The organism is Allosphingosinicella sp. (assembly GCF_036570505.1).
Lineage (GTDB): Bacteria > Pseudomonadota > Alphaproteobacteria > Sphingomonadales > Sphingomonadaceae > Allosphingosinicella.
The window spans coordinates 1-54,068 of record NZ_DATCYB010000049.1 but is presented as its reverse complement, the minus strand read 5'-3'; the positions used below and the strand labels follow the sequence as shown (position 1 = coordinate 54,068).

58 protein-coding genes, 1 tRNA gene, 2 pseudogenes and 1 other annotated feature (1 of these 62 running past the window's edge) are annotated in these 54,068 nt (G+C 64.4%); of the genes and pseudogenes, 22 read left to right on the top strand and 39 right to left on the bottom strand.

The features are described 5' to 3' along the window. The 7 genes from pstC to VIR62_RS04815 all read left to right on the top strand — a co-directional run. Positions 1-740, top strand: the 3' portion of a protein-coding gene (gene pstC, locus VIR62_RS04845) for a phosphate ABC transporter permease subunit PstC (RefSeq protein WP_431869156.1). 646 nt of this gene lie to the left of the window's left edge; 740 of the gene's 1,386 nt are visible here — the last part of the coding sequence; the start codon falls outside the window, past its left edge; its stop codon occupies positions 738-740. Beyond that, complete coding sequence (gene pstA, locus VIR62_RS04840; protein ID WP_431869155.1) at positions 733-1,989, top strand: phosphate ABC transporter permease PstA; 1,257 nt, start codon at positions 733-735, stop codon at positions 1,987-1,989. Before pstC ends, pstA begins: the two co-directional genes overlap by 8 nt. A 5-nt stretch (positions 1,990-1,994) precedes the next feature. Next, a complete protein-coding gene (pstB, locus tag VIR62_RS04835) occupies positions 1,995-2,801 on the top strand; it encodes a phosphate ABC transporter ATP-binding protein PstB (protein WP_431869198.1) in 807 nt (268 codons plus the stop codon). Between the two features lie 13 nt (positions 2,802-2,814). Continuing rightward, complete coding sequence (gene phoU / locus VIR62_RS04830) at positions 2,815-3,522, top strand: phosphate signaling complex protein PhoU (RefSeq protein WP_431869154.1); 708 nt, start codon at positions 2,815-2,817, stop codon at positions 3,520-3,522. After that, a complete protein-coding gene (gene phoB / locus VIR62_RS04825) occupies positions 3,515-4,213 on the top strand; it encodes a phosphate regulon transcriptional regulator PhoB (RefSeq protein ID WP_431869152.1) in 699 nt (232 codons plus the stop codon). The genes phoU and phoB overlap by 8 nt, the downstream gene beginning before the upstream one ends. Positions 4,214-4,317: 104 nt before the next feature. Continuing rightward, complete coding sequence (locus VIR62_RS04820) at positions 4,318-4,803, top strand: hypothetical protein (protein ID WP_431869150.1); 486 nt, start codon at positions 4,318-4,320, stop codon at positions 4,801-4,803. Between the two features lie 110 nt (positions 4,804-4,913). Then, positions 4,914-5,993: a hypothetical protein gene (locus VIR62_RS04815; RefSeq protein ID WP_431869149.1), complete on the top strand. Its 1,080-nt coding sequence runs from the start codon at positions 4,914-4,916 to the stop codon at positions 5,991-5,993. A 4-nt stretch (positions 5,994-5,997) separates the two neighbouring features. On the opposite strand, the gene VIR62_RS04810 is transcribed toward VIR62_RS04815, so the two are convergent. The 4 genes from VIR62_RS04810 to VIR62_RS04795 all read right to left on the bottom strand — a co-directional run bounded on the left by VIR62_RS04810 (position 5,998) and on the right by VIR62_RS04795 (position 8,323). Then, the gene (locus VIR62_RS04810) at positions 5,998-6,342 is read right to left on the bottom strand and encodes a DUF2794 domain-containing protein (RefSeq protein ID WP_431869147.1); all 345 of its coding nucleotides are present in this window, start codon (positions 6,340-6,342) and stop codon (positions 5,998-6,000) included. Further along, positions 6,342-7,070, bottom strand: a complete 729-nt coding sequence (epsC, locus tag VIR62_RS04805) for a serine O-acetyltransferase EpsC (protein WP_431869146.1) — start codon at positions 7,068-7,070, stop codon at positions 6,342-6,344. Before epsC ends, VIR62_RS04810 begins: the two co-directional genes overlap by 1 nt. Before the next feature lie 68 nt (positions 7,071-7,138). Further along, entirely contained in the window at positions 7,139-7,657 is a 519-nt protein-coding gene (locus VIR62_RS04800; protein ID WP_431869145.1) for a carboxymuconolactone decarboxylase family protein, read from the bottom strand. 123 nt (positions 7,658-7,780) lie between these two features. Continuing rightward, positions 7,781-8,323 carry a peroxiredoxin gene (locus VIR62_RS04795; RefSeq protein WP_431869143.1) on the bottom strand — a complete coding sequence of 181 codons (543 nt, stop codon included), beginning with the start codon at positions 8,321-8,323 and terminating at the stop codon, positions 7,781-7,783. 110 nt (positions 8,324-8,433) lie between these two features. On the opposite strand from VIR62_RS04795, the gene VIR62_RS04790 reads away from it, so the two are divergent. Next, positions 8,434-9,333: a LysR substrate-binding domain-containing protein gene (locus tag VIR62_RS04790; RefSeq protein WP_431869141.1), complete on the top strand. Its 900-nt coding sequence runs from the start codon at positions 8,434-8,436 to the stop codon at positions 9,331-9,333. 242 nt (positions 9,334-9,575) lie between these two features. Then, positions 9,576-10,163 carry a fasciclin domain-containing protein gene (locus tag VIR62_RS04785; protein ID WP_431869139.1) on the top strand — a complete coding sequence of 196 codons (588 nt, stop codon included), beginning with the start codon at positions 9,576-9,578 and terminating at the stop codon, positions 10,161-10,163. On the opposite strand, the gene VIR62_RS04780 is transcribed toward VIR62_RS04785, so the two are convergent. The 3 genes from VIR62_RS04780 to pgsA are packed head-to-tail and all read right to left on the bottom strand — an operon-like array spanning position 10,160 to position 11,405. Further along, positions 10,160-10,591: a molybdenum cofactor biosynthesis protein MoaE gene (locus VIR62_RS04780; RefSeq protein ID WP_431869137.1), complete on the bottom strand. Its 432-nt coding sequence runs from the start codon at positions 10,589-10,591 to the stop codon at positions 10,160-10,162. The genes VIR62_RS04785 and VIR62_RS04780 overlap by 4 nt on opposite strands. Continuing rightward, entirely contained in the window at positions 10,588-10,848 is a 261-nt protein-coding gene (locus VIR62_RS04775) for a MoaD/ThiS family protein (protein ID WP_431869135.1), read from the bottom strand. The genes VIR62_RS04780 and VIR62_RS04775 overlap by 4 nt, the downstream gene beginning before the upstream one ends. Before the next feature lie 5 nt (positions 10,849-10,853). Next, entirely contained in the window at positions 10,854-11,405 is a 552-nt protein-coding gene (pgsA, locus tag VIR62_RS04770; protein ID WP_431869133.1) for a CDP-diacylglycerol--glycerol-3-phosphate 3-phosphatidyltransferase, read from the bottom strand. A gap of 146 nt (positions 11,406-11,551) precedes the next feature. Here pgsA and VIR62_RS04765 point away from each other — a divergent pair, with 146 nt between their 5' ends. Next, the gene (locus VIR62_RS04765; protein WP_431869131.1) at positions 11,552-12,823 is read left to right on the top strand and encodes an MFS transporter; all 1,272 of its coding nucleotides are present in this window, start codon (positions 11,552-11,554) and stop codon (positions 12,821-12,823) included. A gap of 4 nt (positions 12,824-12,827) precedes the next feature. Here VIR62_RS04765 and VIR62_RS04760 read toward each other — a convergent pair whose 3' ends face one another. The 15 genes from VIR62_RS04760 to VIR62_RS04690 form a co-directional block, all read right to left on the bottom strand. Continuing rightward, entirely contained in the window at positions 12,828-13,001 is a 174-nt protein-coding gene (locus VIR62_RS04760) for a hypothetical protein (protein WP_431869129.1), read from the bottom strand. A 188-nt stretch (positions 13,002-13,189) separates the two neighbouring features. After that, positions 13,190-14,263 (bottom strand): ACR3 family arsenite efflux transporter, encoded by a 1,074-nt coding sequence (gene arsB / locus VIR62_RS04755; RefSeq protein WP_431869127.1) that lies wholly within the window; start codon positions 14,261-14,263, stop codon positions 13,190-13,192. Continuing rightward, positions 14,256-14,663 carry an arsenate reductase (glutaredoxin) gene (gene arsC / locus VIR62_RS04750; protein WP_431869125.1) on the bottom strand — a complete coding sequence of 136 codons (408 nt, stop codon included), beginning with the start codon at positions 14,661-14,663 and terminating at the stop codon, positions 14,256-14,258. The genes arsB and arsC overlap by 8 nt, the downstream gene beginning before the upstream one ends. Next, positions 14,660-15,130 carry an ArsI/CadI family heavy metal resistance metalloenzyme gene (locus tag VIR62_RS04745; RefSeq protein WP_431869123.1) on the bottom strand — a complete coding sequence of 157 codons (471 nt, stop codon included), beginning with the start codon at positions 15,128-15,130 and terminating at the stop codon, positions 14,660-14,662. The genes arsC and VIR62_RS04745 overlap by 4 nt, the downstream gene beginning before the upstream one ends. Further along, positions 15,127-15,480, bottom strand: coding sequence for an ArsR/SmtB family transcription factor (locus tag VIR62_RS04740; RefSeq protein ID WP_431869122.1), 354 nt, complete (start codon positions 15,478-15,480; stop codon positions 15,127-15,129). Before VIR62_RS04740 ends, VIR62_RS04745 begins: the two co-directional genes overlap by 4 nt. A gap of 153 nt (positions 15,481-15,633) precedes the next feature. Beyond that, the gene (gene speD / locus VIR62_RS04735) at positions 15,634-16,017 is read right to left on the bottom strand and encodes an adenosylmethionine decarboxylase (protein WP_431869120.1); all 384 of its coding nucleotides are present in this window, start codon (positions 16,015-16,017) and stop codon (positions 15,634-15,636) included. Beyond that, on the bottom strand, positions 16,014-17,642 hold the full coding sequence (locus VIR62_RS04730; protein ID WP_431869119.1) for an FAD-dependent oxidoreductase: 1,629 nt from the start codon (positions 17,640-17,642) through the stop codon (positions 16,014-16,016). Before VIR62_RS04730 ends, speD begins: the two co-directional genes overlap by 4 nt. Then, positions 17,632-19,170, bottom strand: coding sequence for a polyamine aminopropyltransferase (locus tag VIR62_RS04725; protein ID WP_431869118.1), 1,539 nt, complete (start codon positions 19,168-19,170; stop codon positions 17,632-17,634). The genes VIR62_RS04730 and VIR62_RS04725 overlap by 11 nt, the downstream gene beginning before the upstream one ends. Then, complete coding sequence (locus VIR62_RS04720) at positions 19,163-19,375, bottom strand: DUF350 domain-containing protein (protein WP_431869117.1); 213 nt, start codon at positions 19,373-19,375, stop codon at positions 19,163-19,165. The genes VIR62_RS04725 and VIR62_RS04720 overlap by 8 nt, the downstream gene beginning before the upstream one ends. Before the next feature lie 12 nt (positions 19,376-19,387). Beyond that, positions 19,388-19,534 (bottom strand): hypothetical protein, encoded by a 147-nt coding sequence (locus VIR62_RS04715; protein ID WP_431869115.1) that lies wholly within the window; start codon positions 19,532-19,534, stop codon positions 19,388-19,390. Continuing rightward, complete coding sequence (locus tag VIR62_RS04710) at positions 19,531-20,868, bottom strand: DUF4178 domain-containing protein (RefSeq protein ID WP_431869113.1); 1,338 nt, start codon at positions 20,866-20,868, stop codon at positions 19,531-19,533. Before VIR62_RS04710 ends, VIR62_RS04715 begins: the two co-directional genes overlap by 4 nt. Then, positions 20,861-21,529 carry a DUF4178 domain-containing protein gene (locus VIR62_RS04705; protein ID WP_431869111.1) on the bottom strand — a complete coding sequence of 223 codons (669 nt, stop codon included), beginning with the start codon at positions 21,527-21,529 and terminating at the stop codon, positions 20,861-20,863. Before VIR62_RS04705 ends, VIR62_RS04710 begins: the two co-directional genes overlap by 8 nt. Before the next feature lie 7 nt (positions 21,530-21,536). Further along, complete coding sequence (locus VIR62_RS04700; protein WP_431869110.1) at positions 21,537-22,538, bottom strand: SPFH domain-containing protein; 1,002 nt, start codon at positions 22,536-22,538, stop codon at positions 21,537-21,539. A gap of 76 nt (positions 22,539-22,614) precedes the next feature. Beyond that, positions 22,615-23,649, bottom strand: a complete 1,035-nt coding sequence (locus VIR62_RS04695; RefSeq protein ID WP_431869108.1) for a potassium channel family protein — start codon at positions 23,647-23,649, stop codon at positions 22,615-22,617. Positions 23,650-23,786: 137 nt separating this feature from the next. Beyond that, positions 23,787-24,131, bottom strand: a complete 345-nt coding sequence (locus VIR62_RS04690) for a helix-turn-helix domain-containing protein (protein WP_431869196.1) — start codon at positions 24,129-24,131, stop codon at positions 23,787-23,789. A gap of 68 nt (positions 24,132-24,199) precedes the next feature. On the opposite strand from VIR62_RS04690, the gene VIR62_RS04685 reads away from it, so the two are divergent. Continuing rightward, positions 24,200-25,021 (top strand): alkaline phosphatase family protein, encoded by an 822-nt coding sequence (locus tag VIR62_RS04685; RefSeq protein ID WP_431869106.1) that lies wholly within the window; start codon positions 24,200-24,202, stop codon positions 25,019-25,021. Positions 25,022-25,149: 128 nt separating this feature from the next. Here the strand turns inward: VIR62_RS04685 and VIR62_RS04680 are convergent, their stop codons facing one another. The 4 genes and pseudogenes from VIR62_RS04680 to VIR62_RS04665 form a co-directional block, all read right to left on the bottom strand. Further along, on the bottom strand, positions 25,150-25,542 hold the full coding sequence (locus VIR62_RS04680) for a GFA family protein (RefSeq protein WP_431869105.1): 393 nt from the start codon (positions 25,540-25,542) through the stop codon (positions 25,150-25,152). Between the two features lie 29 nt (positions 25,543-25,571). Next, positions 25,572-25,661 (bottom strand): annotated as a pseudogene (locus tag VIR62_RS04675) (IS5/IS1182 family transposase); the annotation flags it as partial. 22 nt (positions 25,662-25,683) lie between these two features. Next, on the bottom strand, positions 25,684-26,094 hold the full coding sequence (locus VIR62_RS04670; RefSeq protein ID WP_431869103.1) for a low affinity iron permease family protein: 411 nt from the start codon (positions 26,092-26,094) through the stop codon (positions 25,684-25,686). A 179-nt stretch (positions 26,095-26,273) separates the two neighbouring features. Further along, on the bottom strand, positions 26,274-26,933 hold the full coding sequence (locus VIR62_RS04665; RefSeq protein WP_431869102.1) for a DUF6766 family protein: 660 nt from the start codon (positions 26,931-26,933) through the stop codon (positions 26,274-26,276). A 555-nt stretch (positions 26,934-27,488) separates the two neighbouring features. On the opposite strand from VIR62_RS04665, the gene VIR62_RS04660 reads away from it, so the two are divergent. Together VIR62_RS04660 and VIR62_RS04655 are read left to right on the top strand one after the other, a co-directional pair. Continuing rightward, positions 27,489-27,773: a DUF899 family protein gene (locus VIR62_RS04660; RefSeq protein WP_431869194.1), complete on the top strand. Its 285-nt coding sequence runs from the start codon at positions 27,489-27,491 to the stop codon at positions 27,771-27,773. Continuing rightward, positions 27,734-28,149: pseudogene (locus VIR62_RS04655) on the top strand (IS30 family transposase); the annotation flags it as partial. The gene VIR62_RS04660 and the pseudogene VIR62_RS04655, both read left to right, overlap by 40 nt. 53 nt (positions 28,150-28,202) lie before the next feature. On the opposite strand, the gene VIR62_RS04650 reads toward VIR62_RS04655, so the two are convergent. From VIR62_RS04650 to VIR62_RS04640, 3 genes are read right to left on the bottom strand one after another with little or no spacing between them, the layout of a single operon-like run. Then, positions 28,203-28,538, bottom strand: a complete 336-nt coding sequence (locus VIR62_RS04650) for a TraR/DksA family transcriptional regulator (RefSeq protein WP_431869100.1) — start codon at positions 28,536-28,538, stop codon at positions 28,203-28,205. 13 nt (positions 28,539-28,551) lie between these two features. After that, positions 28,552-29,394, bottom strand: a complete 843-nt coding sequence (locus VIR62_RS04645; RefSeq protein ID WP_431869099.1) for a universal stress protein — start codon at positions 29,392-29,394, stop codon at positions 28,552-28,554. Between the two features lie 10 nt (positions 29,395-29,404). After that, positions 29,405-30,889, bottom strand: coding sequence for a SulP family inorganic anion transporter (locus VIR62_RS04640; protein ID WP_431869098.1), 1,485 nt, complete (start codon positions 30,887-30,889; stop codon positions 29,405-29,407). 75 nt (positions 30,890-30,964) lie between these two features. After that, positions 30,965-31,018: a sequence feature (sul1 is cis-regulatory element that is thought to sense ions involved in sulfur or methionine metabolism; They are found in Alphaproteobacteria), on the bottom strand. Positions 31,019-31,460: 442 nt separating this feature from the next. Between VIR62_RS04640 and VIR62_RS04635 the strand changes: the two genes are divergently transcribed. From VIR62_RS04635 to VIR62_RS04625, 3 genes are read left to right on the top strand one after another with little or no spacing between them, the layout of a single operon-like run. Beyond that, on the top strand, positions 31,461-32,735 hold the full coding sequence (locus tag VIR62_RS04635) for a tyrosine-type recombinase/integrase (RefSeq protein WP_431869097.1): 1,275 nt from the start codon (positions 31,461-31,463) through the stop codon (positions 32,733-32,735). Next, a complete protein-coding gene (locus VIR62_RS04630; protein ID WP_431869096.1) occupies positions 32,662-34,677 on the top strand; it encodes an RHS repeat-associated core domain-containing protein in 2,016 nt (671 codons plus the stop codon). The genes VIR62_RS04635 and VIR62_RS04630 overlap by 74 nt, the downstream gene beginning before the upstream one ends. After that, complete coding sequence (locus tag VIR62_RS04625; RefSeq protein WP_431869094.1) at positions 34,664-35,413, top strand: hypothetical protein; 750 nt, start codon at positions 34,664-34,666, stop codon at positions 35,411-35,413. The genes VIR62_RS04630 and VIR62_RS04625 overlap by 14 nt, the downstream gene beginning before the upstream one ends. Before the next feature lie 42 nt (positions 35,414-35,455). On the opposite strand, the gene traA is transcribed toward VIR62_RS04625, so the two are convergent. After that, positions 35,456-38,332, bottom strand: a complete 2,877-nt coding sequence (gene traA, locus VIR62_RS04620; RefSeq protein WP_431869093.1) for a Ti-type conjugative transfer relaxase TraA — start codon at positions 38,330-38,332, stop codon at positions 35,456-35,458. 110 nt (positions 38,333-38,442) lie between these two features. On the opposite strand from traA, the gene VIR62_RS04615 reads away from it, so the two are divergent. From VIR62_RS04615 to VIR62_RS04605, 3 genes are all read left to right on the top strand, one after another. Then, positions 38,443-38,823, top strand: coding sequence for a conjugal transfer protein TraD (locus VIR62_RS04615; RefSeq protein WP_431869091.1), 381 nt, complete (start codon positions 38,443-38,445; stop codon positions 38,821-38,823). A 19-nt stretch (positions 38,824-38,842) separates the two neighbouring features. Further along, positions 38,843-39,049 (top strand): conjugal transfer protein TraD, encoded by a 207-nt coding sequence (locus VIR62_RS04610; protein ID WP_431869090.1) that lies wholly within the window; start codon positions 38,843-38,845, stop codon positions 39,047-39,049. 74 nt (positions 39,050-39,123) lie between these two features. Further along, positions 39,124-39,390 (top strand): DUF7662 domain-containing protein, encoded by a 267-nt coding sequence (locus VIR62_RS04605; RefSeq protein ID WP_431869089.1) that lies wholly within the window; start codon positions 39,124-39,126, stop codon positions 39,388-39,390. Positions 39,391-39,419: 29 nt separating this feature from the next. Here the strand turns inward: VIR62_RS04605 and VIR62_RS04600 are convergent, their stop codons facing one another. The 4 genes from VIR62_RS04600 to VIR62_RS04585 form a co-directional block, all read right to left on the bottom strand. Next, complete coding sequence (locus tag VIR62_RS04600; RefSeq protein ID WP_431869088.1) at positions 39,420-39,575, bottom strand: hypothetical protein; 156 nt, start codon at positions 39,573-39,575, stop codon at positions 39,420-39,422. Between the two features lie 16 nt (positions 39,576-39,591). Beyond that, the gene (locus tag VIR62_RS04595; protein ID WP_431869086.1) at positions 39,592-40,515 is read right to left on the bottom strand and encodes a HEPN domain-containing protein; all 924 of its coding nucleotides are present in this window, start codon (positions 40,513-40,515) and stop codon (positions 39,592-39,594) included. A 77-nt stretch (positions 40,516-40,592) separates the two neighbouring features. Beyond that, positions 40,593-40,895: a sigma factor-like helix-turn-helix DNA-binding protein gene (locus VIR62_RS04590; RefSeq protein WP_431869085.1), complete on the bottom strand. Its 303-nt coding sequence runs from the start codon at positions 40,893-40,895 to the stop codon at positions 40,593-40,595. A gap of 55 nt (positions 40,896-40,950) precedes the next feature. Continuing rightward, on the bottom strand, positions 40,951-42,687 hold the full coding sequence (locus tag VIR62_RS04585; protein WP_431869084.1) for a ParB/RepB/Spo0J family partition protein: 1,737 nt from the start codon (positions 42,685-42,687) through the stop codon (positions 40,951-40,953). Between the two features lie 553 nt (positions 42,688-43,240). Between VIR62_RS04585 and VIR62_RS04580 the strand changes: the two genes are divergently transcribed. After that, the gene (locus VIR62_RS04580) at positions 43,241-43,447 is read left to right on the top strand and encodes a helix-turn-helix transcriptional regulator (protein ID WP_431869082.1); all 207 of its coding nucleotides are present in this window, start codon (positions 43,241-43,243) and stop codon (positions 43,445-43,447) included. Positions 43,448-43,551: 104 nt separating this feature from the next. On the opposite strand, the gene VIR62_RS04575 is transcribed toward VIR62_RS04580, so the two are convergent. The 5 genes from VIR62_RS04575 to VIR62_RS04555 all read right to left on the bottom strand — a co-directional run bounded on the left by VIR62_RS04575 (position 43,552) and on the right by VIR62_RS04555 (position 52,365). Next, positions 43,552-45,270, bottom strand: a complete 1,719-nt coding sequence (locus VIR62_RS04575) for a hypothetical protein (protein WP_431869080.1) — start codon at positions 45,268-45,270, stop codon at positions 43,552-43,554. 486 nt (positions 45,271-45,756) lie between these two features. Beyond that, positions 45,757-47,196, bottom strand: coding sequence for a hypothetical protein (locus VIR62_RS04570; RefSeq protein WP_431869079.1), 1,440 nt, complete (start codon positions 47,194-47,196; stop codon positions 45,757-45,759). Then, a complete protein-coding gene (locus tag VIR62_RS04565) occupies positions 47,193-51,548 on the bottom strand; it encodes an AAA family ATPase (RefSeq protein WP_431869077.1) in 4,356 nt (1,451 codons plus the stop codon). The genes VIR62_RS04570 and VIR62_RS04565 overlap by 4 nt, the downstream gene beginning before the upstream one ends. Positions 51,549-51,887: 339 nt before the next feature. Continuing rightward, positions 51,888-51,963: transfer RNA gene (locus VIR62_RS04560), tRNA-Ala, on the bottom strand. A 75-nt stretch (positions 51,964-52,038) separates the two neighbouring features. Then, positions 52,039-52,365 (bottom strand): TIGR02300 family protein, encoded by a 327-nt coding sequence (locus tag VIR62_RS04555; RefSeq protein ID WP_431869075.1) that lies wholly within the window; start codon positions 52,363-52,365, stop codon positions 52,039-52,041. A 110-nt stretch (positions 52,366-52,475) separates the two neighbouring features. Between VIR62_RS04555 and aroA the strand changes: the two genes are divergently transcribed. Together aroA and VIR62_RS04545 are read left to right on the top strand one after the other, a co-directional pair. Next, complete coding sequence (aroA, locus tag VIR62_RS04550; protein ID WP_431869073.1) at positions 52,476-53,804, top strand: 3-phosphoshikimate 1-carboxyvinyltransferase; 1,329 nt, start codon at positions 52,476-52,478, stop codon at positions 53,802-53,804. Beyond that, on the top strand, positions 53,801-54,068 hold a 268-nt coding region (locus VIR62_RS04545; protein ID WP_431869072.1), incomplete at its 3' end, for a (d)CMP kinase. The genes aroA and VIR62_RS04545, both read left to right, overlap by 4 nt.

Sequence of the window (54,068 nt, the reverse complement as noted above, 5' to 3'; positions counted from 1 at the left end):
CGGACCAGGCGGGTTCGTCCGGCGCGTTCGGGGCGATCCCGCTGTTCTGGGGCACCATCTTCATCGGCGCGATCATCGCCATGATCGTCGCCATCCCGCTGGGCCTGATGAGCGCCATTTATCTCACGCAATATGCGAACCCCACGGTGCGCAGCTGGATGAAGCCGACCCTGGAGATGCTCGCGGGTGTTCCCACGGTCGTCTACGGCTATTTCGCCGCGCTGACGGTGGCGCCCGCCATCCGCGAGTTCGCGGTTTCCGTCGGCATCCCCGGCGCCTCCTCGGAATCGGCGCTGGCGGCGGGCCTCGTCATGGGCATCATGATCATCCCCTTCGTCTCCTCGATGGCCGACGACTCCATCAATGCCGTGCCGCAGGCGATGCGCGACGGTTCCCTCGCGATGGGCGCGACCAAGTCGGAGACGATCAAGAAAGTGCTGGTCCCCGCCGCCCTCCCCGGCGTCGTCGGCGGCATCCTCCTCGCCGTCAGCCGCGCGATCGGCGAGACGATGATCGTGGTGATGGCCGCGGGCCTCGCCGCCAACCTGACCGCCAACCCCTTCGCCAGCGTCACCACGGTCACCACCCAGATCGTCCAGCTGCTGACCGGCGATCAGGAATTCAACAGCGCCAAGACGCTCGCCGCCTTCGCGCTCGGCCTCGTCCTCTTCATCGTCACCCTCCTCCTCAACATCGTCGCGCTTCGCGTGGTGAAGAAATATCGCGAAGCCTATGAGTGATATCGCCCGCATCCCGACCGACTGGAAGACCGACGCGATGCAGCGACGCATCCGCCGGCGCTACGCGGCCGAGCGACGCTTTCGCCTGATCGGCCTCGGCGCCGTCCTGCTGTCCGCCGCCTTCCTCGCCTTCCTGCTGATCACCATGATGGCGAACGGCCTCAGGGGCTTCACCCAGACGGAGGTACGGCTCGACATCGACTTCGCGGCGAGTGATCTGTTCCTCGATCCTGCGACGCTCCAAGGCCCGAATGTCGATCGGGCTCTCGCCTCCGTCAATATCGACGGGGTCGTGAGAAACGCCGCCGAAACCCAATATGAAGGCGTCTCGCGGCTCCTCTCCGATGCCGCCTGGCTGCGCGTGCGCGAGGCCATCAAGGACGATCCCTCCATCCTCACGCGCACGGAGACCTTCTGGCTCCCGGCCTCCGACCACATCGACGTCGCCGCCAAGGGCGAGGGCGCGCCCGAGGCGGAGGCGGCCTATGACCGCCTGCAAGCCGCCGAAGCGGTGAAGACCGGCTTCAACGGCCGCTTCCTCAGCGCCGCCGACGCCACCGACCCTACCGTCGTCGGCATCTGGGGCGCGCTCAAGGGCTCGCTCCTCACGATGGCGGTGACGATCGCTCTCGCCTTTCCGATCGGCGTCCTCTCGGCCGTCTATCTGGAGGAATATGCGGCGCGGAACCGCTGGACCGACATGATCGAGGTGTCGATCAACAACCTCGCCGCCGTGCCCTCGATCATCTTCGGCCTGCTCGGTCTCGCCGTCTTCCTCAATTTCATGCACCTGCCCCGCTCGGCACCCCTGGTCGGCGGCATGGTGCTGGCGCTGATGACCATGCCCGTCATCGTCATCGCCGGCCGCAACGCGATCAAATCCGTCCCGCCCTCGATCCGCGACGCCGCCCTCGGCATCGGCGCCAGCCGCATCCAGGTCGTATTTCATCACGTCCTGCCGCTGGCGCTGCCGGGCATCCTCACCGGGACGATCATCGGCATGGCCCGCGCGCTGGGCGAGACGGCGCCGCTGCTCATGATCGGCATGCGCGCCTTCATCGCCACGCCGCCGGGCGGGATCACCGATCCGGCAACGGTGCTGCCGGTGCAGATCTATCTCTGGTCCGACGAGGTCAGCCGGGGCTTCGTGGAAAAGACGTCGGCCGCGATCATCGTCCTCCTGATCTTCCTCCTCGCGATGAACGGCCTCGCCATCTATCTTAGAAACAAGTTCGAGCGACGCTGGTGAAAAACATGATCGACGCGATGACCCACGAAACGAGAGCGCCGGAGACCACCCCCTCCGCGCCCAAGATGACGGCGCGCGGCGTCAGCGTCTTCTATGGTGACAAGAAGGCGATCGACGACGTCTCGATCGACATCAGCCAGGAAAATGTCACCGCCTTCATCGGCCCCTCCGGCTGCGGTAAATCGACCTTCCTGCGGACCTTGAACCGCATGAACGACACGATCGCCAGCGCCCGCGTCGAAGGCAGTATCGAGCTCGACGGCGAGGACATCTATGCCTCTTCGATGGACGTGGTGCAGCTTCGCGCCCGCGTCGGCATGGTGTTCCAGAAACCCAACCCCTTCCCCAAGTCGATCTACGAGAATGTGGCCTACGGTCCCCGCATCCACGGCCTCGCCGCGGGCAAGACGGAGATGGACCGGGTCGTCGAAAAATCACTCCGTCGAGCCGGCCTCTGGGATGAAGTGAAGGACCGTCTCCAGGACAGCGGCACCGCCCTTTCCGGCGGCCAGCAGCAGCGGCTTTGCATCGCCCGCGCCATCGCGGTCGATCCCGAAGTGATCCTGATGGACGAGCCCTGCTCGGCGCTCGATCCGATCGCCACCGCCAAGATCGAGGAGCTGATCCACGAGCTTCGCGGCCGCTACGCCATCGTCATCGTCACCCACAACATGCAGCAGGCCGCGCGTGTCTCGCAGCGCACCGCTTTCTTCCACCTCGGCAACCTCGTCGAATATGGCGACACTTCGGAAATCTTCACCAACCCGCGCGAGACGCGCACCAAGGACTACATCACCGGCCGTTACGGCTGAGAAGGGACCACCCATGGGCACCAGCGCACATACCGTCAAAGCCTTCGACCAGGATCTCGACCAGCTTCGCGCCTCAATCGCGCAGATGGGCGGTCTCGCCGAAGCCGCCATATCGGAGAGCATGCGCGCGCTGATGCAGCGCGATACCGAAGCCGCGAACCGCGTCATCGAGGGCGACAAGAAGATCGATGCGCTCGAAGCCGAGGTCGAACGCAACGCCGTACAGCTCATCGCCCTTCGCGCGCCCATGGCCGACGACCTTCGCGAGGTGGTCGCAGCGCTGAAGATAGCCGGCGTTGTCGAACGGATCGGCGATTACGCCAAGAATATCGCCAAGCGCGTCCATGTCATCGAGCACACGACCAATTTGGAGCCGCTGTCCCTGCTCCCGGAAATGGCACGGATCGTCGGCGAGATGGTGAACAACGTGCTCGATGCCTTTGCGGCGCGCGATGCCGACAAGGCGGTGCTGGTCTGCGAACGAGACCGCTCGGTCGACGACTTCTATAACAGCATCTTCCGCACGCTCCTGACCTTCATGATGGAGAATTCGCACAACATCACCGCCGCCACCCACCTCCTCTTTATCGCCAAGAATCTGGAGCGGATGGGCGACCACGCGACCAACGTCGCCGAGATGGTCTATTTCGCCGCCACCGGCGAGCATATGCCGGAGCGGACCAAGGGCGACAGCCCGACCGACGTACATACCGATGGCTAAGGGCCGCATCCTGCTCGTCGAGGACGACAACGCCCTCGCCGAGCTCCTCGTCTACAATCTGAAGCGCGAGGATTTCGAAGTCGCGCATACCGCCGACGGCGAGGATGCGATGCTCCTCGCCCGGGAAAATCCGCCGGATCTCGTCCTCCTCGATTGGATGATCGAAGGCGTGTCGGGGATCGAGGTCTGTCGCCGCCTGCGTCGTCACCCCGAGACCGCCAATGTGCCGATTATCATGCTCACGGCCCGCGGCGAGGAGGCGGACCGCATTCGCGGGCTCGAAACCGGCGCCGACGACTATATCACCAAGCCCTTCAGCCCCCGTGAGCTCGTCGCCCGCGTCGGCGCCGTGCTGCGCCGCGTGCGGCCGGCGCTGGCGGGCGAGCAGCTGGCTTATGCCGACATCGAAATGGACATCGGCGCCCACAAGGTGCGGCGCGGTGGCGCGACGATCGCTCTCGGCCCGACCGAATTCCGCCTGCTGCGCCACTTCCTGGAGCACCCCGGCCGCGTCTTCTCCCGCGAGCGGCTGCTCGATTCCGTGTGGGGCCACGACAGCGACATCGAGCCGCGCACCGTCGACGTCCACATCCGTCGCCTCAGGAAGGCGATCAACGACGGCGGCAAGGCCGATATCATACGAACGGTGCGTTCGGCCGGTTATGCGCTGGACAGCGAAGGCCATGCCTGAGCCGGCAAATAGGGTGGGATATAATTCGCGGCAACGTCGTTTAGGGTCCGTAATGGGGCGGAACCCGGCGCTTGAGCGGGGCAGCCGGGCGAGAGGAGAGTGTGATGAAGATGATCTTGTTTGCAGCGGCCCTGACGGTCAGCAGCGTTGCGCTGGCCCAGGACACCACGGACGACCAAACCACTACCGACGAGACGATGGGGACGGAGCAGCCGATGGAGACGGATCCGACGGTGCCACCCCCGGCCGAAACGATGCCACCGCCGGCGGACACGACCGCACCGCCGCCGGCCGAAACGATGCCACCCGCAACGACAATGGCGCCGCCGACGGGAACGCCGACCACCGTCGCACCGGGCAACGAAAATCCTGAAGTGGACGCGCGTGGCATTGCCGTCGTTTCGGACGCCGCCACCGCGCCTGCCGGCGCGAACCAGCCGATCAGTGCTCCTGCGGGCGCCACAGTGGTGCCAAGCGCCAACCAGAGCGCGGTCTTCGCCACCGAGCCGGCCCAGCAGGAATATCCGCCCTGCACCAAGGAGGTTACCGACAATTGCGTCCAGACCTACGAAGTCGGCGTCCCCGACTAAGGCCCATGATGGGGCGCCCTCGCGGCGCCCCATTTGCCTGTCCGGCACCTGTGTATTGCTAATATAATACAGCTGCGCTATCATCGGCTCTCCATAGGAGGGAGCCGACCATGTATAGCGAAAGCGATCTCGATGCTGCGGTTGCGGCTGGTGCCCTTTCGCCGCAGGCGGCGGACGCGCTCAGGAACCATGTCTCCGCGCGCCGCACTACACCGGCGGTCGACGAGGAGCATTTCCGGCTCCTGACCGGATTCAACGACATTTTCGTCGCCATCGCGGCGGTGATCCTCCTCACCGCGGTAAGCTGGATCGGCGACTCGATGCGCATGGGCGGCGACTGGACAGGGCCTTCGCCGTTCTCCGGCCTGTTCGTCGCGGGCGCCGCCTGGGGCCTGGCCGAATTCTTCACGCTGAAGCGGCGCATGGCCCTGCCCAGCATCGTGCTGCTGCTCGCCTTCGTCGGCGGCGTATTCGTGGCGGTCGCGTCTCTCGTCGGGTTGACGATCGGCGAATCCGCGTTCCAGGACAATGAACGTCTGGCGGCGCTGGTCGTGGCCGGCGCGGCGGCGGTCGCGGCGGGCTCGGCCTGGCTGCACTGGCGGCGTTTCCGTGTGCCCATCACCGTCGCCGCTGGCGCGACCGCGGTCGTCGGCGTCGCGCTCGGCACCATCGCCTTTGGGGTCGGCGACTCCGAAAGCCTCAATGACATCCTCCTCGGCTTCGCACTTCTGCTCGGCGTCGGCGTGTTTCTTTTCGCGATGTGGTGGGATTCGTCCGACCCGAAGCGGGAAACGCGCCGCTCGGACGTCGCCTTCTGGCTGCACCTGCTGGCGGCGCCGCTGATCGTCCATCCAGTGTTTTCGCTGCTCGGTCTCACCGACGGCTCGGCATCCGTTATGGAGGCGGTCGTCGTGCTGCTTGTCTATGTCGGGCTCGGCCTCACCGCCCTTGCCATCGACCGGCGCGCACTGCTCGTCTCGGCACTGGCCTATGTGCTTTGGGCGCTTTCGGACGTGCTGGAACGGTTCGGCGCGGTGGAATTGAGCTTCGCCCTCACCGCCTTCGTCATCGGTTCAGCCCTACTGCTCCTCTCCGCCTTCTGGCACACCGCACGACGGGCCGTGGTGACGCCGTTGCCTGCGGGGCTGCGGTCCAAGCTGCCAGTGCTGGATCGAGCGGTCGCGGCCTAAAAAGCTACTCCGCCACCAGCTTCAACAGCCGGCGTTCGATCGGCGCGAGAACGGGGCCAAGCTCATGGCCCCGTTTGAGCACCATCCCATGCTCCCCGATCAGGGCCCACTGCCCCTGCCGCGAACGTAAAGCGGGCCGCTTCTCGATCTTGTATTCGGGTCTCTCGGCGGTGCGCCGGAACGCCCAGAAAGCGGCGTAATCGGGGCCGAAGTCGATCGCGTAGTCTTTCCACAGCCCGGCGGCGACCATGCGGCCGTAGAGATCGACGATGCGGCTGAGTTCAATTCGTTCAAAACCGATCTGGGAGGCCTCACCCTCCCGGCGCGGGAAAGGGTGGACGGTGCCCATCAGGCCCGATCACGCTCCCGGTCACCGCGTGCGCGCGACCCCCGCGTCCGGCTCGGCGCCTTGGCGCCGTCCCGCTCTTCGATCAATTCGGCCACTCGCTTGTTCAACCGTTCGACCTCGCACCTCAGAATGTCCAACTTTTGCGCCCCAGGGTCAAACATTTCGTTACAGGGCGTGCCGTACGGAACGAAATCCTTCGCGTAATCGGCCGCGTCGACCAGCACCGGCTTGGCCGGAATGCCGACCATCGTCGCGCCTTCGGGCACATCCCGGGTGACCACCGCGTTGGCGCCGATCCGGGCGCGGGGACCAACCGTTATCGGCCCCAGCACTTGCGCCCCGGAGCCGATAATGACGCCGTCGCCGATCGTGGGATGGCGCTTGCCCGCCACGCCGTCAGTGGGATTGGTGCCGCCCAGGGTGACGCTCTGGTAGATGGTCACCTCGTCGCCGATCTCGGAGCTTTCGCCGATCACGGTGAAGCCGTGGTCGATGAAGAAATGGCGGCCGATGGCCGCGCCGGGATGGATGTCGATGGCGGTCAGAAAGCGCGACAGGTGGTTGATGGCGCGGGCGAGGAAATAAAGCTCGCCCTTGAACAGCCAGTGCGCGATGCGGTGCAGCCCCAGCGCCAGCACACCCGGATAAAGCAGCACTTCCCAGCGCGAGCGCGGCGCCGGGTCGCGGGCCTTTATCGAATCGAGATAGCTGATCAGTCCGGAGAGCATTGGCACCACGCACAATTACGACGGGAAAGAGATAGGCCTCTCTTGCGCCGATTTCCAGCGCCGCCGGATCAGAGCGTCGCGTGGACCGTCGCCACCGCCTTCATCACTGCGCCGACGCGGGCGCCGGCCTGGATGATTTCGGCGCTGACGCCATGCTGCTTGAGCACCTTCTCGTGGCTGTCGATGCACATGCCGCAGCCATTCATGGCGCTCACCGCCAGGCTGAAAAGCTCGAAATCCGCCTTGTCGATGCCCGGCGAGCCGACCACGTTCATCCTGAGCTTCGCCGGCATCGTTCCATATTCTGGGTTCGAGGCGAGGTGGACGAAGCGGTAATAGACGTTGTTCATCGCCATCACGGCGGCGGCGGCGCGAGCGGCGTTGGCGGCCTCGGCGCTGAGCTTGCCCTCGGCCTCCGCCTCGGCGGCTTCGACGACCGGCTTGTAACCGGTGCCGTGCGCGCAGGCGAGCAGAAGGCCGTATTTGCGCTGGTCGCCCAGAATCTGGTCGTTCAGCAGCGATGACATGTTGAGCCGAAGATCCTTCGCATAATCGGGAAGGGAGTCGGCGAATTCCTTGAGTGACATGGGTTGATCTCCTGGCATGAAAAAAGGGGCGCGGAAACCTTTGTTCCCGCGCCCCTCAAGAGTCCTGGCGGCCGCCGGGGGGCATAGGGCTCCCGCCAAAATACTACCTTGGCGGGAAAACCCTTAAGCGGCCGGCTTCAGGACCTCTTGGCCTTCCTGCCAGTTGCAGGGGCAGAGCTCGTCGGTCTGCAGCGCGTCGAGGACGCGCAAGGCCTCCTGCGGATTACGGCCGACATTGAGACCGTTGACCGTAACGTGCTGGATCACATTGTCCGGATCGACGATGAAGGTAGCGCGATAGGCGACGCCGTCTTCCGGATGAAGAATGCCGAGCCCGTCAGCCAGCTTCTTCGCATTGTCGGCGATCCAGGGGAAATCCGCGTTGGCGAGCCGCTGGTCCGACTTGCGCCAGGCGAAGTGGACATGGGCGGTATCGGTCGAAGCGCCGATCAGCACCGCGTCGCGGTCCGCGAAATCCTGGTTCAGCTCGCCATAACCGACGATCTCGGTCGGGCAGACGAAGGTGAAGTCCTTCGGCCAGTAGAAAAGGACCTTCCACTTCCCGTTCGTCTCGCCGAGATCGATCGTCTCGTCGGCCGGCAGTGCGGACGCGCCCTGCTGGACCGGAAGCGTAAGGTCGGGAAGCTTGTCACCAACGGTGAGCATTCATGTCTCCTGTTTTTGGGGGTTAAGCGTGACCTGTTCGGAGTGCGCTATATGGCGCTGGCATCCATCGATCAAATTGATTAGATCGTTTCTATTGATCGAGCGAGCCAATGACGACCTACCTGCCGACCCTTAAGCAATTGCAGTATCTGGTGGCCCTCAAGAACCATGGCCATTTCGGGCGCGCGGCCGATGCCTGCTTCGTGACGCAGTCGACCCTGTCGGCCGGCCTTCGCGAGCTGGAGTCGCTGATCGGCATCGTGCTCGTGGAGCGTACGCGGCGCGTGGTGCGCTTCACCCCGCTGGGCGATCGGATCGCGGAGAAGGCGCGGCGTATCCTGCGCGAGGCCGAGGAGCTTTCGGACATGGCACGGGCGGCCGGCAAGCCCTTGTCGGGCGAACTGAGGATGGGCGTCATCCCCACCATCGCCCCTTTCCTGCTCCCCACCCTGCTGCCGAAGCTGCGCCGGGAATGGCCGGACCTCAAGCTGTTCCTCCGCGAGGAAACCAGCCAGGCGGCCTGCGATTCGCTCCATCGCGGGCAGCTCGACTGCGTGCTTCTCGCTCTCCCTTATAATTGCGGCGAGGTGGAGTCGTTCGAGCTGTTCGAGGACCGGCTGTTCGTCGCCTTTCCGCCCGGGATGCCGGAAGGCGTCCCACTCCATGCCACCGCGGCGACGATCGACGAGGACAGGCTGCTGCTGCTCGAGGATGGCCATTGCCTCAAGGACCATGCGCTCGCCGCCTGCAACCGGCCGGAGTTGCGCGCCGAGGCGACGATGCTCGGTACTTCGCTGCACACGCTGGTGCAGATGGTCGACAACCGCCTCGGCATGACGATGATCCCGCAGATGGCGCTCGACGCCGGCATCCTCAACGGCACCGACGTGGTCGCCCGTCCGCTCGAGGCGGACCATCCCGCGAGGCGCATTGCCCTCATCTGGCGCAAGGGCTCCCCGCGCGAGAAGGAGTTCCGATTGCTGGGCGAAGCGTTGCGCAAAGCCGCCTAACCTGCATTCACTCACTTCCGTCATCCCAGCCACTCACTCCCGTCATCCCGGCGAAGGCCGGGACCCAAGAACTCGGAATGAGAGACAGGCTACGCACCGTTCGTGGAACCCGAGTTCCTGGGGGTCCGGCGTCCGCCGGGATGACTCGTCCGCTCACCGCCTAAGCCGTTCCAATCGGGCGGATTCGCTCCTATATCGCCCAGTCTCATAGTGCCGCCTGCCCCCGATGACGGAGATCGCCCATGCTGAAGCTCTTGCCCCGCGCGCTGGCGCTGTGCCTGATCGCCGCCGTCGCGGCCTGCGTCCCCGCGCAGAAGGAGCAGCCGAAGGCCCCCGCGGCACCGAGCTACCCGGTCGTCGGCGGGGCGACCATGTATCCGAATTATACGATCTTCCAGAATCTGCAGAATTCGAGCGATCACGAAACGCTCGTCGCCGCGATCACGGCGGCCGGGGCGGCCCCCAGGCTTTCGGGCGACCATGGCTACACTTTGTTCGCGCCCACCGACGCCGCCTTCCGGCTGCTGCCGCACGGTACCATCGAAGCACTGATGCATCCGCGCAGCCGACAGGAGCTGGCCGGCGTGGTCGGCGCCCATATCGTCCCCGGCGCCAAGTCGCGGTCCGAGATCATGGCCGACGTCCAGTCCGGCGGCGGCCACGCGAACTATCGCACCGTGCAGGGCGGCAACCTCAGGGTCACGATGGAAGCGGGACGGATCGTCGTCACCGATCCCAACGGACGGAGCAGCACGGTCGCCCATGCGGATGTCGCCAGCTCCAACGGCGTCTTCCACGTCACCGAAGCGGTGCTGCTTCCGTCCAGCTAGACGGGCTGCCGCGCGGCGGATGGAAGACGCTCCGTCCACCGGCTGGTCCCTCCCGCGAGCCGTTCCTTGCGCCAGAAGGGCGCCCGTTCCCTCACCGACCTGGCAAGGTAGGCGCAGGCTTCCGCGGCTGCCTGATGATCGGAAGAGGCGGCGCCGACGAAGAGGATCCGATCGCCCAGTCCGAAGCTGCCGTGGCGATGGATCAGGATGATCCCCGAAAGTGGCCAGCGCCCCTGCGCTTCATCGGCGATGCGGCCAAGCTCGACCCGGGCCATGGCGGCATAATGTTCGACAACGATGCTGGTGACGTCGCCGTCGGCCTCGGCAATGCCGAGAAGGCTCGCGACGGCGCCCCTGCCCAGCTCCCTGAGCCGCTCCAGCTGCCGTCCGGGATCGAAATCGGCGGACTGGACGCGGACATCGATCATGTCGCCCCCGGCGGCGGGAACAGCGCCACTTCCTGGGCCCCGAAGAAACTGTCGCCCGGCCCGGCATGTTCGCGCTCGACGGCGGCGCGGATGCGGCCATGGTCCGAAAGCAGGCTTCGATACGGCTCCCCGCGCTCGGACATCCAGTTCAGCAGATCCTCCACGGTGAGGACGTGGCTGGGCGGATCGATCCGCTCGCCGTCACGACCCAACGCTTCGCGCAGGCTTCCAAAGTAGACGAGGTCGACGATCGCCATGGGCGTCAGTCCATATGCTTCAGGCCGACGCGGAGATAATCCCAACCCGTGACAGCCGTGAGCGCGGCCGCCGCCCAGAGGCTGATGAGGCCGACCGTATGGACCCAGGGCCATTGCGGCACGGCCCCGGCGAGTATCAGCGCTCCCAGCGCCACGAGCTGGAACGTCGTCTTCCATTTGGCGAGCTGGCTTACCGGCACCGACACCTGAAGGCTCGCGAGGAACTCCCGAAGGCCCGAGACAGCGATCTCGCGGATGAGGATGACGAGCGCGGCGATGATATGGAGCCCCTGGACGCGGTCCACGAACACCAGCATCAGGATCACGGCGGCGATCATGATCTTGTCGGCGATCGGATCCAGGAAGACGCCGAGCCGCGACACCGTCCCCTTGGCGCGGGCGAGATAGCCGTCGAAATAGTCGGTGATGCCCATCAGGCAGTAGAGCGCGAAGGCGAGCGCATAGTCGAACCAGCCGCCCACCGGCCACAGCAGCGCCACCAGGATCGGCACCGCGAGGATGCGCGACAAGGTGAGGAGATTGGGCAGGGTGAGCATCTGGCGGCCTCTTAGAGCAGTTTTCGCCCTGCGGGAAACACCCGCATGGCGTGATAACGCGAAGTTCGGCGATTGGAGGCAGGCGAATTACCGGCTATGAGCGGCCGCGATGATCGCGCGCGACGCCCTGGCCTGATTTCGATCTCATGAAAGCTTCCCTCCGGCTGCTGGGCCGCCGCCGCTTCCTGCCCCTGTTCGCGACGCAGTTCCTGGGCGCGTTCAACGACAATCTGTTCAAGACGGCTATGGTGATCCTGGTCACTTATCATGTCTATTCCGATCCGACCAAGGAGGCGACCTTCAACGCTGTCGCCGGCGGCATCTTCATCCTCCCCTTCTTCCTGTTCTCGGCCCTGGCGGGTCAGCTTGCCGATTCGATGGATAAGGCGCGGATCATCCGATTCGTGAAGACGGCGGAAATCTTCATCATGCTGGCGGGCGCGGCGGGGCTGCTGCTGCACAACGTGCCGCTGATGCTCACCGCCCTGTTCGCGATGGGTGTCCACTCCAGCTTCTTCGGCCCCATCAAATATGCGATCCTGCCGCAGCATCTCCACAAGGACGAGGTGCTGGGCGGAACCGGGCTGGTCGAGGCCGGCACCTATGGCGCGATCCTGATCGGCACCATCGCGGGCGGCCTGATTCCCGCCCATGTAGCGGCCGCGGGCGTGCTGCTGGTCGCGGCCGTGGGCCGGCTGACGGGCGGGCAAGTCCCCCCTGCCCCGCCCGAGCTTGACGCGCCCATCCCGAAGATGGACTGGCACATCATCCGCGCCTCGATCGCGCTGGTGAGCGGGACGATGCACATTCCCCGGCTCTTCCTCGCCATCATCGCGATTAGCTTCTTCTGGGCGCAGGGCGCGATTCTCGCCGCGCAATTCCCGCCGCTGGTCAAGAACGTGCTGAGCGCCGACGAGCAGGTAGCGACCCTCTTCCTTGCCATCTTCTCGGTCGGCGTCGCCCTGGGCTCGGTCCTGATCAACCGCCTGCTGGCCGGCCGCGTGCTGGCCAAATATTCGCCCGCCGCGGCGATCGCGATGGGCCTGTTCATCGTCCACCTTTACTGGAACGTGCTCCACTGGCCGGACGTGGGGCCGGGACTGGTGAACCTCGCCACCTTCGTCCGCATCCCGCAGGCCGAATGGATCATGGTCGACCTGTTCGGCGTCGCGGTGGCGGGCGGCATGTTCGTGGTGCCGCTCTACGCCTTCTTGACGACTACCGTGCACAAGTCGGAAACCGCGCGGACCGTCGCGGCGAACAATATCGTCAATTCAGGCGGCATGGTGCTGGCGGCGGTGCTGCTGACGGTGCTGGTGCAGCTGGGCGTCTCGGTGGCGGAAACGCTCCTGCTGGTCTCCATCGCCAGCGTCGGCGCCGCCTGGATAGCCTGGAAGCTCCACCTCGCGTGCGACTAGAAGATCAGGCGAGCAAAGTCCCGAAGAAGACGAGCCCGCCGACCCAGCCGGTGGCGAAGAGCTTCAGATCGGCCAGAGGGTCGGTCGCCGTCTCTTTCGGCCCGGCAAGCGCCGCCCATCCCGGAGCGGGAGCGAAGGGTCCTGTGCGACGGGCGATAAGGGGCGCGAGGCGGTTCATTCCCGCCTAGTTAAGAGTTTCTTAACCTTGCATTCAAGCCCCGCGCACGCTGGAAAAACGACGCCGTCCCGACCTGGAACAACACCGTTCGATTTTCACGATGAACGGTGCGGCCTCCGTCACGAAGTCCACGGCGATCGAGTGAGGGTCAGGGCGCCTTCGCGTAGCCGATATCTGACCGTCTGCTGTCAGGTCGAGACCACGGAATCCGGACTTTCGTACCAGCCCCGTGATCGCTTCACGATTGCAACGACCGACAACATCACCGGCACCTCCACCAGCACGCCAACGACCGTCGCCAGGGCCGCGCCGGACTGTAGGCCAAACAGGCTGATCGCGGCTGCGACGGCCAGCTCGAAGAAGTTGCTGGCGCCAATCAGCGCAGCGGGCGCCGCGACGCACCATGCGACGCCGAAGCGGCGGCTCAGCCAATAGGCAAGACCCGCGTTGAAATAGACCTGGATAAGAATCGGCGCGGCCAGCAGTGCGATGACGAGCGGCTGGGCGAGGATGGCTTCGCCCTGAAAGCCGAAGAGCAGCACGAGCGTCGTGAGGAGTGCGACTAGCGACGCCGGCCCGAGGCGGCGCAGCAATGCGTCGAGCGCCGCCTGACCACCGCTGGCGAGGCGCTGTCGCCGGATGAGCTGAGCAACGATCACCGGCACCACGATGTAGAGCAGAACCGACAGCAGGAGCGTGTCCCAAGGCACGGTGATCGAGGCGACGCCGAGAAGGAGGCCGACCAGCGGCGCGAAGGCAAAGACCATGATGATGTCGTTCAACGCGACCTGGCTCAGCGTGTAGTGCGGTTCGCCCTCACAGAGGTTCGACCAGACGAACACCATGGCTGTGCAGGGCGCCGCCGCTAGGAGGATGAGCCCGGCGATATAGCTCTCGATCTGGTCGGGCGGGAGCAGAGGCCGGAACAGCCAGCCGATGAACACCGTGCCAAGCAGTGCCATCGAGAAGGGCTTCACCGCCCAATTGATGAACAGCGTGACGCCCACGCCGCGCATGTGCTGGCGGACCTGCCCCAAGGCGCCGAAGTCGATCTTCAGCAGCATGGGGATGATCATCAGCCAGACCAGAAGTGCCACGGGCAGGTTCACCCGGGCGACCTCGGCCTCCGCAATGGCGGCGAAGACGCCGGGCACCGCCGCGCCGAGTGCAATGCCAACGACGATACAAAGGGCCACCCACAGCGACAGATAGCGCTCGAAGGTCGTCATGGCAGGCTCCGCCGCCACTGCATCGTCAGCCATTGGCGGGCACCAGCTCGCCGTCTTCTTTGACGAAATCCGCTTCGAGCGGCCGATCGAGGATCGACAGCACCTCTTCGGACGGGCGGCAGAGTTTCACGCCCTTTGGTCCTACCACGATCGGACGGTTTATGAGGATCGGGTGCGCCATCATCGCGTCGACAAGCTCGTCATCGGTGAACGCCGGGTCATCCAGCCCGAGCTCGGCGTAGGGCGTGCCCTTCTGCCGCAGGAGATCGCGCGGCGCGATGCCCATGCGCTGGATGAGCGAGACCAGTTCCGGCCGGCTGGGCGGTGTCTCCAGATAATAGACCACCTCCGGCTCGGTGCCGGTGGCGCGGATCAGCGCCAGCGTATTGCGCGACGTCCCGCAGGCAGGATTGTGATAGATGGTGACGCTCATCCGCGGCAGGCCACCTTCGCGGCCGGCATCGCCGGAGCGCAGCAAACGTTCTCGGCCGCATTGTCGGAAAGCGCGGTCAGCGCAGGGCTGTCTCCATAAACGGTCGCTTCGCCGTTGGTGAAGAAGGCTTCCCACACGACACCGTCGGGATCGGCGATCCAGCTCTTCTCGGACTTCGCGTAGCAGCAGGTGGTCGCGCCTTCTTCGAGCACAGGGCGGTCGGCGGCCTTGAGGCGGCCATAAACTTCCGCGAGTTCCTCATCGTTTTCGGCCTGGATGCCGAGATGCTCAATGCCCTTTGCGGCGTGGTTGCCCGCCGAAATGGCGAAATTCACGCGCGGATCGTCGAGCATCCACTTGGCATAGTCGTCCTTTCGTACGGTGGGCTCGACATCGAACAGGGTGGAATAGAAGGTGACGGAGCGGTCGATGTCTTCGACGCCAACGTGCACGTGCAGACGCTTCATGCGGATTTCCTTTCTGCTTGGGCTGGATTGATCTCGTCGTCGCAGCCGGAAGCGGTGCCGCAGTCGGCGCCGGCGCAGCAATTTTCCATGAGGTAGCCGACGAGGTCGTTCATCGCGGCATAGTCGGCGCGGTAAATGATGGACCGGTGTCGGCGCTCCTGTTGCACCAGGCCGGCTTTGTGGAGCTGGGCGAGGTGGAAGGAGAGGGATGAGTTCGGAACGCCCAACGCTTCCGCAATCGCGCCGGCCGGCATCCCATCCTCCCCTGCTTGAACCAGCAGCCGGAAGAGCGCCAGGCGGTGCTCCTGCGCCAGCGCACCCAGGGCCGAAACTGCGGAGATGGAGTCCATTCGTGTCCTCACTTCGATTTATCTCGAAATGACTCGTGACATCCCCAGAGTCAAGTCATTTCTGCAATCGTCGAAATGATGGATGAGTGGCGACCACCGGTGAGTTGGCGACCGCAGTTGAGGGTTAGTTGGGCTCGCGGCTTTGCCTGAAGCCTATGAACCCTCAGAGGAGACTCCGCGATATCCTCGTTCCACGACTTGTTTGACCACAGACGTGGCGCGAAGCTGTCGGGCGATAACGGCGAGCGACGCCTCCAGGTCATGCCGGGCGCCGCACAGGAATATGTCGATCGCGGCATAGCCGTGCTCCGGCCAACTGTGGATCGAGATGTGGGATTCGCCGAGCAGGGCGACGCCCGTCACGCCCTGGCCGGGTCCGAAGCCATGGAGCCGAATATCGAGCAGCGTCGCACCGGCCGCCTCCGCCGCTTCGGCAAGCGCGCGCTCGACGAGGGCAACATCCGCCAGGCCGGAGCAGCCGTGCAGGTCGGCGATCAGGTGGCGCCCTTCGTAAGGCGGTGCCGCGCGCGCCCTCACAACAATGTCTCGTGGGCATGGCCGAGGTGCCGCATCGCGGCCTCGGCGGCGCGGGTGCCGTGATAATGGGCCTCTTCGAACAGGGAGAGGCCGCTGAGGTCAGAATGGGCGAGGAACAGGGGCGGCTCGGTCTCGGCGGCGCGGCGGGCCTCGCCCCAGACCATCCCGGTCGTCGGACGCGCCATCGCATGGCCCCAGCGCCAGAGATCGATGCCGCGGACGGCGCCTTCGAGGTCGGGGTTCATGGCGAGGAGGTCGTCGAGGACGATGCGACGCCATTCCTCCTCCGGCCGCTCCAGCAGCAGGCGCCGCGCCTCGGCCGGCGCCTGGCGCGACAGGGGCATATACCAGGTGAGCACGGTCCCCGCCGTGCGCGCCGCCGGTCCCTGGTGGGTCGCGACGACATAGCCGAGCGATTCACTGGTCGAGGAGACATTGTCCCAGGCGAGCGGCGCGCCGCGCCCGGTGGGCAGGCGATCGACCGTCACATTAGCCACCAGCCAGGGCGCATATTCGAGCCCGTCCCAGCGTCGCACATCCTCCGGCGCGATACGGCGCGCGATGAAATGCGGCATGGCGAGGATCGCCGCGCGGGCGATGGTGCGGACCGTCCGGCCCGCCGCGGTATCGAAGCTGTCGACGACGATTCCGTCCCCGTCCCGCGCCACGCGATGGACGATGCGGTCCGTCGAGATCGCGTCGGGGAAGGCGGCGGCCATGCCGCGCGCGAGCCGGTCATTGCCTTCGGGCCAGGTCAGCACATTCTCGCCGGCACCCTCTGCCGCCCACCCGCGTCGTCCGGCGAAATAGTGAATGCCGGCCCAGGCCGAGACATGCTGGGGCTCGCAGCCATAATCGTCCCGCATGCAGTAGCGCAGGTGCGAGCGCAGCACGGGGGAGGTCCAGCCTCTTTGGTCCAGCCAGGCCGTGAAGCCGATTCCATCGAGCGCCAGCAATTCCGGATCGTGCGAGCTGTAGGCGATGGGGATCGCGAAGGCGGGGCGTCCGTCCGAACCCACGCGGGCGGTGAATTCGGCCATCGCCCGGTCGAAGGACGCGAGGTCGGCGCTGTCCCGGGCGCTAAGGCCGCTCCGGGGAACCAGCCCCTCCTGCCATCGCCCCCGCCACAAAAGCCTTTCCTGGAGATCGGCGCAGAGCTGATAGGGATCGTAGAGCGGCGCTCCGTCGCGCTCGCCGGTGATGATATCGAGCCGCCGCAGCAAGTGCCGGACGGCACGCGCTTCCCGATTGGGGACTGGCAGATAATGCGCGCCGAGCGGGAAGGCCGACACATCGTTGCGGCCGCTCCGCGCGTTGCCGCCTGTCCCGTCCTCGAGCTCGAGCAGCCTGAAATCGCGAAAGCCCGCCTCCGCGAGCGTCCAGCCGGCCGCCAGGCCCGCGATGCCTCCGCCCGCGATGACGATTTCCGCTTCCTCGATTGCGGCCGGCGCGGGAAAATCGCCGCTGCGAAGGCGGTGTCCGCGCGCGACGTCGGCGCCATCCATGGAGCCCGACGGGACCATGGGACTCGAAAGGGTCCAGCCGATGCCACCGACCGCCGCGATCCCGGTCGCGCCGATTCCCCCGATGAGCGCGCGCCGGACGGGATCAGCCCTAGCCTTCATAGCGGCCCCATTCGTCCGCGAAGATGCGGACCAGCGCTTGGTTGTCGAGCCGATTCACCGGCGCAGGCCGGCGCGCCATGTCCGGCGGAAAATCGAACAGGCGGGGGGCGATCTCGGCGGTCAGGAAACGGTCGTCATCCGGAATGCGCGCTTTATCGGGCATCGGACCGTTGGCGGCGAGGATGTACCCCCATTCGCCGAAGCTCGGCACATAGGCATGATAGGGGCGGATGGTGAGGCCCGCCGCCTCCAGCGTCTCGGCGATGGTCCAATAGGCCGTTGGCGCCACCAGCGGCGACGTGCTCTGGACGACGGCGACGCCGCCGGGTGCGAGCAGGCGCTTCACCTCGCGATAGAAGGTTTCGGTGTAGAGCTTGCCCAGCGAGAAATCGACCGGATCGGGAAAGTCGATGACGATCGCGTCATACTCGCCCCTCGCCTCTCGCGCCCAGCGGAATCCGTCGGCGTTGATCACCGTCATCCTGGGGTCGGTGAGCGCGCCGGCGTTGAGGCTGGTGAGGATCGCGCTCCTTGAAAACAGCTTCGTCATCGCCGGATCGAGATCGACCAGCGTGATGCTTTCGACGCCCGGATGCTTCAGGACCTCACGGGCGGCGAGCCCGTCCCCGCCGCCCAGGATCAGGACGTCGCGCGGCTCCGCGACCCGGCCGAGCGCCGGATGAACCAGCGCCTCGTGGTAACGATATTCGTCGCGGGAGGAGAATTGAAGATTGCCGTTGAGGAAGAGCCTGAGATCGTTGCCGCTGCGGGTGAGGACGATCCGCTGGAACGGCGTCGATTCGGCGTAGACGACCGGCTCCTCGTAACCCGCCGTTTCCGCCCAGCGCTGCATTCGGTCCGACACCGCGAACCCCGCGATCAGGACCGCGAGGATCAGCATCGCCGTCACCTTTTCCAGGCGCAGCTCGGCTCGTCTCGGCAATATCATGAGCAATGCCAGCGCGACGCCGGCATTGGCGATCCCGAACAGGAAGCCGGTGCGGATCATCCCGAGATATGGGACCAGCAGGAGCGGGAAAAGGAGCGAGGCCGCCAGCGCGCCTACATAGTCGAAGGTGAGGACGGTCGATACCACCTCCCGGAAATCGAACCCTTCGCGCAGAATCCGCATCAGCAGCGGGATCTCGAGCCCGACGAGGAAGCCGATGGCGAGGACGATCGAGTAAAGCGCTACCCGGAAATGGTCGACCATCGGGAACAGCAGGAAGAGCGCGGCCGCCGAGCATCCGCCGATCAGCGCGATGAGCAGCTCGACCCGGACGAACAGCCGCAGGGCGTCGCGCCGCACATAGCGCGAGCACCAGCTGCCGATGCCCATGGCGAAGAGATAGCTGCCGATGACGGTGGAAAACTGGGTGACGCTGTCGCCGAGCATGTAGCTCGCGATCGTGCTCGCCAGCAGTTCGTAGACGAGGCCGCAGGTCGCGACGACGAAGGCCGAGGCGATCAGTGCCGCGGCCGGAGCGGACATCCGCCGCGATGGGTTCGCGGCGGCGACTTCAGCCATGAATGGCCGCGGCGATGATGATCGACAGACCGAGGGCGACCGCTCCGGCGAAAGTGGCGACGGCGCGGTTCTGCTTCTCGTTGATCTCCTGCCACAGCTTGCCCGGCGTCAGCATGTCGAGAATGATGAAGCCGACGACGAAGACGAGGATGCCGATGCCGGCATAAAGAAGGCTGTTCAGCAGCACGGGCAGGGATGTGGCCATGGTGTTCGTCTCCTATTTGTGGGTGGGGCCGTAAATGCCGGCGCGCGGGGCGACACGCCCGCCATCGGCGAAGGGAGAATATCCATACATCGTCGCGGCCAGGAAGGCGCCGGTGATGCCGAGGCACCATAGCGAATAGAGGAAAAGGCGCCCGTTCATTCGTCTTCCTCATCGTCTTGCGCGGCGGTGCCGGAGAAGTCGCTTTCCCCCTTGCGGGAGGTTTCGAAGGCCGCATGGCGGAAGAACATGAAGCCCAGTGGTATGAGGATGAGGAACCCCGCGAATATGACGTTGGAGAGGAAAGTCATTCCGGTGCTGGCAACGATCTCCACCTCGATCGGCTCCGGTCCCGTTCGCGGCGCGCTCCCCCAGATCATCGCCGACGGATTGGTCTTCCATCGCGTGGCCGACGCGTCGACGACGAGATCGTAGATGCCCGCCGGCACGGTCGCCATCTTGATGGCCGAGCTCCGGTCGCCCTCGGTCCAGCTCCCTTCGGAGTCCCGGCCCGAATAGCGCTCCGCGACGCCAAAGGCCTGATAGGAGACCTGGGTCCGGCGGTCGACCAGCGCATAATCGAGATCCACCCAGGCATTGTCGAGCGCGGGCGCGCGCGCCTTGATCGAAACCGCCTGATAGGCGCCGTCCAGCGTGATCGGGCCAAAGGTGGCCGACTGCACCTGGCCTGTTTGCGGCAGCGTCATGCGCTCTGTGAGCAGCGGTCCCCGGCCCGAAAAGAGGATCAGCAGCAGGATGAGGAGGCCGAGGGTCGCGAAACCGATCGTGGCGACCTTCCCGATCGTTCCATGATAGGGCGAGGGCTGGTGCGGCAGGGGGGGCCGGGATCGCGGAGGAACGTCGACCCCGAAGGCTTCGCTCATTTCCTTCGGCTTCAGCAGGCGCAGCAGGGTCCAGTTGATCTCGCTGCCGTTGGCTTCACGCGACAGCATCCAGCCCGGCCGGACATAGGTCGACGCCACGACCTCCTCGCCCACCGCCACGCGCCAGTAGAACTCGCCGAGCACATAATCGACCTGTGCGGGCGTGTCGCGGAAGAAGGCCTCGTAGCGCTCGCCGCCCACGAACAGTCCGGAGGGCGAAGACCATTCGGGTGTGCGCGTCAGCATCTCCCCCAGGCTCCAGCCGCGGCCGTCGGTCACGAGCCAGCGGTAGCCTCGATAAGGGTTGAACAGCAGATATTCGTCCCAGGGATAGCTGCCACCCTCCGACCGGCGCATGTAGCCGATCGCTTCCCATTCGATCCCGTCCAGCGTGCCGCGCGTGCCGGGCGGGATTTCAAGCGCCGCCGCGGCCTCATGATATTCGGTGATGACCCTGACGTCGGGATTGGCGACGTCGAGGACGCTGCTGCAATATTGGCAGACGATGGTGACGGTGTAGCCGGCGGCCTTGATCTCGATCGCGCCGCCGCAGCTCGGGCAGCTCAGCGCCTTGACCGCCGCCGCGGGGGCTCCGGCCGCCGGATCATCCATGGGCCGGCATCCTCCAGCCTTCGATCGGCCTCAGGTTGGTAGGCGAGAGCTCGGCGAGCGTCACATACCGGCCGTCATAGAAATGGGCGCCCTCCTGATCGCGTTGCAGGCTGGCGCAGCGACCGCTCGCCGATCGGAAGTCGACGCTCGTGATCGACCAGCCGGTGACCGCGGTGAAGGGCAGCTCGCCCTCGGCGGCGATGCAGCTCGCTCCGCGCATGTCGGCGGCGATCAGAGTCTCGTCGTCGAGCCGCGCCTCCGTGCCGACGTCGACCGGCTTTCCTTGCAGCAGGGACTGGAACTTCTCGTCCCGCAGATCCTCGATGGGACGTTCGGCGAGCAGCATGAACTGCCCCATCGCTTCGCCCAGCCAGGCATGGCGGTCATCGGCGAACAGCAGCAGCCATTCGTTCCACGACCCGTCGGTCCAGCCCCATCGGACGCGGCCGATCACCTCGAACGCCTGGTCCTCGAACCGGCCGCGCGTGCCGATCTGGATGGGGCTCACGTCGAAGGGCAGGGTGGCGGCCTTTCCCACCTGGCGCACGCCCTCGTCGGATCGGATCAGTGTTGTCTGGCAGTAATCGCAGACGCGAACGGGAAGGGCGGCTGATCGGAACACGACCTCGGCGCCGCAATGGGGGCAGTTGACCTTCAGCACCGGCCGATCACCTGATGCGGCTCAGCAATTCCGCTTTCTTGGTGTCGAACTCTTCCTGACTTATCGCGCCGATGGTGAGGAGCTTGTGGAGCTTTTCGACCTGCGCGAACGGGTCGTCTCCCTGACCGCCACTCCCTTGACTCCCACCGCCCTGGCCCCCGGAAAGGCCCGCCGCCATGGTCTGGCCGATGGCGATGCCGGCGGCCGCGCCGGCGCCGAGGCCGGCGATGCCGCCGGGCTGGGCCGCCGCCGCCTCGATCGCCTCGGCGCTCTGGAACTTGGCATAGCGGTCGAGGTCGCCGAGCACCCGCATGGAGCTCGCCTTGTCGAGATGCTTTTGCACCTCCTCGGGAAGCGACAGGCTCTCGACGAAGAAGCTGCAAAGACCGATGCCCCATTCGGCGAAGACCGGCGCGACCGCCTCCTTCAATCGTCCCGAAAGCGCCGTCTGGTCCGCCGCGAGATCGATGAAGGCCGTGGTGCCGCCGCCGAGGCCCGTCGCGATGGCGGTGGCGATGGCGGCGCGAAACTGCGGCTCGACATCCTCGACCCGCATGCGCTCCAGCGTTCCCATCACCTTCACGGCGAACGGGCTCACATCATCGATGCGGAAGGAGTAGCTGCCGAAGGCGCGGATGCGGAGCGGCCCGAATTCCTTGTCGCGCACGGTGACCGGCTGGGTGGTTCCCCATTTGTGGCCGATCTGCTCCTTCTGGGTAAAGAAATAGACGTCGGACTTGAACGGCGACTTGAAGGCCTTGTCCCAGTTCATCAGCGAGGTGAGGACCGGGAGGTTCGCCGTATCGAGGGTGTAGAGGCCGGGGCCGAGCACGTCGGCGACCTGGCCTTCGTTGATGAAGGCGGCGATCTGCCCCTCGCGCACCGTCAGTTGCGCGCCGTTCTGGATCTCGCGGTCCTGCATCGGATAGCGGATGGCAAGCACGCCTGGCTCCTCCACCCAATCGATGACATCGACGAATTGCTTGGATAGAAAATCGAAAACGCCCATTTTCGCCTCCCTTCAGACCCAGCCTAACGACACATGAGCGGTAGCAAAACCGTTGTCGGGAAATTTCGATTCCAGTCTATGTGCCCAATTTCTCCGGCTCGAGACGCTCGCCCGCGACATAGAAGAGCTGGTCCTGCGGCAGGACCATACCTTGCGTGTCGAAACGGAACTCGCTTCTTTCGGCATCGCGTGTCCGCGTCGCCAGCAGCACGGCGCCTGCTTCCAAAAGGTTTGCCGCCACGTCGCGAAACCGGGTGGGGCTCCCGCCTGGCCATGCCATGCTGAACAAGGTCGCGGCCGAATCCGTATGGCTCGCGAGGAGATTGAGCAAATGGCTCGACCCGGGATCCTTCACCGCCTTCACGACCAGTTCCACCGACGGCGCCAGCACGACTTCGACCTCCGGGCAATGCGCCGTCAGCAAGCGGGCATTCTCGCCCTCCTCGAAGAAGCAGACAATATGTCCCCCGCGGTTCACCGCGGTTATGGCCAGCGCCGCGGCCAGGGTCTCATTGTCGTTCGAGGCGAAGATGATGATGCGGCCGGCGCCGACAATCCCGGCGCGCTCCAGATCAGCCGTGGCGGTAAGGCTGCGGGCCCGTACATAACGGATCCGCTCGTCGCTATGCGTGAGCTCATCCCGCGAAAGAAGGACGAGCTCCTGCGAGGGCGCCGCGTCGGCCATCAGCTCGTCGATCATCCGCGGCGTGCGATCCGGATCATAGCCAACGAGAACAATGGCGTTGTTCATGGAGCTATAGTCTCCAAGGCCGACGCGATTCCGTCTCCACTGCGCCGAGATGCCGGCCAGGCTCTTGGCGATGACGGCGGTGAAAGCGGCGATAGCTCCCGGATAGACAAAGAAAGCGGTTATCAGCCGACCGGCATCCGTCGCGGGCCCAACGTCGCCATAGCCGACGGTCGAAGCGGTAGTGGCATACCAATAGAGGAATGTGACGGGGGAGACGAGCCCGGTCTCGCCCGCCCACGTCATGAAGATCCAGGTGAGCCCCATGTGCGAGACGATCCCGCCAGCGAGCGTGCTCCAATGCAGGTCCGTGATGGCGTGATAGAGCCTTCGGATTATTGCTGTCAGTCGTGATCGCACCATTCCCCGAGAGCCTCTCCCCGCCCCACTGTCGTCGGGAAAGTCACGCCGGGTCAAGGGGGGCTGCGATGCTATCGAGGCACCAACCATGCCGCGGTTACGCGGCCCTGTCCCCAAGAGCGGGCCGCTAGCGGTCCTCTTCACCACGCGTTCCGGAGCGTGAATCCTTGCGCCTGTACTCGCCGTCCCTGCCTGTTCGTGCAGTGGTGGATCGAGGTTCGGGCGGTTGGCCCCCGGCGTTCGCGCCATGCGCCGGCCGGTCGGCCGGTCAGGTGGCGAATGGCTCGCGTCATATGCGCCTGATCCGAGAAGCCCCGGTCCGCCGCGATATCGACGAGCGGCCTGTCGGTATTCCGCACTTCGCGCCAGGCCGCTCGCGCTCGCGCGGCCGACCGAAAGGACGCCGGCGTGCAGCCATAGGCCAGTCGAAAGCCTCGGCTGAGAGTCTCGGGGCGAAGACCCGACGAGTGGGCCCACGCGCCCAGGCAAAGACCTGGATCGCTTGAGATGTCCTTGGCCAGCGTATCGGGCCAATCCCAAGAGGCCGGCGGCGTTGACCGAGCAGCTTCAACTCGGCCGCGGACCGGCGACCGACCTCCTCGCCATCAGCCTGTCGGCGACGGACTTCGTCGGCCATCGCTACGGGTCCGGCGGCCCCGAGATGTGCCTGCAACTGATGACGCTGGACACCGATCTCGCGAGCTTCTTCAACGTGCTCGACGAGACGGGCATCGATTATGCCGTTGTCCTCACCGCCGACCATGGCGGCCTCGACGTTCCCGAGCGACTGCGCCTCAAGGGTATTGCCGACGCCGCCCGCGTCGAGCCCGGCGCTACGCCCGCCGGCGTCGGAAAGGAAATCGCCTCGCGGCTGGGCCTCGCGGAGCCAGTCTTCACCGGCGACTGGTATATCACGCCCTCGGTGCCGGAGGAGCGCCACGCGGAGGTGCTGGCCCTAGCGGGGAAGCTGCTCTCGGTGCATCCCCAGGTCCACGGGGTCCATACCGCCGCCGAGGTCGCGGCGCATCCGATGCCGGAGGGGCCGCCGTCGGACTGGTCGATCCTCGATCGCCTGCGCGCCTCCTATCGTCCGGACCGCTCGGGCGACCTGCTGGTCGTGCTGAAGCCGCATATCAGCCCCTCCGCCAATCCCGATTCGACCGGCACCCATGGTTCCCCCTGGGACTATGACCGCAAGGTGCCGATCCTCTTCTGGTGGCAAGGCATCGCGCCCGAGGACAGGCGCGAAGACGCGATGACGGTCGACATCATGCCGACGCTCGCCAGCCTCATCGGCCTCCCGGTCCCCACCGACGGGATCGACGGCCGCTGTCTCGACATCCTCACCGGGCCGGAGACGAACTGCCCCCGCTGAGGCGGTTGTCTCGATGCGAATGGCGTTATCGCTCGCGATGGCGCCATGTCGCTATGGTGGATGCGCTCTGCGACATCTAAGACCCCTCTCGTCACCTCGTAACGGCGCTTTCGCACCGTTCGTGCGACCTACTCCTCAAAGCGACCCGTGGCGTCACGATCGCGGTCGTATCGTCTCGCGAGCGGAAACGGCGGCAACCAGGACTCGCGACGGACGGTCCAGAGTTCGTAGGTCGGCATCAGTTGGTCGGAGGCATCCAGGGATCCCAGGTTCACTTCGATTTCGTCGCCGGTGCGTGCGAAAACGGAAGAGCCGCAGCGGGGACAGAAATGGCGCGCGGCATATTCGCACGTCTCACCTTCGATCGTCACCGCATCCTCAGGGAATATCGCGGCAGCGTGAAAAAGGGCCCCATGATGCTTGCGGCAGTCGAGACAGTGACAAAGGCCGACCCGGTATGGAAGTCCCGTCGCCACAATCCGGACGTTGCCGCACAGGCAGCCGCCGGTGAATCGATCCATGCTACGTCTCCTCCAGGCTTCAGTCTCAATCATAGCCAGAACGCGACCGCGGTGGCGAGGACGACGCCGGAGAGGAAGTTGGCAGCGAGCTTGTCGTAGCGGGTGGCGATGCGGCGGAAGACCGCGTTCAAGCCATGGTTTCTATCGCCGGCTGAGTAGGCGCTCTACCGTATCGTCCGCCGTCGCCTCCTTGCCTGCTTCGTGATTGGCCTCGTTTTCAAGAGCCGCGCGGATGCGCTCGATCTGATGGTCCGTAAGGTGCTCGATGCCGATAAACTGACCGCGCGCTTCCCTGATCGCCCTCAGCAGTTCGTCGAGCTTGGCCTGCATCGCCGCGCCGTCACGATTCTGCGAATTCTGGATCAGGAAGACCATGAGAAAGGTGACGACCGTGGTGGCCGTATTGACGACCAGCTGCCACGTATCCGAATAGCCGAAAACCGGGCCGCTAAGAGCCCATCCGACAATCAGGAGCACCGCCACGATGAAGGTCAGCGGCTGGCCGGCGGCCGATGCGATTTTCGTGGCGATGGCGGTAAACATGCGGTCCATCTGGACCCTCCTTTGGAAGGGGAAAACGTCCATCAAGTTAAGTTGTGCCTCGCCCGCCACGGGAGGGCATTTGCGATGCTGGGCAAGGGGCCTGCGAATGTGGTTCCCGACGGGACGTCCCGTTTCACGGCGCTATCCTTCCGTTTCACGGCGCTATCCTTCCGAAGGAATGGCCTGTCTCAGGCTCCTGTCTGGCCATGAGGGGCGGCCACGGGCTTGGATTCCGGGGATTCCTTTTGCCTGAGGAAGATGCTCAGCACGACCAGGACGGCCGTTGAGAGGAATTCGCTCTGCCAGTTCTGGAAGGATTCGAACCACAATCGCGGATCCCAGAGATATTGGGCCATGGTCAGGGGGATCTCGCCGTGCATCCGCGCTTCGGCGGCGGCCTCGGCCGCGCTGTACTTCCAGTGGAGGAAGAAGGAGGCCGCGAACAACATGAGGAGCGTGATGCCGAGCGAATGGGCGTATAATCCGCGAAAGAAAGCGCCCTGCCTCAGGATCTTCGGGGCGCCTGGCTTCGCTGCCTGTTTCGCGAGGTCAGCATCTCGCGGCGGCACGTCGGGATCACTGGATTCGGCCGATCCCTTCTGAAACAGGAAGGCAGTCAGCACGACGTAGGCCGACATTTGGAGGAATTCGCTCTCCCAGTTTTCGAACACGGTCGAGATGAAGTGAGGATCCGTGGCGTACTGGCCCAAGGATACGGCCTGCTCGCCGTGAACGGTCAATTCTTCATTTTCGAAATACCAGCCGGTAATCCACTGGCCGATGATGCTGGCGGCGAACAACAGCAGCAGGACGATGGTCAGTCCGTTATTCTTGAGGAAGTGCGACATCTGACTCTCCGAGGCTCGAGCAAGAATAGTCCGGTCTCCGACATGGTTTCTCGACTTCGACATTCGATCTGACGGTGAGGGGAATTGCACGCGAAATGCTGGGGAAGCCGCCTTGTCGACCGCTCTTCAAGGCTTTTCAGGGAACCCTGCGATAATCGTTAGCCGCGCAACTTCCACAATATGATTGGTCGGCGGCGTGGCGGTGAAGCCCGGTGGATCGGGACAGGGTCGGTGGTGCCGGTGAGGCCTTTGTCGTTCTCATCTTCCGATCGCCCGCTCGTCGGCGGTTCGGACCCAGTCTCCAATTGTTCGGACACCTCTGTCTCCCTTTTTTCAACCTCACCCCGAACGCACGGCAGTTGAAGGGGTTTCACCGCAAGACCCTAAAATAGATAGGGAACAAGCGCTTGCGCCCCCACGGCAGCGCTCCACGAGCGATCGCAAGAGCATCGTACCGGAAGGCGCTGTCGAGATCGGCGGATTACTGGAACCGCGCTCTCCGCCAAATGTTTTCGGGTGGCCGACCTGACCACGCGCCGGGAGGAGCCCGGGAATATGAGGGACCGATTATATCCCAACGAAAGCAGGGAATATCGCGAGGCGCGCGATCTCTTGCTTGAGGAGGAATATGCCATTGTCGACAAGACGAGGGCTGTGGCGGCAATGCGCCGCAATCTCCCGCGCGGCGGCGAACTGAAAGAAGACTACGTCTGCCAGTGGGCGAAGGACGGGAAAGTTGGCGAGCGCGTTAGATTTTCCGAGCTGTTCGGCGACAAGGGCACGCTGATCCTTTATTCTTTCATATCGTCACCTTGGTCGAGCGGCACTCGCGCTACGTGATGCTGGCGAAGGTCGCGAACCGTGACAGCCGCTCGGTCATCACAGCGTTGATCGACCAGGCGAAGCGCCTGCCCGACGAGCTCCTCAAGTCACTGACCTGGGACCGTGGCAAGGAGATGGCCGAGCACAAGAGGTTCACGCTGGCGACGGATGCTGCGGTCCACTTCCGCGATCCGTAGAGTCCCTGGCAGCGAGGCTCGAACGAGAACACCAATCGCCTGCTGCGACAGTATTTCCCCAAGGGCACGAACCTCGCCGTGCACTCACAAGAGCGGTTGGACGAGATCGCGAGACAGCTTAATCAGCGACCGCGAAAAACGCTCGGTTACAAAACACCAGCAGAGCGCTTCAAGCATGTGTCGCGATGACCGACTGAATCGCCAAGCAAAAGCGGACACTGACCGCCCGGTCGACGGAGGGGCGGACATGTCAGCCTCTCTCGCTTGCGCAGGTAATGCAGAGCGCGACGCTAGGATCGTGCTGCAGGCGTCCTTCGGCGATACGTTCGCCGCATGTAGAGCAATCGCCGAACTCGCCCTCGTCGAGACGACGCAGCGCCGCCGCGATGCGGTCCTTCTCCGCACGCCGCCGCCGCTGCGCGGCGAGCGCCATCGCCTGGACCTGCATCGCGTCGATCCGCGACAGACGACCCACGCTTTCCTGATCGAGGCTCACGGGCGCCCGATCGGCCTCGCTGATCCGCTCTTCTTCCTCAAGCTGCACCAACCGGGCCTGCAGGCGCTTGCGAGCGTCCTCCTCGTCCATAAAGCTGATCCTATCAGCGGAAGAGCAGAACCGGGAGCGTCACACCCCTCATGATCGCGGTGGTTGTGCTACCGACGATCAGAGTCCTCAGCGGCGAGTGTCCGTAGGCGCCCATGATCACCATGTCAGCCCCGCTCTGGGCGGCATCGGCGATCAGCACGTCGTCCGCATCGCCCGCAACGATTTCCGCCCGCTTGCACCTATCGCCGAGCACCTCGCGCGCCCATCGCAACGCGTTGCGGTTCTTATCCGTTTCGGCGCCGGCGACCACCAAGTGCAACTCCACGTCTTCGAACAACGGCGATGTTGCCGCGAAGCTCACCGCCTTTCGAGAGCTGGGGCCTCCGTCGAATGCGATCAGGGCTCGAGCAATCTTTCTGAACGTGCGTGAGGCGACCAGCACCGGCTTGACGCTCTGACGCACCACCCGCTCGACCTTGCTGCCAAGGTGGCCCTTCGCGAAGTCGGCCGACGCGCCGCGCTTGCCGATGACGACGAGGTCGGCGTCCGCTTCCCGCTCGATCACCGTCTCGATGATGCCGCCGTGACGGTGGCAAGTCTCGGATCGCACCCCCGCCGCCTTCAGCCGCTCTTCGGCGGCCTGAAGAAGGATATTGCCCTGCTCGCGCGCGAGCCGGCCTTCCGCCTCGTCGATGCGGGTCAGTTCCTCCATCAATCCGCTCTTCGCCCCCAGACCGACGGCGCCGCTGAGGTCGTGACGAGCCGCCACCGCGTCCTTGCGCTGGATGACGTGCAGAACTTCCACGGTGGCGTCGAGGTGAAAGGCCACCCAGGCGGCATGGTCGACGACGCTGGTCGCATATTGCGAAGCGTCGATGCACGCGATGATCTTCATGTCCCTCTCCTCAATGCGCGGCCAGCGCGTCGTCGGCGCCGGGCTTGTCGTGGATGCCGAAGCGGTCGATCATAGTAGAGCTCGCCTCGTTGAGCCCGACAACCTCGACGCTGGTGCCCTCGCGGCGGAACTTCAGCACCGCCTTGTCGAGCGCGGCGACCGCCGAGATGTCCCAAAAATGCGCGCGGCTGACGTCGATGGTCACCGTGTCGATCACCTCCTTGAAGTCGAAGGCCGCGAGGAACCTCTCCACCGAGGCGAAGAATATCTGGCCGGTGAAGACGTAGGTCCGAGCGTGACCGTCCTCGGATAAAGTGGGCCGGACCGCGAACAGCCGGCGCACCTTGCTGGCGAAGAAGATACCGCTCAGCAGCACGCCTACCAGCACGCCCTGCGCCAGATCGTGCGTCCAAACGACGACGACGACCGTCCCCACCATCACGACCGAGCTATGCCAGGGATGCGATTTGAGGTTGCGGATCGACGTCCAGCTGAACGTGCCGATCGAGACCATGATCATGACGGCCACCAGCGCCGGCATCGGGATCTGTGCGACCCATGGCCCCAGTACCACGATAAGAAACAGCAGGAAAAGGCCGGCCACCATTGTCGAGAGCCGGGTGTGTCCGCCTGACTTCACGTTAATCACCGATTGGCCGATCATCGCGCAGCCACCCATGCCGCCAAGAAAACCGGTGACGAAATTGGCGATGCCCTGGCCCTTCACCTCGCGCTCCTTGTCGCTTGGCGTGTCGGTGAGATCATCGACAATCTGGGCAGTGAGCAGCGATTCCAGCAGCCCCACCGCAGCCATGGTGAGCGAGTAGGGCAGGATGATCCGGAGCGTCTCGAGGGAGAGCGGCACGTCCGGCAGCAGGAAATAGGGCAGTGAGGATGGCATTTCGCCCATGTCGCCGACCGTGTTGACCGGCAGCGCGAGCCAGATCGAAAGGATCGACAGCACGATGATCGCCACCAGCGGAGACGGCACCGCCTTGGTCAGGCGCGGAAACAAGTAGATAATCGAGAGACCGCCGGCGACCATGGCGTAGGTCTCCCAGCCCACGCCGGTCAGCTGTGGCACCTGCGCCAGGAAGATCAGGATGGCGAGCGCGTTGACGAAGCCAGTGATGACGGACCGCGAGACGAACTGCATCAAGAGGTCGACGCGCAGAAAGCCCGCCACCCCCTGAATGATTCCCATAAAGATTGTCGCGGCGAACAGATATTCGACGCCGTGGTCGCGGATGAGCGGGACCACCAGCACCGCGATTGCCGCCGTGGCGGCCGAGATCATCCCGGGCCGTCCTCCGACCAACGCAATGATCACGGCAATCGAGAAGGAGGCGTAGAGTCCTACGCGCGGATCGACACCGGCGATGACCGAGAACCCGATCGCTTCGGGGATCAGCGCCAGTGCGACGACGATACCGGCGAGGATGTCCCCGCGCGGGTTTGAAAACCACTCACGCTGAAGCGCGGCGAATGAAGGCATATAGAAAATCCGAAAGACGGACGAGCGCTACGGGCGACTCCGGCCTGACCGGTCGCAACTGTGCTGTGCTCACTGGGTTGTCCGGGGGATAGGCGCCCGGCCGAGCCACCCGGCAGGGCCGAGTCCGACGAATAGACCTCCGATAGTGGAACCCTAGCTGTTCGACAAGACTCCAGCAGGACTCGCCGGCGGCGAGTTCACCGACGCATGCCAATGTGAGCTAACCGGCAATCAATCCTGCGGGTCGAGTGACTGGAATGGGCGCTTGGAAGACGCCGCCTGGCGGACGTGCGGAAGTGACCATGAGCGGGCCAGCGGTTCAGGGCGAACGACGCAGCATGAGGGCGTCACCAGGGATGGGTCGCGGAATGACGGCTGTGACACCCCATCGCGACATCCTGGACGGCCACCGAGATCGAGGCCGCTTTTCGATTGATTGGATCGATTGGTGGAGCCGAGGTCTGTAAAGCTTTCGTTCCAGAGGAAGTCAAGACGTCTCCAAGGCTTTGTTTCTCTTCGTTTTGTGCCGAGTAGACGTCTCCGACAATCTTCTATCGTCCCACACAAGCCGATGCGAAGTGTGGGACCAAATGTGGGACGAAGGAGCTGCAGAATGCCCGGCTTGACGGCTCTCCAAGTGAAGCATGCGAAGTCCGGCCGCCACGCCGACGGCCGTGGCTTATATCTCGTAGTCCGCGACAGCGGCTCGCGCGCATGGGTACTACGCACCCAGGTGGACGGCAAGCGGCGCGATCTGGGGCTGGGATCGGCTTCGCGGCTGTCGCTGGCCGAGGCACGCACCAAGGCTGCTGACCTTCGCGCTCGACTCCTGAGAGGCGAGGAAGTGGGCGCCAAGCCTGCTTTGCCGCAACCGACCGTGCCGACGTTCGCGGAAGCCGCGCGCGCCTGCCACAAGGCGCTTAAGGGCGGCTGGGCGAACAAGCGGCACAGCGACTCATGGCTTTCCTCTCTCGAAAACCACATCTTCCCGGCCTTCGGCTCGGTATCAGTGGATGCCGTCAACAGCGTGATGGCGCGCGATGCGCTGGCGCCGATCTGGCTCACCATCCCCGAGACGGCAAGGCGGGTGTTGCAGCGGATCGGCACGGTTCTCGACTATGCGCACATTGCCGGCTGGTGCCCGCATGAGGCCGCGCTACGCTCGGTGCGCAAAGGCCTGCCGCGCCAACCTGCCGACACGAATCACTTCGTGGCGATGTCCTATGCGGAGGTGCCGGGCTTCATCGAACGACTCGGCGCGCTTCCCGCCGCGGCCGGGCGCGATGCTCTGCTCTTCACCATCTGCACTGCAGTGCGCTCCGGTGAGACCCGCTTGGCGGTGTGGCCAGAGTTCGATCTGGAGAACGGTGTCTGGTCGATCCCCGCTGCTCGCATGAAGATGAAGAAGGCGCATGTTGTGCCGCTCTCGGTACAGGCCGTTGCGATCCTCAGACGCCGCTGGCCCCTGCGCACCGACGACAATGGTCTTGTCTTCTCCAACACGGGAGAAAAGCCGCTCAGCGACATGACTATGACCAAGGTGCTCCGCGACCTTGGGCTCGAAAAGATCACGGTACACGGCTTCCGCAGCGCCTTCACCGATTGGGCGGCGGAGCAGACCGATTTCCCCAAAGAGGTCGTCGATAAGGCGCTCGCTCATCAGCTTCCGGACCGGGTGGAAGCGGCGTATCGCCGCACTAATTTCTTCGAACGACGCCGGCGACTGATGGACTCGTGGGGCCGGTATCTGGCCCAGGACCGGGTCACTCCTGTTGCGCTACACGCCCAACGGCAAGCGCAAGAGCGTGACGGATGCCAACGGCAACAAGGCCGAGATGCGCTATGACGGGTTCGATCGCCAGAACCGCTGGGTGTTTCCGTCCAAGACGACGCCCGGCCAGCTCAATGAAGCCGATTACGAAGCCTATACCTACGACAACAACGGCAACCGCCTTACTTTGCGCAAGCGCGACGGACTGACGCTTAGCTACACCTACGACAATCTGAACCGCGTCACCCGCAAGACGGTGCCGGCGCGCTCGGGTCTCTCGTCCACGCATACGCGCGACGTGTTCTACGGTTACGACATCAAGGACCTTCAGACCTACGCCCGGTTCGATTACACGACGGGCGAGGGCGTCAACAATATTTATGACGCCTATGGTCGGCTCGTCTCCAGCCGGCTCTCCATGGACGGTGTGCATCGTTATCTCCGCTACACCTATGACGCCGCCGGCAACCGGACGCGGGTCACTCATCCCGACTGGGTTTACTTTACCTCCAGCTATAACGCGCTCGGCCGGCTGACGGCGACATACGAGAACGGCTCCTATCCGCTCATCCGACCAACCTATGACAGTCAGGGACGGCGGTCCTATGTCACCCGCGGCGGCGGCACCGATGCGACCGCGACCAGCTATGCCTATGATCCGGTCTCTCGGCCCACGAGGCTTTCCGACGCATTCGACGGCGCCGCGCACGACCTCATATCGGACTTCTCCTACAATCCGGCGAGCCAGATCGTGACGCACACCCGCTCAAACGACGCCTATGCCTGGAACGGCCATGTCAATGTCGATCGCGCTTATGCGGCGAACGGCCTCAACCAATATAACACGGCGGGTCCGGCGAGCTTCACGTATGACGCCAACGGTAACCTCACCTCGGATGGCTCGACGACGTTCACCTACGATGTTGAGAACCGTCTGGTGGGAGCCTCGGGCGCGAAGAGCGCGAGCCTTCGCTACGATCCTCTGGGGCGGCTCTACGAGGTGACCGGCGCGTCGGGAACGACCCGGTTCCTCTATGACGGGGACGAGCTCGTGGCGGAGTATAGCAGCTCGGGCACCGTCTTGAGGCGCTATGTCCATGGGCCGGGGGTCGACGAACCGATGGTGTGGTACGAAGGGGCGGCCGCCAGCAACGCGACCCGCCGCTATCTGCATGCCAATCACCAAGGCTCGATTGTCGCGGTCGCTAACGCGAGCGGCGCCGGCATCGCGATCAACGCCTATGACGAATATGGCATCCCCGAGAGCACCAACGTCGGGCGGTTCCAGTATACCGGACAGGCGTGGCTGCCGGACTTGGGCATGTATCACTACAAGGCCCGGATCTACTCGCCTACGCTGGGGCGGTTCCTGCAGACGGACCCTGTGGGGTACGAGGATCAGATGAACCTCTACGACTATGTCGCAAATGATCCGATCAATGGGACAGACCCGACCGGCGCGTATGAATGCGATGCAGGATGCGACGATGTTGCTAAAGCGAGATCGGCAATCGTCAAAGCACGAGATCAGCTTATTCGACGGGGACCTCCAACGGGCAGTCGTATAAATGGAGCGGCCATGAGGCTCGGACGCACACTGAACACAATCGGCACGGAAGGTGATGGTAACGGATTGACAATTAATACCGGCTCAGCAGGCGGAGACGTGGCGAACTACTCGCCGGAAACGTCCACAATCACTCTTGATCCCGGTCGCATAAACGGGAGCCAAGGCATTTCATGGGGTGCAGCCTTGACTCATGAGGCGACTCATCGAGACCAACATACGGACGGACGTTACCAGCGAGCATCAGAGAAATTCTCGCGAGAAGGAGAAGCTCTCCTTACTCAGTCTCTCGTAGACATTGGACTTCAACAGAGGAGTCACATTTATAGCCCGGGAGACACAGGGGGCACCGTTATCAATAACGTCAAAAGGTACCTGCTGGGCTCCTACTGCGGAGTCGGGGGAAGACATCTAGCGGAGTGCAAGGATAAAATTGATGATGCGTTCTAACATGAATTTCGTCCATTTAGGCACTTCCGTTCCTCGGCTCATTCTGGGCGTGGCGCTCACGGTTGCATTGCAGGCTTGTAATGACAGCCGGAGCCCTCCTATGGACCACAGTTTCCAAGTAAACGAGGTGCCCTTCACGGGATACGCTGACATAGAGAAGTGTTGGAAAAGTCAGGAAAGCGAAAGTCAATCCGAAAGCAGTTTCAATTTTAAAGGAGCCATCGCTTTCTTTCCGATTACAGATCGATCTGCACCATCCGGATCTAGTGAGAGAGCCTACTATCCAGTTCTGTTCAGCTCGGCATGCTATCTTCGTGATGCTGAATTGAGCGGTGGATCTGACCCTGCATATCTAGTTCAGGCGGGACCTATTTCGCTGTCCTCAGAAGCAGAGGCTCTTGACGCGCTTCAGGAATATGTTGCGCAAACGAAAGAGGTTGAACAAAGCAATCCAATAATCGATCGAATTGGTGTAACACCAGAGTTTCCAGATAGCATTTATGCGATTGAGGGGCGAATAATTGATGTTAGCCGATCGCCCGGGAGAGAAAACGCCCGCTCTGAAAGAATGATGAGATTTCGCGTGGACGTTCGGCAAGCACAAGCGCTTCCGAAGGACATGTACGGTGCCTTTTTGTTTTACCCAGAAGACAGGCCGTTGTACATACGCCAATATCTAAGTGACGACTTTAATTACAATGACCAGGGGTATCGTATCCCCTTCCCGAGATTGTGAATGGAGATCCGGAGCCTAGCACGCCAAAACCCGCGGCTTTCCTTACATTCCGATGTCGAGACCTCTGCTGCGACCTCTACCAATCATTTCCATCAAGCTCTGGCCGGTGGTGCGCTCCGGGACGGCGGGCAATCCCAACTCACGTTTGCGAGCTCGCAGGAGCGATTCCACCTGAGCGTCGCGCTCGAGACCTTTCGCCATGCCTGTCATCGCATCCGCTATTCTCCCGGCCCGGCTGTCCTCATGGTCGCGCAGCAGCAGCCGACGCTGCCGCTCCAGCGTCTGCCAGCGCTGGACAAACACGTCCGCCCTCAGCTTCGGATCGACCCGCATGTCGGCTGCCAGTCGCATGGCGCGTATCGCGTCCGTTGTGCGACCGTCTCTCGCTTCGGCAATGAGGGGGCGATCAGCGGCGAATGCCGCTTCAAGGTCATTTGCTCCGTTTGGCGTGATCGCATCGAGCGCGGCGCGGCTGAGCCGAAGTTCGGCGCGCTGCTCCACTGAAGCCGGATCGCCGATGCTGCGGGCAAACAGGATGGCGGAGACGATTCGGGCATGGCGGGTGACTGCAGGGGCAAGTGCCCGCGATTGATGCCAGACCGGCGTGGGGTTCGACGTCAGCCCCAGGGCCTTGAACATGTCGCGCTGTCGAGGCGCGCGCTCTGGCGGCTTTTCCGGAACGTGCGGTCGGCTCCGGGGCAACCTGATCTCCCGGCGCTCGCTAAAGCCGCGCACATAATCCGAGGCCATGTCTTTTGCGCGCTCGCGAGAGAGAGTGCGAACGAGTTGGCCCCGATCGGCAAAGTCGTCCTCGCCATAATGAAGCTGCACGCTATCCCGGTGCCGCGACAGCGCCACATAGGCGGCGTGACGATCGAGCCCCGGCGTCGCCAACACATGCGTCCTGTCCACCGTCACGCCCTGCGCCTTGTGGATGGTGGCGGCAAAGCCATGATCGACATGGGCATAGTGTTTGAAGTCGAACGACAGGCTTCGGCCATCGTCCAGGGTCACGGCCATTCGGGTGGCGTGTACCGCGTCCACCCGTCCGAGCGATCCGTTCTTGACCCCAAGCGAGCGCTCGTTGCGCAAGAACATGACCCTGTCGCTGTGCGCGAACATTCGGGTTCCGCGCTCGGTGTGGACCTTCACATCCTCGCCCAGCTCGCCGGTCTCGCGCATCCGTTCCCGCGCGGCCTCGTTGAGCAACTTCACCTCGGCGCGTGTATGCGTGAGGATGATTCGGCTCGCGCCGGGTTCCGCGATCCGGTCGCGATCCCAACGGTCGATCAGCTCCATCCGCGCGCCTTCGCGCGTGGCGGCGGCATGGACCATGCCGCTCGCTTCATATTGCCGGATAGCCTCGCGGGTGCGCCCGGCTGCGAGCTGCCGCGTCGCCAGACGCTGCCATTCCTCGCGCTGGCGGCGGATATCGGTCACCTCGACGCCGCCATGCCGCTCCGCGATCGAGCGGAACGCCGCTCCCGCTTCGATCGCCTGGAGCTGCTCGGGATCGCCCACCAGCACGATCTTGGCGCCGCGCTTCTCGGCTTCGGATATCACGCGCTCCATCTGACGCGAGCCGATCATTCCAGCCTCATCGATGACCAGCACGTCGTTCACCGACAGCCGCTCACGCCCCTGCGCCCATTGATGTTCAAGACTGGTAATGGTCCGCGACGCAATGCCGGAGCCGCCCTCAAGGTTCTCGGCGGCGATGCCGGAAAGGGCGAGGCCGCGGACCTGGTAGCCTGAGCTTTCCCACGCCTCGCGCGCGATGCCCAGCATTGCCGATTTACCGGTGCCGGCATAGCCGATGACGACGCTGAGACCCTTCGCCTCGGTCACATGCTCGAACGCGCCGCCCTGCTCGGGTGACAGGGTCATGCCGCGCGCGGCAGCGCGAGCCAACGCGAGATCCCTGTCCCGCCGCGCCACCCCATAGTGGCGGCGTTCTGCCAGATTAGTCGTGCAGCGCTCCAGCCGTTGCTCGGTATCGATCATGGTGCGGCTGGTGAACCGCTCCTGCCCGCGTCCATCACGGCCGAGCGCGACCAGCTCGGGCGAACCGCGCACGGCAGCCATCACCCGATCGAACTGCTCTTTTCCGTCGCTGTGCCGATGGACGAACATGGCAAGGTCGCGGGTGGTGAACGTGGCTTGGCCATGGGTGATGGCGCCCAGCGCCAGGGCGGGATGGGCGAGCAGCTTGTCGCCGTTAGACCGGGCGATCTCGCGATGCTCGTCGACCCGCTCAAGCGCCAGCCCCTGTGCAGCCATGCGGGTAGCGGCGGGGCCGATCTTGTGCTGGGGTTCAAGGTCGATGCCTTGTGCTTCCAACGACCGGTGATCGATGCGAGCATCGATGTCGAGCTCAGCCAGGCGTTGGTTGACATGGCTTGCCCAGCGCTCCCGCCACTGTTCCAAAAGCTGGGTACGGTTCCAGTCCCGGACCTTCTTGCCGAAGCCGTCCTGGCCAGCCTTGCGCATAGTCAGCATGACATGGGCGTGCGGCTTGGGCTCGCCGTCTGCTCCGATATCGCGGTGGACGTTGAGGTCGGCGATCATGCCGAGTCCGACATACTCTTGGCTAACGAAGTCGCGGGCAAGGGCTATGCCCATTTCTGGGCATAGCTCGCGCGGGATCGCGAACTCGACCTCGCGCGCGAGCTGCGCGTCGATCCTTTTCTCGGCCGCCTCGACCTCATTCCACAGGCGCTCGCGGTCGGAGAGGTGATCCGGCGCGCCCTGCGGCAACATGACCTCGGAGTGGATGACGCCGGCCTTGTTGGAGAAGTCGTGGTGGCGGTCGAGTCGCTGGTCGTGGAGACGCGACGCGGAGCGATAGGCAGCGGCCGCCAGGGCGGACGATCCGCTGGCGCGGGAGATGACTTTGGCGGAGAAGTGGTAGATCGCCATGGGCGACATACCATCTACACTTACAAGCGCACGTCGGCACGACGTATAAGCGCGCCCTCAAAAGAATTCATCTTTCTCGGGACGCAGCGGTCCCAAGAGATTTCAGGCTGTTGAGCCTTATCGAAGACTTCAATAACTGGTCAGCCTCCCACTTACTCGGAGGCCAGACCATGCGCAAACCGCGCGACTTCGATTCGGAACTAAAGGCAATTGGCGAACGAGCCAAACTGCTCCAAGAGAAGAAGCTTCGGCAACTCGGCGAGCTTGCAGTCGCGACCGGTGCGGACACGTTGCCGATCGAGACGCTCGCCGGCGCCTTGCTCGCCGCGCCTGAAGCGGAGCCGACGGTGAAGGAGGCGTGGCGCAAGCGAGGCGTCGCCTTCTTTCAAAGGTCGCGGCGGAGCGCTGCTGGCGCGTCTACGCAAATCGCAGACCGCGCTCAGGCGAGCGGCCGCGGCAGGCCACCGATTGGTGGCGCGGCGCGCGCGTGAAGATACGCGAGCGTGGGTTGTGAAGCGCCGCGAACGAACTCGGCAGCTCATCGAACTCGGCGGCCTGGTGGTGAAGTCTGGTCTGGTGGAGCTCACCGACGATGATCGACCGGCGATGTTCGGTTTGTTGCTGGAGGGCGCGGCAAAGCTTCGAAGCTCGACCGGCAACAATAAGATCTTGCTCTGGCGGCGGCGCGGACAGCGAGGGTTCGGGAGGGAGGACTGAAGCAATCGCCCTGCTTCCTTTCCGCCAGCGCCGCCTCTTGCCGCCCTCTTCATCGACGTGTCAGAATGGCAATCATGGCGAAGTACGACCCACTCCACCGGTATCTGAGGAGGAAAGATGCCGGTGAGATCGAGATGACGTTCACTCATATCGAGCGTGTGCTGGGTGCGATGCTGCCGAACAGCGCCGCGCGTCCGCAGTGGTGGGCGAACGAAATCAGCCTTGGATCGCGACACGTCCAGTGCCGCGCCTGGCGCGATGCAGGCTATGATGCCTTTCTCATTGAGGGGGAGGATCGCGTTCGCTTCAAGCGGCGACCTCGTGTGACGCGGTTCTCTTGAAACGGCCTGCACTTGATAAGGCCAAGGGTTCATTCCGAACTTGGCCGCTCCACCACCTCAACCTCGTCCAACTCTTCCCGCATTGCCTCCGCGACGCCTGCGGCGCGCTGCTGATCGTTCGTCAGGAAGAGGTGCACATCGCCTAAGTCGTCGATCCCCGTGATCTGATATTTTCGCTTGTGCATATTTTCCTCGTCGAGTTTAGGCTGCGAGGCTTCGCTCAAGCTCGTCCAGCCGTTCGGAGCAGATAACCTCCACCACGCGGCCTAGCTCTTCCACGCGCTCCCCCAACCAGCCGAGTTCTTCCTCGGTGATGCGATAGTGCTTGGAGTATCGCGCCTTCACGTACGCTTCCTTCAGCTTCTCGAACCGCGAACGGTCGGCCTTTGCCTCGCGCGGCCACACGTCGATCAGGCGCGGGTCGATCCGCTCGGCCTGCGTGCGCAAGAAGCCGAGGTTGTGGACATGCGGCGTGTAGAAGGTGCAAACTAGCAGGGCGCAGTGATAGTAGCGCTCGGCCGTTTGATGCAGGTCGAACGCTGCATCCTTCAAATTACCCTGTGCAATATGAAACTTGGCGCCGTCGAAACGCTTGTTCGCGCTCGGCAGCCACTCCTCAAAATACTCTCGCGCCATCGCCAGCGCCTGATGCGGCGTCTTCGGCTGCGGCTCCGGCAGATCGGTATCGTCGCTCTGGTAGAGCGCGATGCCGTCGCGAGCGATGTCCATGAAGAAGTAGCGACCTTCGGAGAGTCCCGCGTTCACTTCCTGCAAAGTGTGGACGATGAAGTTGACCGGCGTCCTCAGCGTCTTGGTGATCGCGAGCTCGCGGTTAAGCCGGTCCTCGGCCGTGGCCCAGAACTCGACACGGTCGGTCAGCTTTTGATGGTTGACGATGACGAGCAGGTCGAAGTCGGATTGGTATCCCTTGGCGGTGTACGGCTCGTCGACCCAGCCGCCGCGCGCATAGCTTCCGTAGAGGATGACCTTGAGGATGCGCGCCTGCTTCTTCCAGCCGGACGTGGCAATTGCCGTCGCATCGCCGAATTCCTCGAAGAGGATCTGGACGACGCGCTCCAGCTCGCGCTGCTTGGCGGGCGGCAGATGGTCGATATCGGTGCGCATCGGTATCATCCTAGTCGGGCTTTGGAGTGCTGCCCAGCCCGGCCGGTGACTCGCAGTTCGCCGGCCGGGCGACAGGGTCAGAGCCGGTCGCGCCAGACGCGAAGGGCCAGTTCGGCATCCCACATCCGGTCGCGAAGGAAACGGCGCAGCGGGCCGATCGCGATCCCCTGCTCCTGCTCCCGCACGTCGCGGCCCAATCGGTAGAGCGCATCGGCGAAGATGCGCTGGACTTGCAGCCTCGTGAGCCCGGTCTGCTCGGCGATCTCGGCATAGGTGAGGGCGTGGTGACGCTTCGCCGAGAAGATAGCCGCGTGAAAGTCGGGCAGCCTGTCGTAGGCGCGTTGCAGCCGCGCCGGGTCAATCGGATCGATGTCGGTCATGGGATATCTCCGAAGGAAGGACTGGCGGCGGTCGCCCGCCGCCAGTCGGAACGGCTCAAGCGGCTTCCCGCGTCGGCTCCGTCTCGGGAGAGGCGAACAGCGCCGCCACCTCGTCGGCGCGGGCGACGGTGCCGACGCCGCCCCGCTCGGTGTAAGCGGATGGCGGGAACGCCATCCAGCGGGGCACGTAGCGCTCAACCTTCTCGCGCCCGTTCTGGCCGGTGAGGCAGTCGCGGACGATCTTGCGCTTCACCTTGCCGGTGGCCCTGGCGTTCGCCGCTGCTGCCTGTTCGCCCGCCACGTCGGCGACGAGCCGGTCGAGCACCTCGCGGTCCTTGACCAAGTCGAGAAGCACGTCGTCCACCGCATGGGTTTCGGCCATGTCCAGCTTGAGGTGCCTGCCCAGCATCTCGATGAGGGCGGTGCCGGCCTCCAGCGTCTCGGCCATGACCAATGCCAGCGCCGCCAGCACCGCCTCATCCGGAAGCGTAAGAAGGTGCATAAAGAGGCCGGACAGGCCATGCTCGCCCGGATAGCTACCACTTACGGTCCGGGTTTCCGCGTCGAACCCAAGCGTGTCGAGAACGCGCCTTCGCTTCGCGTCGAACGCCGTCTCGGATGGCGAGGTTTCGACGCTCTCGGCAATGGCATCGTTCATCGCCCGCTGCGGCTCGACACGGACGGTCCAGAGGCCGGAGCCGAGGATCGCGTGGGCGAGCGCCAGCCGAAGCGCCACTGACGGCTCGTCGGCAAGCCTGGCACGGACGGCGGCATGGCGGTGAAGGTCGATATAGTTCTGGATTGGAGCGGTGATCTCGGGCCGCTGCGGCTTGCCGGTACTGTCGCCGCGCTCCTGCCGCCTCGCCTCTTTCAGCGAGACATAGCCCTCGTGGAAGGCGACGTCGCCCCGGTGGCTGACGGCGATATAGACCTTGCCACCTTTGCGCTTGGTCCGGCGCTCATGCTCCCACGTCTGGAAATACTGTCCCGGCGGAAGAATGACGACCTCGCCCCATCCGGCCTCGCGATAGGCCTCCGCCCGCGCGTCGACCGCGATAGTCTGGGCGGTCCAGAACGCCTCGGCGCTGGCGAAGTAGCTGTCCTCGCCGAACAGGTCGGAGACGACCTCACCCTCATAGGAGGCAAGGTCGAACAACGCCGCGCTGGTCGGAATGGACGCGCCGCCGAACAGCCATGCCTTCAACTGCGCGCCGGTTGGGCAATGGGCGTTCTCGTCGTCGAGCAGGGTCAGCCACTCGCGCTGCTGCGCCTTGGACGCGAGTGTGAGATGGCGCACGGTAGCGGCGTCGATCTCGCCGCGCCGGTAGAGGGTGCGGATGCGCGGCAGGAGATTGCCGAGCGCGAGGGTACGTTTCACCTGCAGTTCGGTGAGGCCGAAGGTGAGCGCGATCTCCTCGGGCCTGCGGCCTTCCTTCACAAGCCGAGTGAAGCTCTCCCACCGCGTCACTTCGTCGGGATCGAGCCGCGCGACGTTCTCGATCAGCGAGGCCTCCAGCGCCGCCGCGTCGTCGCCAGCGGCCATGATCGCGCAGGGCAGCGGTTCGGCCTCGCCGCTCTCCTCCGCGACGGCAAGCGCCGCATGATAGCGCCGCTTGCCGGCGACGATCTCGAAGATTTCCTCGCCGCCGTTCGGCCTCACGATCAGCGGCACCAGCACTCCGCGCGTCCGCACGGACGGCAGGATGCTGGCGAGGTCCGGGGCCTTGCCCTTCGCCCGCATGTTGGCGGACGACACGGATAGGTTGGCGATGTCGATATGCCTGAGTTCCATGATCCTTGCTCCTTCAAACACCGCAACCGGCGCCGGAATGGCGGGGTGGGCGGCAGGAGCGAACCGGAAGGCCCGCGCGAAGCGGCGGGCCGCATCCGAAGGACCGCAACGAAGAGGAGGACCGGCGCAGCCGGTTGCGGCACGCCGCGGCGGGCCTAGAGGGTAGCGACGCCCACCCCGCCAGATCGACGCCGGAGATCAACCACGCCGCGCCAATGCGCGGTGACCGGCAGGCCGAGGCTCCGACTCGGCCCTCGCGTCAGGCGATCGTCACGCCACGGCGACGAGACGGCGATGCCGGCTCGGTGGAGCGCAGCGGATAGGACGCGGTCGCGCCGCAGGCGCGAGACGCCATGAGACACTGTGAGATGCTATCCGGCGCCTGGAAGAGCCGGAAACGGCCGGCTCGGGGCGCCGAGGAACATTTATGGTGCACTACAGCCTTCTTGGGTGCAGCTCAGACGTCTTTCAATCTCACCCTATTGCGTCACCCTTACGACGTTCCAATCCTGCCTGTGGGGAGCCAGACCGGCCACAGAAGTTGCACCACATAATGTCGACAGAAAATCCCGATCGTATCATCCGGATCAATGCCGTCCTCGCCCGCACTGGGCTCACCCGGTCGACGCTCTATCGCAAGGTCCAAAACGGCACATTCCCAAAACAGCTAAAGCTCAGTGCGCGTTGCGCCGGCTGGCGCGAATCCGCGGTGAACGAATGGCTCCGCAACCCGATGTTCTACAGCGTGGATGATCAGTAGCAAGATGTCTCGCTAGCGCCGATCGCTGGACTTCCGCTTGGCGCCAATTTCAGACATGAGAACGAAGCCAAAGTTGAGCCGAAAGCGGACAGCAATGTTCTGGATCAGTTCGACCAGATCACCCGAAAATCCGCACCGAGCCCGTTACAGCTGCGCCATGCGCTGGCGAGTAGCGTGTTCAGCTGGTCGAGCCGCAGGCGATTGACGCCATCCTTGGCAGCATCGGCTTTCTTCCTTGCGCCCTCAGTCACGTGCGGCTGGACGATGACGACCCTTCGGTCATAATTGTCGCCGAGAGCGTGGATCGCAGCGACGAAATCATCCTTGGCGGCGAGCGCGCCGTCCTTCCAGAAATGATTGCTCGCGCGGGCCGCGTCGCCGAGGCCCTTGGCCAGCGTCTGCTTGTCCAGCCACTGAACGTTCTTAATCGCCTGGCCGGTCACGACCTCGTAGGCGGCCACCGAGAGGCCGCGGCTCGGCTTGTCGCTCTTGGCACCCTTGACGTGGATCAGGGAAAGCACCGGCGGCTTGGCGCTGTCGTCAAGGTGGATGAAGTCGGCCTTCTCATTGGCACCGTCATCGCAAGCGAGCCAGCCTTTGTGGGTCTGCTGGACCCAGCAAAAGAGGCTCTTCTCTTTGCCGATTCTCGTGAGGTCGGAGGGTTTCTCCTGCTTAACCTTGAAGGTGGCAAAATCTCGCGGCTCGAACTGAGTGAACCCGATCCGCGATGGCCGCAGCGCATAGACCTGCCGGTCCGAGACGCTGTGCCCGCTGTCGTAGCGGATGTTCACGCCCGCGCCTCGGACGAGCAGAGCCATAAGGCGTGTGAAGCGCTCGTCATCGACGCCCGTCGGCGTGGCATCCCTGGTCTTGTACCGGACCTTGCCGTCGCCTCCAATCGTCACGTTCAAGGTGAGCGCCCCGATGGCGATGCCATTTTCTTCAATGACAAGCTTCACGTCGGCGCCGGTGCCAGCTTCGGCGATGAGGGTGGTGGAGAGGATTGCTGCAGCGTCGGCATTGACCGTGTCGGGGTCGTCATCTCCATCCGCCACCATGTCGGGCGGCAGCATAGAGAGATCATAGGCCTTGTTGACCGTTGCAGGATCAAGCGTTTCCATCGGAACGGCGAGGAAGCGGAATGGCTCGCCTGAAGCCCGCTTCGCTGCTGCCACCGCATCGATCAGGACTGCGGCGGAGGAAGCGAAGTCGCTCAGTGACCGCGCCTTGCCGACCCAGACGCGCGAGGCCTTGGGCGAAACCCCTATGGTGATCTGAAGCGACGAGCTGCGCGAGCGCGCGGAGGACCAATAGAAGCTCTGGTCGTCGAAAGGATCGAGCGAATAGTCGAGATCCTGTCCCGCCAAAATCTTTGCGTCCGCCTTGGCGGCAGTGCGGCGATGGATTCCGGACAGCCACAAAGTCTTCGCCTGGCCGGCCTCGAGATAGGCCGCAGACATGATGGCGCGCGGGATCGGCGACAGCCAGGTGAGAGGTGCGGCTGGGTCCAATTCGCCGATCAGCGCCGCCCGCAGCGGCCCCTTGAGCTTGGGGTCGCTTAGATGCAGCGCGAGATGGTCTTTGCGCACGACGGCGACGGCGAGATGGTGCTGAACATCAACGAAGCTGCTGTCGGATGTCCAGGCCGGCGTGAGCGTCCTCTTGTACCACATCGCGCGCAGGCGCACGCCGCCGGGCCGCTGCTCTGGAAGCCGTGTGAAGGAAGAGGTTGCCGGTTGCTCTTCCGCAGCACAGATGGCTTCGATGTCCGTCAGGCACCTATCAAGCTGATCGGCCGACGCTACGTCTTTGGTCTTGGCCACCGTCAACGAAATAAAGGGCGAAAGCGCCGCATGAAATGCTGCCGCCCCAGCAGTTACCGTCTCAACTCCCGACTTGACCATGTGCGCCCCCATTCCGTCTAAGCAGCAATGCCGAGATCAAGGGTAAAGCAAATTTAGGACTAATATGAAGCACGTTGCCCGCAGTGGCGTGTCTGTCCCCGCGCCATTCCTCAGCTGGCTACGTCATCTCTGCGCCTCAGTTTCGGTCGTCCAACGCTCGTTTCACGTCTCAAAATGCGGCCGTTTACCGCCTTGCGACGTGCACACGTCCCATGGACTGAGCAGCAGCGCGCAGTTCCGGCGCTGAGGCATTCTTAGCCTGCCGGCATGATGACCGAATGCCAAGTGTGCGAAGCCGAACGCGATAAATGGGGGAGGCCCCGAGAGGTGGGTGATCAAGAGCAAGTTCGACAAGCGGGGCGTGTACCTCGGCACGTGATTGGAGCGACTCTCCTGTTCGGCGCGTCAGTCTCGTAGAACCGCAATCCTCTCGACAAGGTTGTAATCGCCGTGGTCACGTTCTCGCCGCCATAAGCGGATTCGCGCCTTCCAGACGAGCCGGCGGCCCAGCCGCGTCATCGCCGCCTCAAGCAGGGCGGGTTCTAGCATCGCGCACACCCCGCATCGGGTGTTGCCATCGCGTGGATAGTCTGGCGACCAACGATCGTGCCAGAAAGCTGTCTTCGCAACCAAGCGATCGGTATTGACGAGTTCGAGGCCGCTCCGGGTGCAGTTCAGATGCGTGGACGAAGGGACGACATAGCTCGCCGGCACGGGCAAGCCGGTGGCGAAATAGTGTCCCTGCCAGTACCCGTACGGCTGAGGGAGCATGGAGGGGCAGACGGGCGCCGCCGCGCCTGGGCCATCGTCCGAATATTTAGGAAGCGGCGTCTCCGGGCGTTCCCCGCCAATGCTGAACGCCGCCTCGAAATCCGCGAGCTCGATCCTGTCCTCTGGGACGTGCTCGATGGTGAACTCATCGGTTACGAGGAAGGACGAGATTTCGAGCGCACCATATTGGGTGACGGCCGAGTCGATTGGAATATCGAGGGATACGGGCTGCATCTCCAATGAGCGGGAGACGTCGATCAGCTCGCGCGCGAAGCGGCCTAGGTCGTCTGGGGACGCTGCGCAGCGCTCCGGGATGTCTCCTAGCCAGGCAGGCCGCTTCACTGGATCGATCTCGAAAAGGCCCGGCACCGCTGGGACCACGTCCATAGCATGAGTTTCTGCGAGGCCGGCGGGCAAACGCCAGCGCTCCACAGCGAGCGCCAGCGTGCGGAGATAGGCGGACCGGTAGAGCTCGCCCTGGCCCTGGATATACTGGCCGATGATGCCGCTGCGCACCTCCGCAAAGCTGTCGAAATAATAAGGATATTCGGTACGCGGGACCCCCGTGCGTTCCTGGAGTTTTTGCCATTCGAATGCCCACTGTCGCATGAACGGCCGGCGCGACGTCCGCTCGAGCCAAGTGAGATTCGTGCTCAGGATCGGTGGCACATGCGCCGTTCGAAATTCCTCGAAATAGGCTTCCGGCTCGAACTCGTCGGGCGCTGCCCCGGAATGGGCTTGCTCCCATTCGAGATCGCCGGTTCCACCCAGATGCCGAAGAAGCACCTTGGCAAGAATGGAGGGATGGAGGAGCGTCGTGGCGAGAACGCTTGACGCCGGCCTTGCTACCGGCCGTGCCATCAGAAACACCGTCAAAATCGTGCAGACCTCGGATTCGCAGCGGGCCGAGGCCAGGCAGCGAAGCAGTTGATCGGTCGCCTCGGTTCGCGTGGCGGGCGCGTCCACGAGATCGCGGAGCGCGCGAGCGGCGCGCCAACGCACGAACGGGACCGGCCAAGAGAGGCGCGCCACGAGGAAATCGAGCGATTCTCGCCCCAGGAAGGCTGCCGTCATAGCCACTCCGCCGGCGGGACAGGCTGGTCCTGCACTTCCTCGAGGAGCGATGAGACGAGCACGTCGGTGACCTCGGCAGCTTTCTTGATTTGGCCGGCAAGCAGCAGGAACCGGACTAGATATTTCTGGCCGATGGACAATCCATAGCCGCGCCGGGCCCAATAAGGCGGCTGCCCCGCCGTTTCGCGGATATATTCCAGCCACCTGTCCCGATAGACCGTCGCGGCCTCTTGAAGGCGCCCCATGATCTCGTCTTCGCTGACCCAGAAGCTGGCCCAGCCGCGACGGTAGACATGAGCGCGCACGAGCCACCGGAAGGCGGCATCCTTCCCCTCTGCCGCGAGGCTCGCCCGAAAGGCGCTATCCAGCGCTTCCTCGACGATGATTCCGCTCTCTAGCTGGTCAAGCTGCGCCTCGAGCGCGGTCAAGGCCTCGAGGGCCCGCCCTTTCGCGTTCCAATGCTCGAGCCAACGTTTCACCGCCGTTCGCTGCTCATCGAAGCCAACGTCGGGACCCGAGGCAGCCGCGAGAAGATCCGCAAGCCGGCGAGGAGAGAACCGGCCGACAGGGATGCGCTTGCGGCGCTTCTCGGCCCTTTGAGACGTGCTTTGCGGCCGTTCCGGCGTCGGCGGCGCACTCCCCAAGAGGTCGAGCTGCTTGGCATGCAGGGCTTTTGCCGCACGGTCGTCTGCCGCTCGATTTGCCAGCACGCCAAGGCTGCTCGGGTCGATCAGGGTCGAGGCCAGCCCCGCCGCGAATGGATCGTTAAGGTCAACCGATTTCAGCAGCTCGCGCAGGCATTCGTCCGCATACCGCCAATCCTCATCGGCGATGTGATGGCGATGAAAGGCGGGCAGCAGTTCCGACAGAGTGGCGGCGACGGTATCGATCAGGTCCGACCGAACATGGTCGGTTTCGTCTCCGTCCGTGAAATCGGTAATGACGTCGATCACCGGAGTGAGTGCCTCCAGTCTTTGCCGCGTTCGTGCCGGATCGTGTTTGTGCACCTTGGCAACAGCGTCGAGCACCTCCATCGCGCTGAGGTCCTTGCGATAGCCGTAGCCCAGTAGGCAGTCGGCGGACCGGCGGTTTAAAGTCGCCGGGTCTCCGACGCGATGGAGATGGGCGAAGCAAGCCAGCTCGCTCCATTCAGCGGCGCGCTCCATGAACTCGGTCACTCGCGTGCCGAGCGCTTGAACCTGCTGGTCGAGAATGCTGCTGGCCGCGTCAGGGGACAGCAACACCAATCCGTCGGCCACCCGCGCGCTGATCCAGGCGGAATCGGACCAATGCACCGATCCGCGCGCGGCGTCGAACTCGGAGAGCGGGATCAGCTTGTCGGGAAGACCGGTCCTGCTCATGAGGTGAAGGTCGACCGCGATCCTTACGAGGCTTCGCTTGAATGCCGTGTAGAAGCTGTAGTCGCGCTCGTGCCTGTTGCTGAACTGCATCGCGGCGAGTTCGCCGGCTGCTTCATAGGGGGTAGAGAAGCTGTAGCTGTCGCCGGACACGATCGAGGTTGCCGCCTTCTCGAGCGCCGAGAGACCCTCGGCCATCCAGCCCATCGCCTCCCGGTCCAGTTGGGAATAGACAGGCACCGGCCCGCCGGCGACGTCCGCACGACACACGTACAGCCAGAAGGCATCAACGAAGAACTGCTCGAGCTGGGCGGCGGATTCGCTGAAGTAGTGGTCGCGCAGCAGGTCCGCTGGGATCGGCGGCTCGGCGATGAGCACGGGCGCTTGCGGCCGTCGCAACCTTCGCCATGCGCCCACAATCGGTGAGAGGCTGCGGGACGGCCGGGGTAGCGCGCTGCGCGGATCCCGGCCGAGGCGTAGCGTAGCTCTCAGGAGCTGCGTCTCGATTTCACGACGCTGCTCCTCCCACCTCACGGAGCGTAGTTCGCCCCTAAGGCGGATCAGGCTTTCGAAGTCGGCCCGATCGCCGAGGCCGCTTATGTAAGCGGACAGGCGCGCGGCGGGAGAACGAAAGCCGCGCAGCAAGCGCATTATCCGCGGAAGGGCCGGTTCGCCTTGCAGCAGAGCGCAAGCGACGAAGGCGTCGGCGAGCGCCACGAATTCTTGGCCAGGGCGATGTCTCAGGGCCAGCCAGGCGGCAATCCGACGCGCAAGTTCCTCGACGCAGGCTATCGTTACCTCGTCGCGCAACTCGGCGGGCGCAAGCCGTGCCAGCCAGGGCAGGTCGCCATGGTCAAGGTCGGTCAGTTTGTCGAGGAGGTTGCGAGCCTGCTGGTAGTTCTCGGCAATGGCGATAGCCGCGGCTCGAAAGAGTCCGTAGTTCGACGCCTGAAAGTCTCGGACGTTGCTGACCCGGGTCTTCACGGACCGCAGCGCGACCGTCTTCGCCAATTCGCCGCGATCAAAGGCGATCCGCTCGGCTTCGCCGAAGACGCCCTCAATCTGATCCTCCGGCCAACCTTGCGCCAGCGAGGTGACCGCCCAGTCGCGCGAGGCGCCGGCGAGGAGCGGGTCGACATTGCCGGCGCGTGCCTCGGTGATCCAGAGCCAGGCCCATCGCCACGCGGGCGGCGCATCGGATCTCAGCCATTCGACGATGTCGGGAAGGAGGGCATCAACGATCTCGGCATGGTCGACGCGCTCGCGCACCCAGGCGAAGATGCTGCCGTGAAAGGGCATCAGACCCGAAGGCCGGCTTTCCAGCAGGAACTCGACGGCGGTGAAGTCGCCGAAGCAACGGCGGACGCCGCGGGGTGGCCAGGCGAATGGTGACCCGGCCAGCGCATGCAGCACCCGCTTTGCCTCGGCGGGCAGCGTAACCCACAGCGAGTTGTAATATTCGCGTATGTCACCATCGGGGCAAGGCGGGACCATCTCCACCGCGTCCGCGTCGACCGGGACGTCACGCGACCGGAGACTCTCCATTGCGTAGATGAGGTGGAGCGGATGACCGTGGCTCACCTTCCAGAAGGCCTCGGCGATCCGAGCGATTTCCTCGCCGCGCTCGCCATGGTGAAGGGGGTTGAGCAATAGTGGACGGGCAGCGTCCTGCCCCTCGGCCCAGGCGTGGACCGCAACCCGGTCCATCGCGGGGATTTCTATCCAGTCGGAGGGCTCCGCCTGCACGAGCAGCTTCTTCGGTAGCTGGGTATCGTCGACCCGCTGTGTTCCGACAATTAGGCTAATATTGTCGGAAAGCGGCAGGAGGATGTTGAATAGATGCTCAAGCTGGTCGACGCGGTGGGTATCGCGCCAGACGTGATCGAGCCCATCGACGATGATGAACAGCCGCCTCCCTTTCGCGGCCAAGGCATCGGCTACCCGTGCCAGGTCCTCCCGAAGGTTTGCGGTCTCGCCCGTTATGATGCGCGACACGTCCGGTGCCTTGGCCGCTATCTGGTGGAAGAGCGAATTGGCGATGTCGAAGAAGGAGGTGCGATCCGCCGAGGATTCGCGAAGCGACAGGAAATAGTGATGGCGGATCACCAATCCGTCCGAGGCGAGGACCTCGGCGAGGTAGCTGAGATAGGTGCTCTTGCCGCGGCCCGGCGTTCCCCAGAGCACCGTGATGGGCACGAGATGCTGGACGATTCGGCTGAGGAAGTCGCGGTCGAACGCGGCGCTGGGCGGCGCATAGTGTTCGGGAACGTGGAAATCCTGTCGGATCGGCTTGGGGCGCTTGCGCGAGAGAAGCTGGACGAGGTGCTCGTGCCGGATGCGACCGTCCGGTCCAGGTTCACGGGAAAACGTCGACCAGCGACGCACGTGCGAGCGCAGGAGGTTCCATCCGCCGATGTCCGTGTCGGTCGGGATTAGCGTGTCCCGCAGTTGCACTTCAAGTCGATCGAGGTCGGGGAGGCCGGTGACGAAGACGAAGTCACGGAAGAAGCGCTCGGCTTGCGCCTCGCCGCCGCATTCGGTGAACAGACGGTCGCGCAGCTCAGGGTCGAGCCGGGAGGGATCTAGGCGATTACCTTCGAGGCACGCGAGGAATTCAGCCGAAGGCACGCGGTTGGTCCGCAACGACGCGCTGTGGACCGGCCCAAGCGCCAAAGCACGCGCATAGGCGGATGCCCATTTAGTGAGCAGCGAGGTGCCTCGCTTTTTCTTGGCGAGGAGCCAGTCCCAATCGAGAGGATAGCGCCCCCCGTCGACTGTGAACTTCACCTGGATGAGTTCGACGCTGCCGTCGCTTCGAAGGGCGACGACGTCATCAAGCGAGCGGGTTTCAGGATCGTCCGATTCCAAGGTGACCCATTGGAATAGGTCGGGATCACGGAAAAAGCGGATCAAGAGCTCGATGCCGACGAGATCCTGATAGTCGTAGCCGGCCCTTGGAATGGCGGTCGGTTTGATGGCGGGGGACGACGTCACGGAGCCACTTTCCCGGAGATGGCCGCGATCATCAACGTGTTTGATCGATCGCGATCGGTCGTCCCAGGACGTACGATGGAAAACGTTGCGTGTGGGGCAACTAAGTGCTTGGCCACGTCTGCTTGCCCGTTTCATGGCTCCGAAACATGACTTCCGGCCAGAACACACCATCGCGGACAACCTGTTTCGCGCTCCGGAAATCGCCTCCCGAACGCTCGGGCGTCCTTCACTACCCCAAAGCGGCCCACTAGAGCGCAAGCATCTGTGGGACAAAAATGTGGGACCGCCGCAGACGGTTCCTTCCAAGCTGTTGGGAATTCAAGCAACTTTTTGCTTGAATGGTGGAGCCGAGGGGGATCGAACCCCTGACCTCTACACTGCCAGTGTAGCGCTCTCCCAGCTGAGCTACGGCCCCGATATCCCATCGGCTGGTGCCTCGATGGGTGTGGGCGCTGCCTCTAGGATAGGAGGCAGCGCTTGCCAAGAGGGTTTAGCTATCCTCGTCGTCGTCGCCCTTCTTGGCCACGCCGATGTCGTCGTCGCCGCCCAGATCGACCTCGTCGTCCGGATTCTCCTCGGCATCCTCGTCGATGTCCAGATCCTCCTCATCGGCGAGATCGGAATCTTCCTTCTCGGGCGCGACGACCTTCTTCTTCGGTTCGTCGAAGGGCAGCGGCTGCTTCGACTTGAGCACGGGCTCGGGCTCCCACGAGACGCCGCATTCAATACACGTCACCGGGTCTTCCTTGCCGAGATCGTAGAAGCGGGTGCCGCATTTTGGGCAGGTCCGCTTGGTGCCCCATTCCGCTTTCACCATGGGTGAAGTGTCTCCAGTCAAAAATTGAAAGTCGGCGCCGGTGCCGAACGGCCTGCCGGGTTCGCGGCGCGCCTTGCCACATGGGTAGGCGACTGTCAAAAGCCAAGCCCATGATGGGCGGCGAGCCTCAGCCGATGCAATTCGGGCCGGCGGGTCCGCTCAAGGGACAAGCCGCCGTTCCGGGCGACAAATCCATCTCCCACCGCGTCTTGATGCTGTCCGCGATGGCGGTCGGTCGAAGCCGGATCGAGGGCCTTTCGCCGGGAAGCGACGTCCATTCCACGGCGGCGGCGCTCAGGGCGATGGGCGCCCGTGTCGATCGCCGGGACGGTGCCTGGGAAGTCGACGGCCTCGGCACCGGCGGCCTCCTGCAACCGCGCCGGGCGCTCGACATGGGCAATAGCGGAACGTCGACGCGGCTGCTCATGGGCCTCATCGCCAGCCATCCGGTCACCGCTACCTTCGTCGGCGACGAATCGCTCTGCCGCCGCCCGATGGACCGGGTGATCGCTCCGCTCGCCCGCCTCGGCGCCGATATCGTCGCGGGCCCCGGCGGACGACTCCCCATCACGCTGCGCGGCATGGCCGGCGCCGTCGGGAGGGATTTCAGGCTGACCGTCGCCTCGGCGCAGGTGAAATCCGCGCTGCTGCTCGCCGGCCTCAACGCCTCCGGGATCACCCGGGTAATCGAACCGGTCCCGACCCGCGACCACAGCGAGCGCATGCTCAAGGCCTTCGGCGCGCGCATCGACGTCGCGATCGGCGAGGATGGCGAACGGCTGATCTCGCTCGCCGGAGAGACGGCGCTCGAGCCTGTGCATGTCAAGGTCCCCGCCGACCCCTCCTCGGCCGCCTTCCTGATCGTCGCCGCCCTGATCGTGCCCGGCTCGGAGGTCCGGATCGAGCGCGTCGGCGTCAATCCGATGCGGACTGGCCTGTTCGAGATGCTGAGCGCGATGGGCGCCGACCTGTCGTTCGAGAATGCGCGCGAGATGAGCGCGGAGCCGGTCGCCGACATCGTCGTCCGCCACGCCCCGCTGCAGGGCGTGGACGTGCCGCCCCGCATCGTCCCCGCCATGATCGACGAATTCCCGATCTTCTTCATCGCCGCCGCCTTCGCCCGGGGGGAGAGCCGCGCCCACGGCCTCGCCGAGCTCCGCGTCAAGGAATCGGACCGGATCACGGCCATGGCCCGTGGCCTCCGCGCGATCGGCGGCAGGGTCGAGGAAAGCGACGACGGCCTCGTCATCGGGGGCAGCGGCGGCGACCCCCTCCCCGGCGGCGCGGTCATCGCCTCCGATCTCGACCATCGCATTGCGATGAGCTTCGCGGTGGCTGGCCTCCATTGCCGCCAGCCGCTAACGGTCGACGACATGACCCCCGTCCAGACCAGCTTCCCCGGCTTCGCCGCCGCCCTTCGCGGGTTCGCTGCCGGATGATCGTCGCCGTCGACGGACCGGCCGCCAGCGGCAAGGGCACCATCGCCCGCGCGCTCGCCGCCCATTTCAAGCTGCCGCACATGGACACCGGCCTCCTCTACCGTGCGGTGGCGCTCAACATGCTGCGCTGGGGCGGCGACCCGGAGAGCGAGTTCCAGGCCGCGCGCGCCTGCGATTTCAGCCAGATCGACTTCGCCGACCCCGAGCTCAAGAGCGAGACCGCCGGCGGCATCGCCTCGCGCATCTCCGTCTACCCCGCCGTCC

What these genes read in the sequence shown, in the direction of transcription:
- pstA (WP_431869155.1), top strand. Translation starts at nt 733, where the DNA reads ATGAGTGATATCGCCCGCATCCCGACCGACTGGAAGACCGACGCGATG.
- pstB (WP_431869198.1), top strand. Translation starts at nt 1,995, where the DNA reads ATGATCGACGCGATGACCCACGAAACGAGAGCGCCGGAGACCACCCCC.
- phoU (WP_431869154.1), top strand. Translation starts at nt 2,815, where the DNA reads ATGGGCACCAGCGCACATACCGTCAAAGCCTTCGACCAGGATCTCGAC.
- phoB (WP_431869152.1), top strand. Translation starts at nt 3,515, where the DNA reads ATGGCTAAGGGCCGCATCCTGCTCGTCGAGGACGACAACGCCCTCGCC.
- VIR62_RS04820 (WP_431869150.1), top strand. Translation starts at nt 4,318, where the DNA reads ATGAAGATGATCTTGTTTGCAGCGGCCCTGACGGTCAGCAGCGTTGCG.
- VIR62_RS04815 (WP_431869149.1), top strand. Translation starts at nt 4,914, where the DNA reads ATGTATAGCGAAAGCGATCTCGATGCTGCGGTTGCGGCTGGTGCCCTT.
- VIR62_RS04810 (WP_431869147.1), bottom strand. Translation starts at nt 6,342, where the DNA reads ATGGGCACCGTCCACCCTTTCCCGCGCCGGGAGGGTGAGGCCTCCCAG.
- epsC (WP_431869146.1), bottom strand. Translation starts at nt 7,070, where the DNA reads ATGCTCTCCGGACTGATCAGCTATCTCGATTCGATAAAGGCCCGCGAC.
- VIR62_RS04800 (WP_431869145.1), bottom strand. Translation starts at nt 7,657, where the DNA reads ATGTCACTCAAGGAATTCGCCGACTCCCTTCCCGATTATGCGAAGGAT.
- VIR62_RS04795 (WP_431869143.1), bottom strand. Translation starts at nt 8,323, where the DNA reads ATGCTCACCGTTGGTGACAAGCTTCCCGACCTTACGCTTCCGGTCCAG.
- VIR62_RS04790 (WP_431869141.1), top strand. Translation starts at nt 8,434, where the DNA reads ATGACGACCTACCTGCCGACCCTTAAGCAATTGCAGTATCTGGTGGCC.
- VIR62_RS04785 (WP_431869139.1), top strand. Translation starts at nt 9,576, where the DNA reads ATGCTGAAGCTCTTGCCCCGCGCGCTGGCGCTGTGCCTGATCGCCGCC.
- VIR62_RS04780 (WP_431869137.1), bottom strand. Translation starts at nt 10,591, where the DNA reads ATGATCGATGTCCGCGTCCAGTCCGCCGATTTCGATCCCGGACGGCAG.
- VIR62_RS04775 (WP_431869135.1), bottom strand. Translation starts at nt 10,848, where the DNA reads ATGGCGATCGTCGACCTCGTCTACTTTGGAAGCCTGCGCGAAGCGTTG.
- pgsA (WP_431869133.1), bottom strand. Translation starts at nt 11,405, where the DNA reads ATGCTCACCCTGCCCAATCTCCTCACCTTGTCGCGCATCCTCGCGGTG.
- VIR62_RS04765 (WP_431869131.1), top strand. Translation starts at nt 11,552, where the DNA reads ATGAAAGCTTCCCTCCGGCTGCTGGGCCGCCGCCGCTTCCTGCCCCTG.
- VIR62_RS04760 (WP_431869129.1), bottom strand. Translation starts at nt 13,001, where the DNA reads ATGAACCGCCTCGCGCCCCTTATCGCCCGTCGCACAGGACCCTTCGCT.
- arsB (WP_431869127.1), bottom strand. Translation starts at nt 14,263, where the DNA reads ATGGCTGACGATGCAGTGGCGGCGGAGCCTGCCATGACGACCTTCGAG.
- arsC (WP_431869125.1), bottom strand. Translation starts at nt 14,663, where the DNA reads ATGAGCGTCACCATCTATCACAATCCTGCCTGCGGGACGTCGCGCAAT.
- VIR62_RS04745 (WP_431869123.1), bottom strand. Translation starts at nt 15,130, where the DNA reads ATGAAGCGTCTGCACGTGCACGTTGGCGTCGAAGACATCGACCGCTCC.
- VIR62_RS04740 (WP_431869122.1), bottom strand. Translation starts at nt 15,480, where the DNA reads ATGGACTCCATCTCCGCAGTTTCGGCCCTGGGTGCGCTGGCGCAGGAG.
- VIR62_RS04730 (WP_431869119.1), bottom strand. Translation starts at nt 17,642, where the DNA reads ATGAAGGCTAGGGCTGATCCCGTCCGGCGCGCGCTCATCGGGGGAATC.
- VIR62_RS04725 (WP_431869118.1), bottom strand. Translation starts at nt 19,170, where the DNA reads ATGGCTGAAGTCGCCGCCGCGAACCCATCGCGGCGGATGTCCGCTCCG.
- VIR62_RS04720 (WP_431869117.1), bottom strand. Translation starts at nt 19,375, where the DNA reads ATGGCCACATCCCTGCCCGTGCTGCTGAACAGCCTTCTTTATGCCGGC.
- VIR62_RS04715 (WP_431869115.1), bottom strand. Translation starts at nt 19,534, where the DNA reads ATGAACGGGCGCCTTTTCCTCTATTCGCTATGGTGCCTCGGCATCACC.
- VIR62_RS04710 (WP_431869113.1), bottom strand. Translation starts at nt 20,868, where the DNA reads ATGGATGATCCGGCGGCCGGAGCCCCCGCGGCGGCGGTCAAGGCGCTG.
- VIR62_RS04700 (WP_431869110.1), bottom strand. Translation starts at nt 22,538, where the DNA reads ATGGGCGTTTTCGATTTTCTATCCAAGCAATTCGTCGATGTCATCGAT.
- VIR62_RS04695 (WP_431869108.1), bottom strand. Translation starts at nt 23,649, where the DNA reads ATGGTGCGATCACGACTGACAGCAATAATCCGAAGGCTCTATCACGCC.
- VIR62_RS04680 (WP_431869105.1), bottom strand. Translation starts at nt 25,542, where the DNA reads ATGGATCGATTCACCGGCGGCTGCCTGTGCGGCAACGTCCGGATTGTG.
- VIR62_RS04670 (WP_431869103.1), bottom strand. Translation starts at nt 26,094, where the DNA reads ATGGACCGCATGTTTACCGCCATCGCCACGAAAATCGCATCGGCCGCC.
- VIR62_RS04665 (WP_431869102.1), bottom strand. Translation starts at nt 26,933, where the DNA reads ATGTCGCACTTCCTCAAGAATAACGGACTGACCATCGTCCTGCTGCTG.
- VIR62_RS04660 (WP_431869194.1), top strand. Translation starts at nt 27,489, where the DNA reads ATGAGGGACCGATTATATCCCAACGAAAGCAGGGAATATCGCGAGGCG.
- VIR62_RS04650 (WP_431869100.1), bottom strand. Translation starts at nt 28,538, where the DNA reads ATGGACGAGGAGGACGCTCGCAAGCGCCTGCAGGCCCGGTTGGTGCAG.
- VIR62_RS04645 (WP_431869099.1), bottom strand. Translation starts at nt 29,394, where the DNA reads ATGAAGATCATCGCGTGCATCGACGCTTCGCAATATGCGACCAGCGTC.
- VIR62_RS04640 (WP_431869098.1), bottom strand. Translation starts at nt 30,889, where the DNA reads ATGCCTTCATTCGCCGCGCTTCAGCGTGAGTGGTTTTCAAACCCGCGC.
- VIR62_RS04635 (WP_431869097.1), top strand. Translation starts at nt 31,461, where the DNA reads ATGCGAAGTGTGGGACCAAATGTGGGACGAAGGAGCTGCAGAATGCCC.
- VIR62_RS04625 (WP_431869094.1), top strand. Translation starts at nt 34,664, where the DNA reads ATGATGCGTTCTAACATGAATTTCGTCCATTTAGGCACTTCCGTTCCT.
- traA (WP_431869093.1), bottom strand. Translation starts at nt 38,332, where the DNA reads ATGGCGATCTACCACTTCTCCGCCAAAGTCATCTCCCGCGCCAGCGGA.
- VIR62_RS04605 (WP_431869089.1), top strand. Translation starts at nt 39,124, where the DNA reads ATGGCGAAGTACGACCCACTCCACCGGTATCTGAGGAGGAAAGATGCC.
- VIR62_RS04600 (WP_431869088.1), bottom strand. Translation starts at nt 39,575, where the DNA reads ATGCACAAGCGAAAATATCAGATCACGGGGATCGACGACTTAGGCGAT.
- VIR62_RS04595 (WP_431869086.1), bottom strand. Translation starts at nt 40,515, where the DNA reads ATGCGCACCGATATCGACCATCTGCCGCCCGCCAAGCAGCGCGAGCTG.
- VIR62_RS04590 (WP_431869085.1), bottom strand. Translation starts at nt 40,895, where the DNA reads ATGACCGACATCGATCCGATTGACCCGGCGCGGCTGCAACGCGCCTAC.
- VIR62_RS04585 (WP_431869084.1), bottom strand. Translation starts at nt 42,687, where the DNA reads ATGGAACTCAGGCATATCGACATCGCCAACCTATCCGTGTCGTCCGCC.
- VIR62_RS04580 (WP_431869082.1), top strand. Translation starts at nt 43,241, where the DNA reads ATGTCGACAGAAAATCCCGATCGTATCATCCGGATCAATGCCGTCCTC.
- VIR62_RS04570 (WP_431869079.1), bottom strand. Translation starts at nt 47,196, where the DNA reads ATGACGGCAGCCTTCCTGGGGCGAGAATCGCTCGATTTCCTCGTGGCG.
- VIR62_RS04555 (WP_431869075.1), bottom strand. Translation starts at nt 52,365, where the DNA reads ATGGTGAAAGCGGAATGGGGCACCAAGCGGACCTGCCCAAAATGCGGC.
- aroA (WP_431869073.1), top strand. Translation starts at nt 52,476, where the DNA reads ATGATGGGCGGCGAGCCTCAGCCGATGCAATTCGGGCCGGCGGGTCCG.